Origin of the sequence: Aeromicrobium sp. (assembly GCF_036676885.1) — a bacterium.
In the GTDB taxonomy this organism is placed as follows: Bacteria; Actinomycetota; Actinomycetes; order Propionibacteriales; family Nocardioidaceae; genus Aeromicrobium.
This window is the reverse complement of the sequence record NZ_JAKFCB010000010.1, coordinates 1-45,951: the sequence shown is the minus strand read 5'-3', so window position 1 is coordinate 45,951 and position 45,951 is coordinate 1. Positions and strand designations below refer to the sequence as shown.

Genomic DNA, 45,951 nt, shown 5'->3' with positions numbered 1-45,951 from the left:
CATCCCGTGGCGGGCGGAGATCGCCTCGCTCAACTACCTGCTGACGTCCCACGTCTGGCGCCAGGACAACAACGGATTCTCCCACCAGGACCCCGGATTCCTCGACCATGTCGTCAACAAGAAGTCCGAGATTGTCCGCGTCTACCTGCCACCCGACACCAACACCCTGCTGTCGGTCGCCGATCACTGCCTGCGCAGCCGCGACTACGTCAATGTCATCGTCGCGGGGAAGCAGCCGGCGCTCACGTACCTGACGATCGACGAAGCGGTCGCGCACTGCACGCGCGGCATCGGCATCTGGCCCTGGGCCAGCAGTGACGATGGCGAGCCCGACGTCGTGCTCGCGTGCTGCGGCGACATCCCGACCCTCGAGACGCTCGCGGCCGTGGACCTGCTGAGGCAGCACGTGCCGGACCTCAGGGTGCGGGTCATCAATGTCGTCGACCTCATGCGTCTCGAACCCGACACCGAGCATCCCCACGGTCTGTCCGATCGTGACTTCGACTCGCTCTTCACGGTCGACAAGCCGGTCATCTTCGCCTTCCACGGCTACCCATGGCTGATCCACCGGCTGACGTACCGGCGCACCAATCACCGCAACATCCACGTGCGCGGCTACAAGGAGGAAGGCACCACCACGACGCCGTTCGACATGGTCATGCTGAACGACCTCGACCGGTTCCACCTCGTCATGGACGTCGTCGACCGGGTGCCGTCCTTGGGCTCGCGCGCCGCCGTGCTGAGGCAGGAGATGTCGGATGCCAGGCTCGCGGCGCGGGCCTACACCCGCGAGCACGGTGAGGACGATCCGGCCATCTCCGGTTGGACCTGGCCGACGGGGGACTGAGCATGCGCGTGCTCGTGGTCAACGCCGGGTCGTCAAGCCTGAAGCTCAGGTTGCTGGGCGATGCCGACGAGGTCGAGTGTGCGGAGGAGCTCGCTGTCGCCTCTCACGGCATCGACGCCGACGAGCTGCTCGGCGTGATCTCCGACTGGCCGCCGGCCGATGTGGTGGGCCACCGCATCGTCCACGGCGGTACCCGCTTCACCACTTCCGTACGCGTCGACGCTCAGGTGCGCACCGCGCTCGACGAGCTGACCTCACTGGCGCCGTTGCACCAGCCCAAGTCACTGGCTGCGCTCGATGCCGTCACGAGTGCGCTCCCGGACGTCCCGGCGGTGGCGTGCTTCGACACCGCCTTCCACACCACGATCCCGCCGGCGGCGGCAACGTATGCCGTGCCGCTGGCATGGCGTGATCGCTATGCGATCCGCCGCTACGGCTTCCACGGACTGTCGCACGCGTACGCCGCTCGGCGGGCAGCCCAGCTGGTGGCTGAACCCGTTGAGCAGCTCAGGATCGTGACCTGCCACCTCGGCGCCGGCGCGTCGTTGTGCGCGGTGCGGGACGGCCGGAGCGTCGACACCACGATGGGCTTCACGCCGCTCGAGGGGCTGGTCATGGCCACCCGGTCCGGCAACATCGATCCGGGCCTCGTCCTGTGGCTCGAGGACCACGAGAAGCTCACCCCGAACGAGATCGCCGATGCGCTCGAGCATCGGTCGGGACTCCTGGGGCTGGCGGGCACGGGCGACATGCGAGCCGTCGAGAGAGCGGTGGCCCGCGGCGACGAGCGCGCGATGCTGGCGCTCGACGTGTACGTGCACCGCCTGACCGCCGGCATCGCCGCCATGACGGCGGCCACCGGCGGACTCGACGTGCTGGTGTTCACCGGAGGGGTCGGCGAAAACTCCGTGCCGGTCCGTCAGCGTACGGCTGACCGCCTCGCGCATCTCGGCGTGGCCGTCGACCCCGGGCTCAACGAGGACGGCGTCACCGACAGCGACATCTCCAAGCCTGCTGCGGCTGTGCGAACCGTTGTTGTCGCGGCCCGCGAGGACCTCGAGATCGCCGCCGGCGCACGCTGCGCGATGACGTGAGTGGCTGTCATGTCCAGGCACCAGATCGCCGGCGACGTCCTGCAGGACACCCCGGCGGGCCGCGACCGGGTCATCGACCTGATGCGTGTCGGCGCGATCCTGTGCGTGGTCGTCGGTCATTGGCTCATGCAGGGCGTCTACATCGACGACGACGGACCGCATCGGCAGGGGTTGCTCGGCCTTGCGCCGTGGACACATCCCTTGACCTGGCTCCTGCAGGTCATGCCGATCTTCTTCCTGGTCGGCGGGTTCTCCAATGCGCTGTCCTGGCGCCGGGCCGCGAGCGACGGGACGACCTACGGCACCTGGCTGTATCGGCGTACGCGGCGGTTGACGAGCCCGTTGCTGCCGTTGCTGGTGTTCTGGTCGGTCGTCGCGTCGGTGGCCGGCCCGATCGGGCTCGATCGCGACTGGCTGCGTATCGCGGGCAAGGCCTCTCTGGTGCCGACCTGGTTCCTGGCCGTCTACCTGCTCGTCGTGGCGCTGGTGCCGTTCACGGTGTGGTTCTGGGACCGCTTCGGGCTCGCGTCGATCGTTGCCGGGCTCATGATGGCCGGGGTGGTCGACGTCGTGAGCCTGGGTGCTGACCACCGGCTCGTCGGCGTGGTCAACGTGGTCATCGTCTGGGCGACGATGCACCAGGTCGGGTACGCCTGGCTCGACGGAGCGCTGCACCGAGGAAACCGCCGCTGGTGGCTGGTCCTCGGCAGCTTCACGGTCCTGGTCGCTCTGGTGTGGCTCGGGCCGTACGGGGTCTCCATGGTGGGCGTCGACGGCTTCGGGGTCGACAACACGAACCCGCCCAAGGTCACGCTCCTGCTCCTGGGACTCTGGCAGGCCGGGATCGCCCTGCTCCTCGAGCGCCGGCTGCGTGCCCTGACGGCTCGACGACGCATCTGGTCGATCACGGTGCTGGTCGAGTCGCGGTTGATGACGGTCTACCTGTGGCACCTCACGGCGCTGGGAATCCTGCTGGGCCTGTCGATGTGGACCGGTATCGGTCTGCACGCCGTTCCCGATACCGCCGACTGGTGGTTGGCGCTGCCGTGGTGGCTTCTCGTCCTGGTCGCCGCGACAGGCCTCATCACCTGGCTGATGGGCCGCTATGAGCTGCTGCCGGCATCCCAACCGACCGTCCCAGCCGTGGTCTCGCTGACGGAGGTGCTGCTGATCAGCACGGCGATCGCGGCGCTGGCGCGCTACGGCCTGGTCCTCCCGGGGGGACATGTGCTCTGGTACGTCCCCCTCGCCGCCGCGCTGCTGCTCATCGGAGTCGCACGCACGAGCACGCGCCGCTGGCTCTGATCGATCTTCGGCGATCCTCTGGACGAGCGATTGCGACATGGACCAAAGGCCCATGGACGACGGGACGATGGCTCTCGCCCGACTTCACCCTCGCGGGTGAGGGTTGAGCCATGTCAACACGATGGGCGGCGGTGGCGCCAGGTCCGCGCCGGCTAGACGCGCTTGACCCGTCGACCGTCGATCTCGTGGATGGCGATCTTCACGACCTCGGGCCGGTCTCCGCCGGCCCATGGCTGGCGCAGCCCCGTGGCGTCGATGGCTCGAAGCTCCTCCGCGTCGGTCACGCGCATCGACTCGCCTCGCGCCGTGACGTTCCATCCTCGGCCCGACGAGCCGTCGACGCCGTCGACCCCGAAGGCGATGTTGCCCAGTCCGTCGGCCAGGACCGACAGCGGGCCGTAGCGGCTGGTCCGGAAGTAGATCGAGTCATCCATCACGGTGAAGTTGACCGGCATCAGCTCTTGGCGTCCGTCGGCGTCGATGAAGGCGACCCGGCCGACGACGCCACCCATCAGCAGCGTCATGCAGACATCAGGCGGGATCGCACTGATCGTTCCGCTCGGTTCGTCGATGTCGTGTCGTCGCGCGTCACTCATGTTCTCGCCTCCTCGTCCCACCCTGCGCCCCGATGACCTCCATGGCGATGCCACCAGAGTGTGGCCCAGGTCACACAATCATGCAAAGGTGAACACGAATGCCCACAACATCGAGTCGAAGCAGGATCCGCGCACGGAGGGACGGCGGTGACGTGACGGATCGACGAGGGACAACGCCGGCTCCTGTCGGGCCCTCGCGGTCCCCGCTCGTCATGCTGGCCCTCGCGACTGCGGGGTTTGCGGTCAACTTCTGGGCCTGGGCACTGCTCAGCCCGCTGGGGCCGCTGTTCCGGACGAACGGCAGCCTGGGCACGATCTCCGAGTCCGATGTCGCGCTCCTGGTGGCGGTGCCGGTCATCGTCGGCTCCCTCGGCCGTATCCCGGTCGGCGCGTTGACGGATCGATTCGGTGGCCGGGTCATGTTCCCGCTCGTCTCCGCAGCGACGATCGTGCCGGTGCTCTTCATCGGCTTCTTCGCGTTGGACTCCTACGCAGCGCTGCTCATGGGCGGGTTCTTCCTCGGCCTGGGCGGCACGACCTTCGCGGTGGGTGTCCCGTTCGTGAACGCCTGGTTCCCGCCGGAGCGCCGGGGACTGGCCGTCGGGATCTTCGGTGCCGGCATGGGCGGCACCGCGATCAGCGCACTCACCACGGTCAAGCTCTACGACAACGTCGGCAACCGCGCTCCCTTCGCCATCACGGCCATCGCCCTGGCGGTCTACGCCGTCGTGGCATGGGTGCTGCTGCGTGACGCGCCGGGCCGGCAGAAGGCCGGCGGATCGTTCGTGGGCCGCCTCGTGGCCAATGCCAGGCTGCCCATCAGCTGGCAGGCCTGCGTGCTGTACGCCGTGGCGTTCGGCGGTTACGTCGCGTTCTCGGTCTACCTGCCGTCGTACCTCAAGACCGCGTACGACCTCGAGGCCGGCGACGCCGCCAACCGGATGGCGGGCTTCGTGGTGGTCGCGGTCATCATGCGTCCGGTGGGCGGTTGGCTGTCCGACCGCTTCGGATCCGTCCCGGTCCTGGCCACCGGCTACGCGGTCGTGGTCGTCGGGGCCGCAGTCGCGGCCGGAACACCGCTCCTGGAGCACGTCGGCACGGTCGCCTTCCTGGCCATGGCTGCGGCTCTCGGCGCAGGAAGCGGCGCGACGTTCGCGCTGGTCGCAAGCGTCACGGACCCGTCGCGGGTCGGCGGGGTCACCGGCCTGGTCGGCGCCGCGGGTGGCCTGGGTGGGTTCGTGCCGCCGCTGATCATGGGCTACGTCTACGGCCGCACCGACTCGTACGCCATCGGTCTGGTCCTGCTGTCGATCACCGCCGCGTGCGCGTTGGTGCTGACCCTGACGATCGTCAGGTCGACGGCACGCCAGTCACGATCGTCGCATCCGCCACACCTGAGGGAGACCGCGTGAGCACGAAGCCGGACAAGTCACAGCAACCCGGGCTGGACGGAGCGCTGAGCGACGCACTCGTCGGCACCCGCAAGTTCTTCACCCGTGCCGCGGTCTCGGACGACCTGCGCAGCCTGCACGCCACCGGCGGCCGCGAGTCGGACGACTTCTACCGCGACCGCTGGAGCCACGACAAGGTCGTACGTTCGACGCACGGCGTCAACTGCACGGGATCGTGCTCGTGGAAGGTGTACGTCAAGGACGGCATCATCACCTGGGAGACCCAGCAGACCGACTACCCGTCGGTCGGCCCGGACAGCCCGGAGTACGAGCCCCGCGGCTGCCCCCGCGGCGCGGCATTCTCCTGGTACACGTACTCGCCGACCCGCATCCGCTACCCGTACGTCCGTGGCGTCCTGCTGCAGATGTACCGCGAGGCCAAGAAGCAGCACGACGGCGATCCCGTACGGGCGTGGGCGCACATCGTCGACAACCCGCAACGCGCCAAGGCCTACAAGTCGGCCCGTGGCAAGGGCGGACTCGTGCGGGCGACGTGGGAGGAGGCCACCGAGATGGTGGCCGCGGCTCACGTCCACACGATCAAGAAGTGGGGACCCGACCGGGTTGCCGGCTTCTCGCCGATCCCGGCGATGTCGATGGTGTCGCACGCCTCGGGGGCGCGGTTCGTCAACCTGATCGGCGGCTCGATGTTGAGCTTCTACGACTGGTACGCCGACCTGCCGGTGGCGTCACCGCAGGTGTTCGGCGACCAGACCGACGTGCCCGAGTCGGGTGACTGGTGGAATGCCGGCTACCTCATCATGTGGGGCTCCAACCTCCCGGTGACCCGTACGCCCGACGCGCACTGGATGACCGAGGCGCGCTATCGCGGGCAGAAGGTCATAGCCGTCGCCCCGGACTACGCCGACAACGTCAAGTTCGCCGACGAGTGGCTCGCGGCCCGGCCCGGCACCGACGGCGCGCTGGCGATGTCGATGGGGCACGTCGTGCTCAAGGAGTTCTTCGTCGACAAGCAGACGCCCTACTTCACCGAGTACGTCAAGAAGTACACCGACCTCCCGCACCTGGTGACCCTCGACGATCCCGGCGACGGTGGCGCGCTGCGGCCGGGCAAGTTCCTGACCGCCGCCGACCTTGCCGAGCACGCCGACGAGGAGAACGCCGAGTTCAAGACCGTGCTGGTCGACAGCGCGACCGATGAGCTGGTGATCCCCGACGGAACGCTCGGTCACCGCTACGGCGAGGCCGGACTGGGTCACTGGAACCTCGACCTGCACGACGTCGACCCCCGGCTGTCGCTGCTCGAATCCGGCGCCGAGACCGTGCTCGTCGAGCTGCCACGCTTCGACACTCCCGACGGGGCTGCCGACTCGTTGCCGCGGGGCGTCCCCGTGCGACGCATCGGCGAACGACTGGTCACCACGGTGTTCGACCTCCTGCTGGCGCAGTACGGCGTCGGGCGCGACGGCCTGCCGGGGGAGTGGCCGAGCTCGTACGACGACGAGGCATCGCCCTACACGCCGGCGTGGCAGGAGAAGATCACCGGAGTCCCGGCGTCGGCCGCGGCCCGCGTCGGCCGCGAGTTCGCCCAGAACGCCGAGGACTCCAAGGGCCGCTCGATGATCGTGATGGGTGCGGGCACCAATCACTGGTTCCACTCCGACACGATCTACCGGGCCTTCCTGACCCTCACCAACCTGACGGGTTGCCAGGGTGTCAACGGCGGCGGCTGGGCGCACTACGTGGGGCAGGAGAAGGTCCGCCCGATCACCGGCTACACGCAGGTGGCGAACGCGCTGGACTGGGTGCGCCCGCCGCGCAACATGATCCAGACCGCGTACTGGTATCTCCACACCGACCAGTTCCGTTACGACCACTTCGGCGCCGACACGCTCGCGGCCAAGACCGGCAAGGGCCAGCTGGCCGGCAAGTCGACAGCGGACGTCATCGCGCAGAGCGCACGGATGGGCTGGATGCCGTCCTACCCGACGTTCAACCGCAACCCCTTGGACCTCAGCGACGAGGCCGCAGCAGAGGGCAAGCCGGTGGCCGAGCACATCGTCGAGCAGCTCAAGAGCGGTGAGCTCGACTTTGCGGGCGCCGATCCCGACGCGCCGGAGAACTTCCCGCGCATCCTGTCGATCTGGCGGGCCAACCTGCTGGGCTCCTCCGGCAAGGGCAACGAGTACTTCCTCAAGCACCTGCTCGGCGCGGACTCGTCGCTGCGGGCGACCGAGGCGCCCGAGGGCAGCCGTCCTAAGGACGTGACATGGCATGACGAGGCGCCAGAGGGCAAGCTCGACCTGTTGCTGACCCTGGACTTCCGCCAGACCAGCACGACTTTGTTCTCGGACGTCGTGCTGCCGGCCGCGACCTGGTACGAGAAGCACGATCTCAACACCACGGACATGCATCCGTTCGTGCACTCGTTCAACCCGGCGATCGCGCCGCCCTGGCAGACACGCACGGACTGGGTGGCGTGGCAGACGATCGCCGAGAAGTTCAGCGAGCTGGCCGCGCAGCACCTCGGCGTCCGCAAGGACGTCGTGGCTGTCCCGCTGACGCACGACACGCCGGACGCGATGGCGAATCCGCACGGGATCGTCCGCGACTGGAAGGCAGGGGAGTGCGAGCCTGTTCCGGGCGTCACGATGCCCAAGCTGGTCGAGGTCGAGCGTGACTACGGCGCGGTGGCGGCGCGGATGAATGCCCTGGGCCCGCTGGTCGACACGCTCGGCGCCACGACCAAGGGCGTGACGTTCGAGCTCGGCGCCCAGGTCGACTACCTGCGTCGCAAGAACGGGGCGGTGCGTGGGGGACCCGCCGACGGCCGGCCGTCCCTGAAGCGCGACATCGACATGTGCGAGGCGATCCTGGCGATGTCCGGGACCACCAACGGGCATCTGGCCGTGCAGGGGTTCAAGACGCTCGAGAAACGCACCGGGACGCGCATGGCCGACCTCGCCGAGGAGCACGAGGGCAAGCAGATCACGTTCGCCGACACCCAGGGGCCGCCGGTTCCGGTCATCACCTCACCGGAGTGGTCCGGCTCCGAGACCGGAGGCCGCCGCTACTCGCCGTTCACGATCAACGTCGAACGGCTCAAGCCGTGGCACACCCTGACCGGCCGGATGCACTTCTACCTCGACCACGACTGGATCACCGAGCTGGGTGAGGGGTTGCCGGTCTATCGGCCGCCGCTCAACATGGCCGCGCTGTTCGCCGAGCCCGACCTCGGCGACGTCTCGGACGGATCGTCCGGTGCGGTCGCGGGGCTCACGGTCCGCTACCTCACGCCCCACAACAAGTGGTCGATCCACTCGGAGTACCAGGACAACCTGTTCATGCTCTCGCTGTCGCGTGGTGGCCAGACGATCTGGATGAGCAACCTCGACGCCGACAAGGTCGGGATCAAGGACAACGACTGGATCGAGGCCGTCAACCGCAACGGTGTCGTGGTGGCGCGGGCGATCGTCACCCACCGCATGCCCGAGGGCACGGTGTACATGTACCACGCACAGGACCGGCTGATCGACGTGCCGATCGCCGAGACGTCCGGCAAGCGCGGCGGCATCCACAACTCGCTGACCCGCATCCTGGTCAAGCCGAGCCACCTCATCGGCGGCTACGCGCAGCTCGCCTTCGCCTTCAACTACCTCGGCCCGACGGGCAACCAACGCGACGAGGTCACCGTGATCCGCAAACGAAGCCAGGACGTGACGTACTGATGAAGATCATGGCGCAGATGTCGATGGTCATGAACCTCGACAAGTGCATCGGCTGCCACACCTGCTCGGTCACCTGCAAGCAGGCGTGGACCAACCGTTCGGGCACCGAGTACATCTGGTTCAACAACGTCGAGACCAAGCCCGGACTCGGCTACCCCCGGACGTACGAGGACCAGGAGAAGTGGAAGGGCGGTTGGGAGCTCAACAAGCGCGGCCGGCTGACCCTCAAGGGTGGCAGCCGGTTCAAGCGGCTGCTCACCATCTTCTCCAACCCCAAGCTGCCCTCGATCAACGAGTACTACGAGCCGTGGACGTACGACTACGCGACGCTCACGGATGCTCCGGCGCAGGAGCACACCCCCGTCGCCCGGCCCAAGTCGCTGATCTCGGGCAAGAACATGAAGATCGAGTGGTCGGCCAACTGGGACGACGATCTCGGCGGGTCGACCGCGACCGCCCATGAGGACCCGATCCTCAAGAAGGTCGGCGACAAGGTCAAGTTCGAGTTCGAGCAGACCTTCATGTTCTACCTGCCGCGCATCTGCGAGCACTGCCTCAACCCCTCGTGCGCCGCGTCCTGCCCCAGCGGGGCGATCTACAAGCGCGAGGAGGACGGGATCGTCCTGGTCGACCAGGACAAGTGCCGCGGTTGGCGGATGTGCGTGTCCGGCTGCCCCTACAAGAAGATCTACTTCAACCACAAGACCGGCAAGGCCGAGAAGTGCACCTTCTGCTTCCCACGCATCGAGGTCGGCCTGCCGACGGTGTGCTCGGAGACGTGCGTCGGCCGGCTGCGCTACATCGGGCTGGTGCTGTACGACGCCGACAAGGTCCTCGAGGCCGCGTCCGTGGAGGACGACGCCGACCTGTATGAGTCCCAGCGCTCGGTCTTCCTCGACCCGTTCGACCCCGAGGTGATCCGCGAGGCGGAGAAGGCGGGCATTCCGCAGGACTGGGTCGACGCGGCGCAGCGGTCACCCATCTGGGCCCTGATCAGCAGGTTCAAGGTCGCGTTGCCGCTGCATCCGGAGTACCGGACGATGCCGATGGTCTGGTACATCCCGCCACTGTCGCCGGTCATCGACGTCGTCAAGGAGACGGGAGAGGACGCCGAGGACCAGGGCAACCTGTTCGCCGCGATCGATGCGTTGCGCATCCCGGTGGAATACCTCGCGGAGATGTTCACCGCCGGCGACCCGGTCCCCGTCGACGGGGTGCTCAAGAAGCTCGCGGCGATGCGGTCGTACATGCGGGACATCAACATGGGCCGCGAGCCCGACCCGTCCATTCCGGCTGCCGTCGGCATGACGGAGGAGGAGATCTACGACATGTACCGCCTGCTGGCCATCGCCAAGTACGACGAGCGCTACGTCATACCGGCTGCGCACGCCGAGCAGGCGCACTCGTTGGAGGAGCTCGCGACCGAGTGCTCGTTGGACTACGAAGGCGGTCCGGGCATGGGCGGTTCGGGCCCCTTCGGTGAGGGCTCGGGCGCACCGACGCCGATCGCCGTCGAGAACTTCCAGATGCTCCAGAGCCGCCAGACGACCGACAGCGTCGCCTCGCCCACGGCCAAGTCGTCCCGGGTCAACCTGCTCAACTGGGACGGTCGTGGCGACCCCGGAGGGCTGTTCCCGCCGCGCAGCGACGGAGAAGACGGGGAGGAGAAGACATGAGTCGCAAGTATCCAGCGCCGACAATGTCGTCGCGAGAGCTCATGCTCACCTGGCAGTCGGCAGCCCTGCTGCTGGACTATCCCGACGAGGCGCTGATCGCCAGGATCCCGCTGCTGCGTGAGGCAACCGGCGAGCTGCCGGCCGCCATCGCCGCCTCACTGGACCAGATGATCGCCGACCTCGAACGGACTCCGTTGACGCAGCTGCAGCAGGACTACGTCGAGACCTTCGACACCCGGCGCCGCTGCAACCTGTTCCTGACGTACTTCGCACACGGTGACACCCGCAAGCGCGGCATGGCACTGCTGCGGTTCAAGCAGACCTACCTGCGGTCGGGGTTCATCCTCGACGACTCCGAGCTCCCCGATCACCTGTGCGTCGTCCTGGAGTATGCCGCCACGATCGACCAACTCCTGGGCCGTGGGCTCATGCTCGACCACCGCGCCGGGCTCGAGCTGCTGCGACTGTCGCTCCGCGACATGGAATCGCCGTGGTTCGCGGTCGTCGACGCGGTGTGCGCGACCCTTCCGCCGCTCCGCGGCGAGGAGCGAGATGCCGTCCGGCGGCTCGCCGCCGAGGGGCCGCCCGAAGAGGAGGTCGGCCTCGCGCCGTTCGCGACACCGGAGTTCAGCCCCGGCGCCGCGCGAGAGCCCGACCGCACCCTGTTGCCCATACCGACATTCCCGGGAGCACGCTGATGGACGAGTTCCTGTGGGTCGTCTTTCCCTACATCTGCCTGACGATCTTCGTGGTCGGCCACGCCTGGCGCTACCGCTACGACAAGTTCGGCTGGACGACCCGCTCGTCCCAGCTCTACGAGAACCGGTTGCTGCGGCTGGGCAGCCCGCTGTTCCACTTCGGCATCATCGGGGTCTTCTTCGGGCACGTGATCGGCCTGGGTATCCCGGAGAGCTGGACGCACGCCATCGGGATCTCCGAGGGCATGTACCACTTCCTGGCGCTGTCGATCGGCGCGCTCGCGGGCGCCGCGACGGTCGTCGGCATGGCGATCCTGATCTATCGCCGCCGCACGACCGGACCGGTGTTCTCGGCCACCACGCGCATGGACAAGGTGATGTACGTCTTCCTGGCGAGCGTCATCGTGCTGGGCCTGCTCAACACCGTCATGAACGTCGCCGGCGACTACAACTACCGCGAGGGAGTCTCGGTCTGGTTCCGCGGCATCTTCAGGTTCCAGCTCCACCCCGACCTGATGAGCGAGGCGCCGCTGGGCTTCCAGCTGCACGGCCTGGTCGCGATGGCGCTGTTCGGGTTGTGGCCGTTCACCCGCCTGGTGCACGTGTTCAGCGCCCCGCTCGGCTACCTCACGAGGCCGTACATCGTCTATCGCAGCAGGGACGACCGAGAGCTCGGATCGCACACTCCGCGGCGCGGGTGGGAGCGCTCAGGCCGCTGAGACGGTCATCGGGCGGTTGATGCCTGATTCAGGTCGAGCTCGATGTCACGTTCGTCAAGCGTCGCCAGCGTCCACGGCACGACGACCACAGGCGCTGGGGAATACCGCAGGCAGTGCTCGACGGTGTGACGGGTGCTGTGACGCGTGCCCGGACCGCGTTCGGTTGACCCGACGACGAGAAGCTCGGCGCTCCGGGCGGCCGCGACAAGCGTCGGCCCGGCGAAGCTCTGGCTCACCTCACGAACGATCGGCACATGGTGCGCGTCGTGATGAGTGGCCTCGGCAACGACGTGCTCGATGATCTCGGTTGCCCGCTCGTGGCTGTCGCAGCGGAGCGGACTGGAGTCATCGTGACGGCCGTCCGCCGGCCAACAGATGATCGCGAGGACCTCGGTCTCACGCAGCTCGGCCTCTCTCATGGCGACGCGAAGCGCAGCGATGGACGCAGGTCCGCCATCGATCCCAACAACGATCGGCAGTGCAAGCATGATCTCTCCTGATGAGGTACGTCTCTGCCTTCCAGCGTCACCTCAGGGCCTGTGCCGATCGAGGGTCGAGCTTCCCTGGCTGAAGGGACGTTGGGCCCTACGGCCGATCGTCCGCACCGATGACGCTCGACAGCAGGCTTCTCGTGCCCTCGAATGGGCACGGCATTGACAAGCTGGTGCGATCCTGACCGCGCAGGGCGCCACGGTCCTCGACAGCCTTTCGTACGCCCTCGATACTGGAACCCAACCCCTCAGAAGGAGCCTCATGACGATCCGCGTCTTCCTGCTCGACGACCATGAAGTCGTACGCACAGGTCTCAAGCACATGCTCGAGAGCGGCGGCGACATCGAGGTGGTGGGTGAAGCCGGGACTGCCGCAGCGGCGCTCGCCCGGATCCCGGCCCTGAAGCCGGATGTCGCGGTCCTCGACGGGCGCCTGCCAGATGGCAGCGGTATCGACGTGTGCCGTGAGATCCGCTCGAGCCGACCGGAGACCAAGGCGATCATCCTGACGTCCTACGACGATGATGAGGCGCTGTTCGCCGCGATCATGGCCGGGGCCGCCGGCTACGTCCTCAAGCTGATCAAGGGTCACGATCTGGTCAATGCGGTGCGGCACGTTGCTGCCGGCGGGTCGCTGATCGACCCGAGCCTGATGGCCAAGGTCATGGAACGCCTGCGCGAGGGCGCCCCCGGTGAGCCCGAGGAGCTCCAGAGCCTGACGCCGCAGGAGCGCAGGATCCTCGAGCTGGTCGCCGAGGGACTCACCAACCGGCAGATCGGGGACCGCCTGTACCTCGCCGAGAAGACGGTCAAGAACTACATGTCCAACATCCTGGCCAAGCTGGGCCTCGACAGCCGGACGCAGGCGGCGGTCTTCGCGACGCGACTGCTCGACGACCACTGAGCTCAGGTCGGGACCGACCAGGCGAGCCGGGTGCCACCTCCGGACGCCTGGTGAATCGCGAACGTGCCACCTTGGTTCTCGGCGCGCGCTCGGAGGTTGTCGAGACCACTGAGCCTGGGGGAGTCGCCCGGACCGACCCCGTTGTCCGTCACCTCGATGCTGACCTGGCCCGAAGCTGCGATCACCGCGATCTCAGCCTTCGTGGCGTGGGCGTGGCGCACCACGTTCGCGAGTGCCTCGGTCACGACGGCCGCGATGTCGTCCGTCAGGGTTCCGGATGCCATCAGGTCAACCGGCCCCGAGAACGTGACCCGGGGCTTGTTCGCCATCTGGCCGCTGACCCGATCGACGATCTCCAGGATGCGGGCCCGCAGGCTCACACTGGTGGACTCGGGATCACGCCGCATCGCGAAGATGCTCTGCCTGATCTGGGCGATGGCGGCGTCCAGCTCATCGATCTGGGCGGCGATCTGTCCAGCTGCCTCGTCACTCACGATGGCCGCCGTGCCCTGCATGCTCAGTCCCGTGGCGAACAGTCGCTGGATCACATGGTCGTGAAGATCTCGAGCGATACGGCCACGATCCTCGAGCAGTGCGACCCGTCGCCGCGCTCGCTGTGACTCCGCCCGGTCCAGGGCGAGGCGGATGTGGCTGGCGAACGACACCCCCAGGTCGAGATCACGCCCACTGAAGGGCAGGCGCCCACTCGTACGGGTGACGGCGAGAATCCCCACCCGGTTGTCCGAGGGGCCGAAGGGGATCACCATCGAGTTGCCGAGCAGGGCCTCGTCGGTGAACCCGTGTGACTCGAACCGCTTCTGCTCATCGACCAGACGCGGCTCACCGTCGGAGAGTGCGTCTCCGGCGAACGAGTCGGCCAACGAGAAGCTCCGGCCGACCAGCTCCTCCGCCCCGACACCTGACGCGTGGTCCACCACGATCTCGCCACCACCCTCCGAGACGAGTGCAACGCTGACGAGGTCGGCATCTGCGAGCCCCCGGACCTCGTCGACGATGACCTGCAGGTGGTCGCCCTCGTCGTCCGTCAGGAGCCGGCTGGTGATCTGGGCCAGCGCGGAGGACCAACGCGCGCGATACGACGAGTCGTCGAAGAGACGGGCATTCTCGATCGCGATTCCCGCAGTCGCGGCCAACGCCTCGGCCAGCTCCTCATCGTCCGAGGAGAAGGCACCGTTGAGGCTGTCGGTCAGATAGAGGTTCCCGTAGACCTCCTCCCGGACCCGGATCGGAACTCCGAGGAAGCTCTCCATGGGCGGGTGGAAAGCCGGAAACCCACTCGAACGTGCGTCCGACGCAATGGTCTCGAGACGGACCGGCTGGGGATCGTCGATCAGCGCACCCAGCAGTCCCTTGCCCTCCGGCAGGTGGTCGATCTGCTCGTAGACCTCGGGCTCCATGCCCACGTGGATGAACTGCTCGAGGCGGCGCTCGTCGCCGATGACACCCATGGCCGCGTAGCGGGCGTTGAGCAGCTCCTTCCCGATCTCCACGATCCGTCGCAGGACGTTGGTCAGGTCCAGGTTGCTGGTGAGCTCGTTGTTGATGCGGATGAGGTCCCGCATGCGGGCCTGCGAGTTCACCATCTCCTCGGCCCGCTCGACGAAATGGGTCAGGGCGGACTCGAACTCGAGCTTCGGCCCAGCGGAATCACGTTGATCCATGGTCGTGGCCCTCCCTCAAGTGATGGTCCGATGACGTCAGATTACGCCGCACGAGGCCCCAGGGGGGCCGAGATCGCTCCCGACGCCGTTCTCCCACCCCTTTCGGCCTGTCGACGCGGGGACCTTGGTCCCCCGAGGAGAGGACGCGGGCCCGTACTCCCACCGAACCGGCTGACCGATTGTGGGAGGACAGAACAGCCCAGGAGGAACTATGAACACGACCAACAGGCCCGTCGTCGTCGGCATCGGGGACAAGCAGCCGACGGCCCTTCGTTTTGCGCTTCAGGAGGCGCAGCGTAGGGGTGCCGAGCTGCGGGTCGTCCACTCTGCGGGCGTTCCGGCCCAGGCCGCCGCGTTCTACGTCGGCGCCGAGATGCTCGAAGGCCTGCTCGAGGGCGGCCAGAAGGTTCTGGACGACGCTCAGCACTTCGTCGAGGGCGAGGGTTCGTCCGTCCACGTCACGTACGTGCTCACCCCGGCGGCGCCGATCGAGGCGCTCGAGGCTGCGGCACATGAGGCGAACCCGCTCATCATCGGTGCCGACGACATCTCCTGGCCCGACCGACTGCTCGGAGGCGCGATCGCTTCGCACATCGCCCTGCACGCACCCTGTCCAGTCATCGTGGTCCCCGAGCGCACCTATCCGACACCGCTCGCGGGTGGGGTGCTCATCGCCTTGGACGGCGACACCTCGGCGCGAGGACCGATCCAGTTCGCCTTCGAGGCGGCGAGTGAACGGGACAACGTGCTCCATGTGTTGCACGCGATTCCACCGGCGACGACGACGGAGGACGCGGAAGGCATGCGCGCCAACGTGGGGGAGATCCTCGCCGGATGGGCGGACACCTACCCCGACGTGCACGTCTATGTGACCTACTCGGTCGACGACCCCGAGGAAGCCTGCATCCGGGCAACCGGGCAGTCCGAACTGGTCGTCATCGGGCGTCCGCACCGTCACGCCCTGCCGTTCGCACTGGCGAGGCCGCTCGCTGCCGAGGTCCTGAAGCACGCCCACTGCCCCGTGGCGGTCGTTCCCTCGGACTACCGAGGAGCCTGACATGACCGCGCTCGCTCCGAGTCGGACCCTCGTGGTCGCCGCGGCCAGCAGGCACGGCGGCACCTGCGAGATCGCCGACCGGCTCGCGTGGACCCTGGAGAACGACCTGCCGCTCGGGTGGCGGGTCATCCGGCCAGATCTGACCGATCTGCAGGTGCTCGACGACGCAGACGCCGTCGTCCTCGGGAGCGCGATCTACTACGGCCGCTGGATGCGGGCCGCGGCCCGTGCTCTGGCCTATCTCAAGGACGCGCCGCTGTTCGACCTGTGGCTGTTCAGCACCGGCCCGGTGTCTGACGTGGAGAGTGAGAACGCGCAGATCATCTCGGCCGACTCGATGGTCGAGGCCGGGCAGGCCATCGAGCACAAGGTGTTCGGCGGTCGCCTCGACACCTCCCGGCTGAGCTGGGTGGAACGGACCGTCGTCAAGGCGGTCCACGCCATCCCCGGAGACCACCGCGACTGGGACGAGGTCGACGAGTGGGCCCACCACATCGCCCAGAAGCTGTCCGTCGTGCCTGGCACGGACGGAACCACCGACATCTCGGGCCAGGACGCAGTCCGCTGACATCGACGGCTCGACGGTGAGAACCGTGAGCCCCACTTCAGGCACAGGAGAACAAGCATCATGGTCACCTTGATCCACCAGGCGCAGCGCAAGCACATGACCCAGACCGCCGACGTCCCGGCGTACGACGAGAAGGTGGCCTGACATGCTCCACGTCGATTCAGAGGTCGGTGAGCTGCACGAGGTGATCGTGCACCGCCCCGGGAGCGAGCTGTCGAGGCTGACCCCCGACAACGTGGACGAGCTGCTCTTCGACGACGTCATGTGGGCCGAGCGGGCGAGGGAGGAGCACGACGCCTTCGTGGCCCAGATGACGAACCGCGGGATCGTGGTGCATCACTTTGCGACCCTGCTTGCCGAGGCACTCGACCAGCCGGGAGCACGCGAGTTCCTCCAGGACCGGCTGACCACCGCGACACAGTTCGGGCCGGCGCTGGACGCTCCGCTCGACACCCTCGTCGCCGGGACCCCTGCGGTGGAGCTGGCCGACATGCTCATCGGCGGGTTGCTCAAGCGCGAGATCGCGCCGCTGCTGCACGCATCGAGCCTGCTGATGGAGTACCTCGACGATGAGGACTTCGTCCTGCGGCCCCTGCCCAATCACCTGTTCCAGCGTGACAACTCGGCCTGGATCTACGGTGGCCTGTCGATCAACCCCATGGCCAAGCCGGCTCGTGAACGGGAGACCATCAACTCCCGGGTGGTCTACAACTTCCACCCGCGCTTCCGCGACGCCGGTATGACGATGCTGTACGGGAACGACTCGACTCCCCACCGCCCGGCGACGATCGAAGGCGGCGACATCGCGGTCATCGGCAACAAGACCGTGATGATCGGCATGGGGGAGCGCACCACGCCCCAGGGTGTCGAGGTGCTCTCCAGGCGGCTCTTCGAGACCGGCACGGCCGATCGGGTCATCGTCGTCGAGATCCCCAAGCAGCGCGCCTTCATGCACCTCGACACCGCCATGACCATGGTCGATCGCGATGCGTTCTGCGTCTACCCGTACCTCCCGCAGGAGCTTCGGTCGTTCACGCTGACGCCAGTCGGCCGGGTCGGCCACTACGAGGTCCGGGAGAACCCCGAGCTCTTCACCGCGATCGGCCATGCGCTCGGCATCGACAAGGTGCGGGTCCTCCAGGTCCCCACGAACCGCATGGCGGCCGCCCGCGAGCAGTGGGACGACGGCAACAACTTCCTCGCCGTCGCGCCCGGGGTCGTCATGGGCTACGAGCGCAACACCTTCACGAACCGCTACCTGACCGACAACGGCATCGAGGTGATCCCCGTCGTCGGCTCCGAGCTCGGCCGCGGCCGCGGCGGGCCGCGATGCATGACCTGTCCCATCTCACGAGAGGCGGTGTCGTCATGACGCTCCTGGACCCCAACCTCGGACATGACGTTCCCAAGACCAACCTGGGCCTGAACGGCAAGAGCATCACGAAGGAGCAGGACCTGACCGTCGACCAGTGGGCCGGGCTCCTGCGCCTGACCGAGGAGCTCAAGGACGAGAAGCGGCGTCGCCGCGAGATCCAGCGGCTGCGCGGCCGCAACATCGCGTTGGTCTTCGCCAAGAACTCGACCCGCACTCGGTGTGCGTTCGAGGTCGCGGCACATGACCAAGGGGCCCACGTCACCTACCTCGACCCGACGGGCTCCCAGCTCGGCCACAAGGAGTCCGTCAGGGACACCGGACGGGTCCTGGGCCGGATGTTCGACGGCATCGAGTATCGCGGATTCGCCCACGCCAACATCGAGGAGCTCGCCCGCTCGTCGGGAGTTCCGGTGTGGAACGGACTCAGCGACACGTGGCACCCCACCCAGTCGTTGTGCGACGTCTTCACGATGCTCGAGCACAGCGGCAAGGCGTCGAACGAGATCTCGTTCGCGTACGTCGGGGATGCCCGCAACAACGTGGGCAACTCGCTTCTCGTCGCGGGCGCGATGTCGGGCATGGATGTCCGCATGGTGGGCCCGCAGACCCTGTGGAACTCCGAGAAGGTGCTGACGGATGCGACCGCGATCGCGGACACGACCGGGGCCTCGTTGCTCCAGACCAGCGACCCTGCCCGTGGCCTCGAGGGCGTGGACTTCGTCTACACCGACGTGTGGGTGTCGATGGGCGAGCCCGAGTCCGTGTGGGCCCGCCGCCTGGAGCTGCTCAACGATTACCAGGTCAATGCGTCGCTCATGGCGCTGACCGGACGGGCCGACACGGCCTTCATGCACTGCCTGCCGGCGTTCCACGACCGGCACACCGAGATCGGCCACAAGATCTTCACGCAGACCGGCCGCGAGGCGCTCGAGGTCACGGACGACGTGTTCGAGTCGCCGCAGTCGATCGTCTTCGACCAGGCCGAGAACCGCCTGCACACGATCAAGGCGATCCTGGTCGCCACGTTGGAGAGCTGATGCGCGTTGTCGTCGCGCTCGGCGGAAACGCGATCCTGCGCCGAGACCAGCAGATGACGGTCGACAACCAGCGCGTTTCGATCGCGGAGGCCTGTGTGCCACTCGCACGTATCGCCGCGCAGCACGGTCTCGTCGTGTCGCACGGCAACGGTCCGCAGATCGGCCTGCTGGCCCTTCAGGCGGCCGCCTACGACCACATCAGCGAATACCCGTTCGACGTCCTCGGCGCATCGACCGAGGGCATGATCGGCTATCTCATCGAGCAGGAGCTCGGCAATCGCCTCCGCAACGACCGAGTCGTGACGACCCTGGTGACCAGGACGGAGGTGGATGCGTCAGACCCGGCCTTCTCCGACCCGACGAAGTTCGTCGGTCCGGGCTATGACGACGCTGATGCCGCCACGGCCGCCGAGAAGCACGGCTGGACCATGAAGCGCGACGGCGAGTGGATGCGACGCGTCGTGCCCTCGCCCCGGCCGCTGCAGATCCTCGAGCTACGCCCGATCCAGTGGCTGCTCGAGAAGGGTGCCGTCGTCATCTGCGCCGGTGGTGGCGGCGTTCCCACGGTTCGAAGCGCCGATGACCGTCCCGAGGCGACGGGTGACCTCCTCGTCGGGATCGAGGCGGTGATCGACAAGGATCTCGCGAGCGCGGTCCTCGCCCGCGATCTCGGCGCCGACCTGCTCATCATCGCGACGGACGTCAACGGTGTGTTCGTCGACTGGCACGGGGCGGACGAGCGGCGGATCCTGCGCGCCCATCCGGACGAGCTCGATCCCGACCAGTTTCCATCGGGATCGATGGGGCCGAAGGTACGTGCCGCCGCTCAGTTCGCGCGGGAGACGCCTGGAACCGCGATCATCGGGTCCCTCCAGGAGATCGACGACATGCTCGCCGGACGAGCCGGCACCAGGGTCAGCAGATCGCTTGCGGGAATCGAGTACGAGCGAACCTCTGTCGCCCCGTCAGCCTCGGCCTAGGAGCGCTCGGCGGTCATCCGCCGGAGACCCGGCGACCGGCGATCGAGGTGGGGCTGATCCTGATGACCATCGGGCGCACCCCGCCCGCCCAGGGCTGGAGCTTGTGGTGGGACAACACCTTGTTGATGGTCGCCCGGTCCTCGACCTCGTGGGCAGTTCCTCTCACCGTGACGTTCCAGCCGTTTCGGAACACGTCGTAGTGGTCGACGCCGAATGCGACATCGTCGTGACCCCTTGCGAGACCGGACAGGAAGCCGTCCGGGAGGGTCCTGAAGTAGATCACTCCGTCAAGCAACGCGAAGTTGACCGGGACGAGCTGCTGGCCCTCGTCGTTGACGAAGGCGATACGACCGACCGTCGTCGTCTCCAGCAGAGAGAGGCACTCGGCCTCGGGCAGCTCGATGATGGATCCGTGTCTGCGGTCGTCCGGTGTGTTCATGCGGCTTCCCATCCTCGTGTCGTGCACGACGTGCCAAGAGCTGTCTGCGGTCCATACTTCCAGTAGTCCGGCAATCCAGGGGCAGGAGTGACCTAGGCGGCGGCATGGTCGGGCTCCAGCTCGACGAGATTGCCTGCCAGGTGCACGACCTGGTCGCAGATCCGCAGGGCGGCAGGGGAGTGCGAGATGACCAGCACGCCATGGTCGCGGCTCAGGTCGACGATGTCCCGCATGACGGCCGCCGCGGTGGCGGGGTCGAGGTGCTCGGTCGGCTCGTCGAACACCAGGAGCTCGTGATGCGCGAGAAGCAGCCGGGCAATGCCGAGACGCTGGCGCTCTCCGCCGCTCAGCTCGTCGCCGTTCTCGCCCACCGGCGTGTCCAGACCTCGTGGCAGGCCCATGACGAACTCGGCCAGGCCGGCGCGGCCCAGCGCCCCGTACATGTCAGAGTCGGAGGCGCCTCGGTCGGCGATCCTGAGGTTCTCGCGAATCGTGGTGTCGAACACGACGTCGTCCTGCCCCGTCATGCCGATGCGTGTCCGGATGTCTGAGCCGCGGAGAGCCGCAAAGTCGACACCGCCGAGCGTGATCGAGCCCGAGCGGCTCTCGATCAGCTTGACCAGGGTCATCGCGAGCGTGCTCTTGCCCGCTCCGCTGCATCCCGTGACGCCGACGATGTCTCCGCGCTGGATCGTGAACGACACCGGCGAGGCGACCGGCTGGTCCCATCCCACGACCAGGTCCGACACCACCAGGTCGCTCGACGCCGGGAGCGGCCTGGCCCCGACCGGTTCGTTGACAGGTGCAGCGGTTCGCGCCAGCTCGTCGAGTCGGTCACGCGAGGCAACGATCTCGGGCCGGAGACGCTCGGCCTCGGCGAGCGACTGCAAGGGCTCGATCAGCGCGATCGGTGCCAGCAGGACCACACCGACCAGGACCGGCGCCATCCCGGACGCCAATGTGCTGAGGAGGACGATCGTCACTCCCGACGCGGCGAGGACGAACGCCGTGCCGGCGCCGGCGACCCATGCGCCCGAGCGCTGGACGACTGCGAGGGCGTCGACACTGTCGGTCGTACGCGCTCGCATGCCGGCCCCGGTCCCATGAGCGACGAGATCACGGGACGCCAGCACGAGCGACGAGGCCTCCGCGGACATCGACCCACGAAGCAGCGAACCTCGTGACCGCACGGACTGGAACAGCCGGGCGACGACGAACCGGGCGAAGCCGGCGCACACGACCACGTGGGCCGCCAGGACCACGGCGGCCGCCGGCTGGATGAAGCTGAAGAGAGTGATCACGACGGCCGACGAGACGAGGGCATGGACCCACGGGAGGCGGAGTCGCAGGAGCCGGTCCTGGGCGGACTCGACGTCTCCGACGATCCGGCTGATCACGTCACCACGCCGATGGCGTTCGAACCCGAGCGGCGCGATCCGGTCGAGCAACCGATACGCCCGCACCCGCTCCTCGACCATCGCGGCCAGCGCGACGTCATGCGTCAGCAATCTCTCGCCGTAGTGGAACACCGCTCGCCCCACGCCGAAGAACCGCACGGCCACGATGGCCACCATCAGGTAGAGCACCGGGGGGTGCTCGGCGGCGCGCACGATGAGCCACGCAGAGGTCAGCAGCAGCCCGATCGACGACAGCTGGGCGGCGATGCCCAGGACGACGCCGGCGAGGAGGCGGCGGTTCATGACGGCACCAGCTCCCGCGCCACGAGGCGGATCGCCCGGTCGGCTGCCGCGATCGTCTCGGCCCGGTGCGCGACGACCACGACCGTGACGGGGAGCGCGCGGAGGCTGTTGAGCACCGTGCCCTCCCGTGCGGCATCCAGTCCGGCGGTCGGCTCGTCGAGCAGCACGAGGTTCGCGCCCGCCGTGCGTACGCGAAGCAGGGCCCGGGCGATCGAGATGCGGCGCCGCTCGCCCGCGGAGATGGTGTGGGCGGACTCGCTGATCCAGCGCCCCGGAGACAGGTCGGAGGCGCCGGCATCACGCAGAGCGCGAACCACCTCTGCGGAGGTTGCCGCGGTGTTGGCCATGCGCACGTTGTCCTCCACGGTGCCGTCGACGATGCCGGGAACCTGAGGCACCCACGCGATCAGGTGGCGCCACTGCTCGGGGTCGATGTCGGCGAGATCGAGGCCGCCCACGGTGACGCGCCCCGCCGTCGGAGGCACGAACGCCATCAGGACGTCGAGGAGGGTCGACTTGCCGGCGCCGCTGGCACCGGTGATGGCAACGAACTCGCCGGGCCGGATCGTCTCGGCGTCGACCTGCAGTGCAGGTTGTGACCGGCCCGGGAACTCGACCGTGACCTGCTCGAACGTGAGGTCAGCGCGATCAAGACCGGGGGCCGGCAGATGCCCCGTGTGCCGGTCGTGATCGAGGAGCTCCAGCGCCTCGGACACCGCCTCCGCGCCGGCCGTGCTGTCGTGGAACATCGCGCCGAGCCGCCTGATCGGCAGATAGGCCTCCGGGGCCAGGAGCAGGACGGTCAACGCGTGCTGGAGGGACATCCGGTCGTCCACGACCCGCAGCCCGACGCTGACGGCCACGAGCGCGACCGAGAGCGTGGCGACGAGCTCGAGGACCAGTGAGGACAGGAAGACGACCCGCAGCGAACGGATCGTCTCCTTGCGATGACGTTCGCCGACGGCGCGCAGGCCCGCTGTCTGGTCGCGGCCGAACACCTTGAGCACGACGAGGCCGTCGAGGACGTTGGCGAAGTGCTGGCCAAGACGTTGCAGTGCGGACCAACGCCGGTCGAGCTTGTCGCGCGTGACCAGGCCGACGAGCACCATGAAGACGATGCTCAGCGGCAGGCTGAGCCCGATGATGAGCGCCGACAACGGGTCGACCACGAGCACGGCGAGCACGACGATCCCCGGCACGATCGACGCGAGGATCGTCTGCGGCAGGAATCGTCCGACATACCCGTCGAAGGCGTCGAAGCCGGGGCCGAGCAGCGTGATGATCCGTGAGCTGCGCGGCACGGGGCCGAGTCGCCGCGGGTCGACGAGGTCATCGAGCACCTCCTTGCGAAGCTCGGACTTGAGCGTGACCGCTGCACGAGCTGAGACGGTCGAGTGCCACCACTCGAGTCCGGCCCTGGCACCGAGGCAGAGCCCCACCGCCACCGCCGCGGCGAGGGCGGGGCGACCGTCGAACAGCCGAGCCACCGCGTCCGCGATCAGGAACGCCTGGGTCACGACGACAAGAGCCGTGAGGAGTCCGAGCACCACGCCCAGGGCGAGGTAGCTCCTGACGGTTCGGGAGCGCCTCACGAGGCGCGGATCGAGGGGCTTCACCGCACGTGGGTCTCAACCGGGATGTGCTGGACGCCGATCCGCTGCCGGAACACCCAGTACGACCACCCTTGGTACATCAGGACGATCGGCGTGAAGACGACGGCGACCCAGGACATGATCACCAAGGTGTAGTGGGTCGAAGCGGCGTTGGTGGTCGTGAGGTTCCATGCCGGGTCGAGCGACGACGGCATGACATCGGGGAACAGCCCGACGAACAGCATGATCGTGACCAGGCCGATCGTCACCGAGGTCGCGGCGAACGCCCAGCCGTCCCGATCACCCACCGTGGCGACGAACGCGAGGACGAACGCCGCCGCCCCGAGCAGGCCGAGCACCCACACCATGACCTCACCCTGGTCGATCCCGGTCCAGACGATGAAGGCAACCGCCAGGACCGCGGCCACCAGACCCGACCTCAGCGCCAGGGACTTGGCGCGCAGACGGATGTCTCCGACAGTCTTGAGCGCGACGAAGATCGCGCCGTGGACGAAGAACACGCTCAGGGTCACCAGCCCGCCCAGCAGCGCGTACGGGTTGAGCAGGTCGAAGAACGAGCCGACGTACTCCTTGTCGGCGTCGATGGGGACGCCGTGGACGATGTTGGCGAGCGCGACGCCCCACAGAAGCGCGGGGAGCGCCGATGCCGTCACGATCGTGATGTCCCAGTTGCGGCGCCACGTCGCGTCGTTGCGCTTGCCGCGGTACTCGAAGGCGACACCGCGCACGATCAGCGCCACGAGGATCAGGAGCAACGGCAGGTAGAAGCCGCTGAACAGCGTCGCGTACCACTCCGGGAACGCGGCGAACGTGGCTCCGCCGGCCACCAGCAGCCACACCTCGTTGCCGTCCCACAAGGGCCCGATCGTGTTGATCAGGACGCGCCGTTCCTTGTCGTCCTGCGCGAGCGCGCCGACGAGCATCCCGACGCCGAAGTCGAATCCTTCGAGGACGAGGTAGCCGACCCACAGGACGGCGATGAGGATGAACCAGAAGGTCGTGAGTTCCATGTGTCAGGGTCCGATCAGTAGGCGAACGCGAGCGGCGCGTCCCGGTCGTCGTCGGCGTCGCCGGCGGGTTCGATGACCGGCAGACCGGCCCGGATGTACGTGATGAGCAGCTTGAACTCGATGACCGCCAGCACGCCGTAGATCAGGGTGAACGCGATCAGCGACGTGAGAACCTCGGCGGTCGTGGTGCCCGGTGACACCCCGGCGGCAGTCGGCATGACGCCGAAGACGGCCCACGGCTGCCGGCCCATCTCGGTGAAGATCCAGCCGAACGAGTTGCCGATCAGGGGCAGGAACGGGAGCACGATCGCGGTTCGCAACATCCAGCGCGACGAGGGGACGCGTCCACGCCGTATCGACCACAGCATGGCCAGGGCCGCGAGCATCGCCAGTCCTCCGACGGTGATCATGGCGCGGAACGTCCAGTAGGTGATGGGGATGTTGGGGGAGTAGTCGCCGGGACCGTACGCCTGCTCGTACTCCGACTGCAGGTCGTTGATGCCCTTGACCTCGGCGTTGATGTCGCCGGTCCCGAGGTACGAAAGGAGCTTCGGCACCTCGAGCTTGTAGACCTCCTCGGAGCCGTCGAGCGTGCCGATCGTCAGGATCGAGAACGGGGCGGGCTTCTCGGTCTCGTAGAGGCCTTCGGCCGCCGCCATCTTCATGGGCTGGACGTCGGTCATGATCTTGCCCTGGATGTCTCCGGTGACGACGACGCCGAGACCGGCGACGAACAGCGTCACGGCGCCGAGGCGTATCGCCGTCAGGAATGCCTCGAGGTCATGCTCGGGACGGCGGATGACGTGCCACATCGCGATCCCGGCCATGAACGCGCCGCCGACCATGAAGCAGGCGAAGATCGTGTGCGGCACCGTGATGAGGGCGACCTTGTTGGTCAGCACCGCTCCGAAGTCCTCGAGCTCGGCCCGGCCCTTCTCCGCGTTGAACGAGAACCCGACCGGGTTCTGCATGAACGAGTTGGCCGCGAGGATGAAGTACGACGAGAGCAGCGTGCCGATCGCGGCGATCCAGATCGTCGCGAGGTGGACGCCGGGCTTGAGCTTGCCCCAGCCGAAGATCCACAGCCCGAGGAACGTCGACTCGAGGAAGAAGGCGAGCAGTCCCTCGATCGCCAGAGGAGCGCCGAAGATGTCACCGACGAACCGGGAGTAGTCGCTCCAGTTCATGCCGAACTGGAACTCCTGCACGATTCCGGTGGCAACACCGAGGGCGAAGTTGATGAGGAAGAGCTTGCCGAAGAACTTGGTCAGGCGCAGGTACTTCTCGTGGCCCGTGCGCCACCACGCCGTCTGGAGTCCGGCCACCAGGAACGAGAGGCCGATCGTGATCGGGACGAAGAAGAAGTGGTAGACGGTCGTGATGCCGAACTGCCACCGGGCGAGGTCCAGGGCTTCCATGACGTGTGGTGATCCGATCTCGTGTCGACCGCGCGGCGGTTTCGGGTTCGTGCCCCGAGCCTTTCGCAGCGGCGATCCGCCCGCCCACGGCCGACAGACACGTCGTCCCGGGACCTTGGTCCCGGCACGACGCCGGACGTTCGGTCCTGTCGGCGATGAACGGAGACTGCTTGGCTCATCGGTATGCCCAACGAAGCGACTGCCACACGCGTACGCCTGTCCTGGCTGCCGCTCGGCGCAGGCGACAACACGCACTGCGTGCGGGTCAACGGGCGGGCCTTCGAGGCGCTGCAGGCCGCGTACGAACGCCGCCCGCGGCGCGATCTGTACCACTCGGCCCTCGAGGTCCGCGTGGCCGACGCGGACCACTCCATCGAGATGGGCCCGGCCTGGGGAAACCCTCCCGGCGATCGGGGCGTCGTGGGAACCGGACCTGTCGGCATGAAGTTCCTGGGCAGGTCGCGCTTCTTCCGGTATGAGGTCAGGTGCTGGCGCGGCGGGACCATCCCTGACATTGCCGAGGCGGTCGGGGCGCCGTACGACCTCGACACCGACGCAGAGCGTGCTCAGCGGCTGCTGGACCTGGTGCCGCAGTTCCCGAGGGCCACGTGGGGGCGAGACGAGCTCCGCACAGGCGACATGTGGAACTCCAACACGTTGATCTCCTGGCTGCTGCTCATGAGCGGCCACGACCTCTCGCGGGTCTCGTTGCCGGATCGTGGGCGGGCTCCGGGCTGGTCCGCGGGGATCGAGGTTGCCTCGCGATCGAGGCCGGCGGTCAGTCCTCGTGGTGCCGGTGGTCCCTGAAGTAGGCGTCCATCGGGTCGGGCCCCGCATGGGGCTCCCGCAAGAACCTCGCTCCGACCACGGCCAGCAGGTCGGCCACCGCGAGGAGCAGGACTCGGCCCGCCAGCTGCACGTCGGGGTGAGGGCACTGGGTCGCCACGGTCCCGAGCTCGTGGGCGACGCCGAGGGTCCCAGGCAGCGAGGAGTCCCGACGCTTCTCGCGGAAGTAGTACGTCTCGGCGTAGTCGCCGAGGTCGACGCGCGCACCGACGATGTCCGCTGCGAGCCCGTGCAGGATCGACGAGGCGACCGCGGGCTCGAGGTCCGGCAGCGCGTCGCGGGTCCCGGCACGCTCCAGCAGGCTCAGGCGGAGCGCCAGCGCCCGCCTCCGCGACAGGGCGGGATAGACCTGCAGGACCCAGGAGATGGCCACGGTCAGCAGGGCGAACCCGAAGATCGCCTCGAGCGGGTTGACGACACGCAGCCAGCCTTTTGCCGGGAACACGTCGCCGAACCCGAGCGTCGAGATCGTCACCAGCGAGACGTAGAGCGCATCCAGGAAGGCGGGGTCCTGTGCGGCGGGCGATCCGGACGGGAACGAGAAGCCCTCAGGCATGTGCGGCAAGTAGATCAGCGCCCATCCGAGAACGGCGAACAGACCCCAGATCCCGATGACCGCCAGCATCGCGACGGGTCCCGACCACGCGCTGCGTCGGGTCAGTCGCCAGGCTGCCGTGTGCACCAGCTTGCTCAGGAAGCCCTGCCTGCCGGGGTTGGCCAGGGTGTGGAAGATGTCGACCAGGATCGCCAGCACGACGACCGCGCCGACAGCCGTGATGAACCAGTCGACCATCACATGCGCCCGGTCTCGAGATACCTCTGGTGCCAGCTGAGTGCCTCGCCGAGCAGGTGGGGGGTGTGGCGCCCGTGAGGGTGCGCCTGCCACGCGCGCTCGGTGTAGCTCACGAGGGCGTCCCTGAACAGCGGGTGGGCACAGTTGGCGATGACCTGCTTGGCCCGCGCCCGAGGCGACTTCCCGCGCAGGTCGGCGAGCCCGTGCTCCGTGACGACGACGTGCACATCGTGCTCGGTGTGGTCGACGTGGCTCACCATCGGGACGATCGTCGAGATGGCACCACCCTTGGCGGTCGACGGTGTGAGGAAGAAGCTGAGGAAGGCGTTGCGGGCGAAGTCGCCGCTGCCGCCGATGCCGTTCATGATCGAGCTGCCCATGACATGCGTCGAGTTCACGTTGCCGTAGATGTCCGCCTCGATCATCCCGTTCATCGCGATGACGCCGAGCCGGCGCACCAGCTCGGGATGGTTCGAGATCTCCTCGCTGCGCAGCAGTATCCGGCCCTTGTACGCCTCGATGTTCGCCATGAACCGCTTGGCACCGAGCTCCGACAGGCCGAGCGACGTCGCCGAGGCGGCGCGGAGGGTCCCGCTGTCCAGGAGGTCCAGCATGCCGTCCTGGACCACCTCGGTGAAGGCCACGAGATCCGTGAACTCGCTGCCGTCGAGGCCGGCGAGCACCGCGTTGGCGACGTTGCCGACTCCGGACTGCAGCGGCAGCAACGACGGCGGCATGCGGCCGGCCGCGACCTCATGGCGCAGGAAGTCCAGCACGTGGCCGGCGATCGCCTCCGAGGTCTCGTCGGGGGCCGTGAACGGTGAGTTGCGATCGGGGTGGTTGGTCTCCACGACGGCCACGACCTTGTGCGGGTCGACGTGCAGGTACGGCTCACCGATCCGCTGCATCGGCTCCGTGAGCTGGATCGGCTTGCGGTTCGGCGGCAGGGTCGCGCCGTAGTAGATGTCGTGGAAGCCCTCGAGCTCGCGGGGCTGCCAGTGGTTGACCTCGAGGATCACCCGGTCAGCCCGGTCGAGCCAGGTCTTGTTGTTGCCCACCGAGGTGCTGGGGACGAGCACCCCGCCAGGCAGGATCGCGGTCACCTCGACCACAGCGACATCGAGATTGCCGTAGAAGCCGAACCACATGTGCTGCGCGGAATGGCTGAGGTGTTCGTCGATGTAGTCGACGGCTCCCGCGTTGATGAGCCTTCTCAACGTCGGGTCGGAGTTGTAGGGGAGGCGTGAGGAGACACCGTCCACCGCCGCCAGCGCACCGTCGGCATCAGGAGCCGTCGACGCACCGGTCCAGAGCCCGATGCGGAACTCCTCGCCACGGTCGTGGGCCTCCGCCATCTGCCGCGCCAGGGCACCCGGGACGGCCTTCGGATAGCCGGCGCCCGTGAACCCGCTGAGGCCCACATGATCCCCCGGACGTACGACGGCAGCGGCCGAGTCCGCATCCGTGATCCTGGTGGTCATCACGGGGCAGGAGATTCGGGTCATGGGCGTGCACCGTACCGCGTCATGTCCCATAGTCGGCCGGAACGACCGTGATGGGGAAGGTCGTGACCCGGAGGAGCGAGGCGGCCACGGCGCGGCCAGGCAGGTGCCAGCGGCCGGCATGAGGCTTGCCGACGACAAGGAAGCCCGCGTCGGCCGCGGCCCGAACGGTCTCTTCGACGGGGTCGCCCGCCCAGATCTCAGGCGTCACAGCCACATCTGGATACTCCTGCCGCCATCCGGTGAGCACCTCGGCGACCAGGAGCTCACGGGCCTCCGTGTCGCTGACCGATGTCGCAGGATCTCCGATGTGAATCACGCGCAGACCGACATGGGCCCTGTCCGCGAGCTCGAACGCGAACTTCAGCGGTCCACGGGCCGCGGTCTTGGCGTCGATCGCGACGGCGACCTCCGTCATCGCAGCCGCGGAAGCGGACGGTGGGACGACCACCACCGGGCAATCGGCATGCAGCGCGACATGGCTGGAGACTGCCGACCCGGTGATCCGCTCGAACCAGCTGACGTCGTCGGTGCCGATCACCACTGCCTTCGCGTGGCGACTCTCGGCCACCAGGGCGGCCGGCGGATAGCTGTCCACCAGCTCGAGCTCGACGTCGGACCCGAGGCCGGTCTCATCGAAGTACGACTGCGCATCGGCCACCACCCCGTGTGCCGCGGCGATGTAGGAATCGGCCTCCGCCTCGGTGACGTACAGGTCCGCGTGCGAGTACGGCGGGGCGTACGCGTGCACCACTCGTAGCCGAGCGCCGAGCAGCTGCGCGAACGTCCGGGCGTACGCCAACAGCTCGGGCTGCTTGCTGCGTACGCCTACGACGACCGCACCGTCAGACAATGCCTGGTTCATGGCCCGCACCTCCGTGTCCGGTGTTCGAGCTCCACCATCTGCCGTCGGAGCGCGCGACGGCACGGTCGTTGGTCAGCGGGTCATGGGTCATTCGTCCTGGTGTCGCGCCCTCCGGCAGATCACCTCAGGTCGATCACGGCGGACCCGGCCAGGTGTCCGTCCGCGAGGTCTGTGAGCGCGCGACTCGTGGCATCGAAGCCGTAGGACGTCGTGTGCGACACCAGAGACAGCCTTTCGGCGAGCCGCAGGAGCTCCTCCCCGTCCTGTCGGGTGTTCGCGGTGACACTGCAGAGATCCCGTTCACCGAACAGGCACTCGGTGTAGTCCATGGGCGGGATCTGGCTCATGTGGATCCCGGCCAGGGCCAGCGTCCCGCCGGGCGACAGCGCACGCAGGGCGACCGGCACGAGGTCGCCCGCGGGCGCGAAGATGATCGCTGAGTCGAGCCGGCCGGGCGGCGCGTCGGCAGCATCACCCACGTACGACGCGCCGAGCTCGCGGGCGAGGGCCCGGTTGCCCTCACCACGCGTCATGACCGCCAGCTCGCAGCCCTGGGCCAGGGCGATCTGCGCCGTCAGGTGCGCGCTCGAGCCGAAGCCGTAGATGCCCAGCCGTCCACCGGGAGGGACGTTCGCCCGCTTGAGCGACCGGTAGCCGATGATCCCCGCGCAGAGCAGGGGCGCCGCCTGGATGTCGTCCAGCCCCGGCGGAAGCTCGTACGCGAAGGCCTCGGGGACCACGCAGTACTCCGCGAATCCGCCGTCGTCGTCCCAGCCGGTGTAGCGGGAGTGGGGACACAGGTTCTCCTTGCCTGCCCGGCACGCCGAGCAGGTCCCGCAGGTGTGGCGCAACCAGGCGATGCCGACCCGGTCGCCGAGCCGGAAGCGGCCGGCCTGCTCTCCGGCAGCGGTCACGACGCCCACGACCTGGTGACCGGGAACGACACCCCTCCGCTTGGGTCGCAGGTCGCCCTCGCACAGGTGCAGGTCGGTCCTGCAGACGCCGCACGTCCGCACGCGCACGAGCACCTCGTCCGGTCCGGGCATGGGCACGGGGCGGTCCTCGAGCACCAGCGGATGGCGCGCCATCGGTCCGGGTGACATCACGGACCATGCGCGCATGCGGTCGGTCACAGCCGCACCGCGGTCGTGCTGGGAGTCGTTGACATGCGCCTGCCTCCGATTCGAGCATACGGCGGACGGAGGCGGCGCAGACCGGCGTGGGCCGGCGAGAAAGTTCTCGACACGTGTCGTATCGGCTCGACCCCGTTCGTGGTCATGGTGAAAGTGTTCCTCACACACACGTCAAGGAGTCTGAATCATGCGTACCCTCATCGTCACCGCGTTCACGTCCGTCGACGGCGTCATGGAAGCGCCCGGGGGAGAACCGGGCTACCGCAACTCCGGCTGGACCTTCCAGGACATCGAGTTCGACCCCGCCGCGTACGAGATCAAGGGCCGCGAACAGGAGGAGACCTCGGCGCTGCTGCTGGGTCGCACGTCGTACGAGGCGTTCGCTCCGGTCTGGCCCACGATGGACGAGTTCGCGGGGTACAACGCGATGCCGCGCTACGTCGTGTCCACGACGCTCGCACAGGACGATCCCCGCTGGCCCGCGACGGTGCTCCGCTCGACCGACGACGTGGCCGCGCTCAAGGAGACCGACGGCGGACCGATCGCGGTCCATGGCAGCGCGACACTCGGCAAGAGCCTCGCCGATGCGGGCCTGGTCGACCGCTACCACCTCCTGGTCTTCCCGGTGCTCCTCGGCGCCGGCAAGCGGCTGTTCAGCGAGGCCGACAAGGACAAGACCCGGCTCAACCTGGTCGAGTACGAGGCGTACTCCAACGGAATCCAGAAGCAGGTCTTCGACGTCGTCCGCTGAGTCCGGAGTCAGCGACGCCCGATGAGCTCGGCGAGGATCTCGTCCTCGTCGCTGATGATGCCGGTGACGCCGATGTCGAGCAGGCGGTCCAGCGTGGCTACGTCGTTCACCGGCCAGGTCATGACCACCTCGACGTGGCGGTGCAGCGCCTCGACGGTCGCCGGGTCCAGGAGGGACCGGTGGACCGAGACGCCGTATGTCGGCTGCGTCGGCAGTCGCTGCACGAGCCGCGAGAGCTCGACCCGGTTGCGCGCGGACAGCACCCGGCGTACGTACGGCAGGTGGGCGAGGGCGTCGACGGAGCTCCACCGGCGGCCGCAGACCAGCACGTCTCGGTGATGGCCCACCTCGTGCAGGAGGCTCGCCACGGAGCGTCCCACGGAGGTGCCGCGGCCGCCCTTGAGATCCAGCATGAACGTGGTCCCGTGCTCGTCGGCGGCCAGGAGCTCGGCAAGCCCCAGGCGCGGTGCCGACGCCGAGGCCAGCTCCCACCTGTCCCACAGGAAGGGCAGGGGACCGGCCGACTTCAGGTGCCGGACCTCGAGCCGGCCGCGGAACTGGTGCACATCGCACTCGATGACGTCCACGCCCAGCTTGTTGGCCGTGCGCAGGCCGGCGAGTGAATTGCCGGCCCGGTGGGCGATCGCGAGGACGGGCACTCAACCACCGCCCGGCGACACCGCGACCTCGGGCTGCCGCGATTGCAGCCGGTGACGCCTCCGCTCCAGCCCGAGGGCGCCGGCGTGCGCGAGCAGCACGAGCGCGACTCCCGCGACGACGTCGAGAACATAGTGATTGGCGGTCAGCACGACGGCCACAGCCATCAAGGTCGGCATGGCGTAGCCGATGACCCGTAGCGCGAACGTCGAGGAGGCCGTCACGATCGAGATGCCGACGAGCAGGTCCCAGCCGGCATGGAGACTCGGCATCGCGGCGTACTGATTGACGAACGCGGGCGGCTGGAGCACCCGGTACGACTGGGATTGCTCGCTCACGGTGTCGATCAGGCCGAGGCCGGCCAGCCGGGGCGGGGCCACCGGATATGTCGCGTAGATGACCATGCCGACGCCTCCGGACAGCATCATCGCGTCGCGGAGGCGACGGAAGACATCGCTGTGCCACCTCAGCAGCCAGATCATCGTGACGATGATGATCGGCCAGTGACCCCAGATGTAGACCCAGTTGGCGATCGTCACGACAGTCTCGGAGTCACTTGCCGGTGTCTGCAGCGCGTCCTCGATGTCGAGGTGGAGTCGCTCCTCCAGCGCCACGATGTCGTGAGCGTGGTCCACGGCATCCTCGGTCGAGCCGACCGTCAGTCCGCGGATGCCGAAGTAGAAGCAGATCAGCAGCAGCACCAGTCCGGCCTGACCCAGGACCCAGAGCCTGCTCGCCCGGGGCCATGCCAGGTCACGCGGCTTGAGCATGATCGTGCACCTCCTGAAAGCAGGCCCCGATTGCTCAGACGCTTGACGACGCGCCCGTCACCTCGTCTTCACCATTCACCAGTGTCGCAAGGAATTGCCGACAATTCTGCTGAAGCCCAGATCCGCGCTCAGGCAGGCACCAGAACCGAGCGTCGAACAGCCCACCGAGTCACGATCAGGCTGACCCCGCCCAGAAGCAGGGCAGGAAGCCACGCCACGACTGCCTTGAGCGTGACGGCAGCCGCAGCAGCCGCCCAGGGAACCCCGAGCGCGGCGAGCGCAACGACGAGGGCGGCATCCCGCGGGCTGGCCCCATTCGGGCCCGGCACGGCACCGGCGAGCTGGCTGGCGCCGAACGCACCGAGCAGCGCGAGCGGAGACACCTCGTGGCCCGTGGCGGCCACACTGCCCAGCAGGAGCGCGGCAATCGACATCTGATAGCCCGCAGACAGGAGCAGGGCATGGGCCAGCACCCGTGGGCGCGGCAGCGGCTGACGCGGCATGAGGTCAGGCCGCACCCGGCGAAGGACGAGGGCAGCGACGACCGCCAACAGCGCGACGCCGAAGGCCACGAGCAACATGCGGAGCGGCAGGGTCGTCCCGGCAAATCCCACGAACGCAGCGAGTCCGATCGCACCCACCAGGCGGTCGAGGCCGACGCTGGTCAGGGCATCGGCGCCGTTGAGTCCGGCGCGGTTCAGCCGGCGCAGTCGCCACAGGTCGGCGCCGACGTGACCGGGTGTAAACAGTCCGAGCAGCTCCGCCTCGGCGTACGCACGGATGTGCCACCACCGGGTCAGGTCCGATGCCGTGAGCGCATGCCAGCGCAGCGGGCACAGCACGTACTTGCCGACGATCCACGGGAGCAGGCCGAGCACGACGGGCCACAAGGTCACGTGGGGCATGCGTGGCAGCGTCACGGCAGGGACGGCCACAGCGACCGCGACCCCGAGGACAGTGACAAGACGAGAGTGCATGATCTGCTTCAGGCGCATGGATCCTTTCTGACGGACCGGCGCCGATGTCACCCAATCCCTCCATTTCCCATGATACGGCGTAAAAATCGCTATGGCGAAAACGTCCAGCATGCGGTACGCGGTGCGTCGCCTGCACACCGAAGGGCGATACGGGTAAAGTGGGACACGTAACAAACCCCGCACCGCTGCTCGTCGAACGAGTACGTCGCTCGACGATCGGTCCGTGGCACCGGCTCAAGGCCGGATCACTCCACGAGGCGGGCGTTGCACCATCCCGATCGCTCCTGTCGATCGGTTGTAGCGAGCCACGTCGGAGACCCGGCAGGGCTCCTCGGCGCTGTTCCGGTCATGCCGGATCCGGCGTTTGCAGCATCGCCACGGCCAGCGTGCCGGGCCTTCGGAGGAGGAACCTTGGCCAGAAGAGGCCAGCGGCAGTCGGGGACGACCCGCTCTGCACCACAGCGGCGATCCCGCGGCGGCAACGACGGCATCATGTCGGTGCTCGCCCGCGCCGTGCGTGAGGTCGAGGCCGGTGCCCAGCGCGGCCGGGTGTCACCCTCGACTCGCACGAAGTTCCAGGTCGTGGCTCTTCTGGCCCGCGAGGAACGTACGCGCGCCAGGGCGGACGTCACGCTGACCGACGCCCAACGCGCCGAGAAGCTCAAGCGGCTCGACGGGATCGGCACGATCCTCGCCCAGACCGCGGCCCGTGACACCTCACTCCTCTCGCTCCTCGCGGAGGATGCCGAGGTCTCGGACGCCGCGATCGTGCTCAAGCACGACATGCTCCGGGCAGCGGGCGTCGAGGAGACCGTCGCGCCCGCCGACGAGTCCGAGGAGGCACCTGTCGACGCACCGGTCGAGCGTCGAGTCGTGCCCCAGTCGGTTGTCGCACGCCAGCTGGCCAACCCCTTCCTGCCGCCGGACTTCGAGTCGGCCCAGGCGGCGAAGCCCCAGACGCAGCGACTCGCGACCTGGGAGCTCCTCGGACCGCTGTTCTCGTCGTTCGAACGGGCCGCCGGCGGCTCCAAGGCGTGCATGGACCTGCCCGAGCCCACGAACACCAAGGTCCCGATCGGCCTCGAGCTGATGCGTCACCAGGCCGAGGTCATCGCCGCGGCCGAGGAGGGGCACCGGACGTTCCTGCTCGCGGACGAGCCCGGCCTCGGCAAGACGGCTCAGGCACTGCTCGCCGCGCAGGCCGCCAACGCCTACCCGTTGCTCGTGGTGGTCCCCAACGTCGTCAAGACCAACTGGGCCCGCGAGGCCAATCTCTGGACCCCCAACCGCCCGGCCACCGTGATCCACGGCGACGGTCACACGATCGACGGCTTCGCCGACATCGTGATCGTCAACTACGAGGTGCTCGACCGGCACGTCGGCTGGCTCGGCGACCTCGGCTTCCGCGGCATGGTGCTCGACGAGGCGCACTTCATCAAGAACAAGTCCTCCCAGCGGTCCCAGCACGTCCTCCAGCTGTCGGAGCGGATCCGCGCCCGCACCGTGCGCCCGCTGATGATGGCGCTCACCGGCACGCCGCTGATCAACGACATCGATGACTTCCGCGCGATCTGGCAGTTCCTCGGCTGGATCGACGACAAGAAGCCGCGCGCCGAGCTCATGCGGGCGCTCGAGGAGACCGGGCTGACGCCGATCGACCCGGGGTTCTACGCAGCAGCCCGCTCGCGGGTCATCGACATGGGCATCGTGCGCCGCCGCAAGGTCGACGTCGCCTCCGACATCCCGGCACGCCGCATCGCCGACCTGCCGGTCGAGCTCGACGACGAAGCCGGCCGGTCCATCCGTGAGGCCGAGCGCGGGCTCGCCCGCAGGCTGGTCGCCCGCTACGAGAGCGCGCTCGCCAACCGCACGTCCGGCATCACGGTGGAGGGCATCGACCACGAGCTCGTACGCCGGGTCGCCGGCTGGGAACGCGACGAGAGCTCGTCCAAGACCGATGAGAACGTGTTCACGATGATGCGCCGGATCGGCCAGGCGAAGGCCGGGCTGGCCGCGGACTACACCGCGCAGCTGGCGCGCAACGTCGGCAAGGTGGTCTTCTTCGCCAAGCACGTCGATGTCATGGACCTCGCCGAGGAGACGTTCGAGCGGCGCGGCATCCGCTACTCGTCGATCCGCGGCAACCAGACACCCAAGGTGCGGCAGCGCAACATCGACGCATTCGTCGACGACCCCGACGTCGCCGTCGTGGTCTGCTCGCTCTCCGCCGCCGGGGTCGGCATCAACCTCCAGGTCGCCTCCAACATGGTGCTGGCCGAGCTGTCCTGGACGGACGCCGAGCAGACCCAGGCGATCGACCGGGTCCACCGCATCGGCCAGGACGAGCCCGTCACGGCGTGGCGCATCATCGCCTCGCAGACGATCGACACCCGGATCGTGGAGCTCCTCGACAGCAAGGCAGGACTCGCCGCGAGGGCGCTCGACGGCTCGGACGAAGAGGTCTCGGCCTCGGCAGACATGCAGCTCGAGGCCCTGGTCGGCCTGCTCACCGATGCCCTGGAGCAGCAGCAGAGCTCGTGACGCTTGTCACTCGGCGTCGTTGAACCTCCTGCATCCCCATGTCGGACCTCGGGTGCCGACGCGACCCTCGCACGTACGCGGGGCCCCACGTGCAAGGAGCATCCATGAAACGAGTCATGTCGGTCGGCGCAGCCGCCCTCGCGGTCACCGCAACGCTGCTGGCCGTGCAGCCGGCGGCGGCAGCCACACAGCGCGCTGTCGCCACGGCGGCGCCGGAGGGCCTGCGCGACGTGATGTTCGTCGGCAACAACTGGCAGGGCACCGCGTCGATCATCGACGCCGACACCCGCGAGATGCTCAAGTCGGGCATCAACCTGATCCCCGACAAGGCACAGGAGCTCCAGGACATTCACCTCAACCCGGTCAAGCTCGCGTTCTACCTCGTCGTGCAGGCCGGACCCGGCGAAGGACATGACCAGTACGTCGACGACATGTTCACGACCAACGACGGCAAGTACCTCGCGGTCTCGCGGCCCAGCTTCGCCGACGTCGTGTGGATCGACATCGCCAAGGCGATCGCGGGCGATCCCGACAGCATCGTCCACGAGGAGCAGATGGACGGCTACCGCACCGACCACATGGGGCTGTCGCCCGATGGCCGCCGCCTGGTCGTGTCGGACTCCACGAGCCGCCAGGTCATCGAGTACTCGATGGTCGACGAGGTCGTGGGCGGCAAGGCCGTCACGATGGGACAGCGGATGCGGACCTTCGTGTCGGGGGAGACTCCGCACGAGAACACGTACAGCAAGGACGGCTCGCGGATCTTCCACGCGTCGATCGGCCGGGTCTATCTCCCGGTCGACTACCCGAGCCTCGGGCCGCTCGACCTGAGCCTGGTGCACGACACCGTCAAGAGCGATCGGTGGTTCCAGGTCGTCGACAACGCCAGCTTCGCGGTCACGCAGCGCTGGGACATCGGCAAGGAGCTCGCCGAGGCGGGTCATCCCGGCATGAGCTCCGCGGTCAGGCCCATGGCGGTCGCGCCCGGTGAGCGGTTCATCTACTTCCAGGTGTCCTACTTCCACGGCCTGGTGGAGTTCGACACCAAGGCAGCCGATCTCGACGGCAAGGTCGGCTACACCGCTGGCGGCATCGCCGAGCCGCGGGTCGGCGCGGTCAAGCGGGTCATCCCGCTGCCCAACCGCGTCCCGACGATGCCCAGGGAGCAGTACGTCAACGACTCGGCCCACCACGGGCTCTCGATCAACGCGGCCGGCACCACGTTGTGCGCCGCGGGCACGATGGACGACTACGCGGCGCTCGTGGACCGCAAGACCGGCAACCACGTCATCTTCGACACCGCGACGACCGGCCACTCGTACGGCAAGCCCTACTGGACGACCGAGGGTCTGAACGACACGTGCTGGATCTCCCTGAGCGAGGCCGACTCGGTTGCCGTGATCGACACCAACACCAAGAAGGAGATCGCCTACCTCCCGGTCGGCGACCACCCGCAGCGCGTACGCCACGGGTTCGTCCCGGAGGCACTGGCCGCAGGTCTGGGTTCCTAGGAGTCAGACGTCGGGCCGGGCTCTTCCCGGAGTCTCGGCTCGGTCGCGTTCTCGGGCTTGATCCCGTGCTTGTCGGCGAAGAACGCGCGGATCATGTCCATGTCGGCTCTGACGTCGTCGGACGGGTGGAACGTCGGCCCGAACCCCATGGTCTTGGTCGGCGGGTCGAAGAACGCGAGGGTGATCGGCAGTCCCGTTTCGCGGGAGATCCGCAGGAAGCCTGACTTCCAGTAGTCGCCCTTCGTACGCGTGCCCTCCGCCGCGATGATCAGGCGGAACGGCTCGCCGTTGCGCGCCTCCTCCACGAGGGCGTTCACGACACCCGCGGCGTTGTCGCGGTCGAGCGGGACGCCGCCGAACCGACGCAGCAACCAGCCGAGCGGGCCGCGGAACAGCTGCTTCTTGACCAGGACGCGCGGGTGCGCGCCGTCGTGCCACATGACCAGCAGCATCGTCACGAAGTCCCAGTTGGACGTGTGCGGTGCGCCCACGAGGATTCCGGTGTCGGGCACCTCGCCGACCATCCGGTAGCCGGCACGGCGAACGATGAATCGGGCGAGTCGCTGGCGGATCATCACGCGATCGATCCTAGGTGCGACCTGCGCGCCGGTCCGCGACGGGCGGGGTGACCGCCCTCGCGGCGTGTGCTGGCACCCGCACCGGCCGCATCAACCCAGCGGCCAGCGCCTCCCAGGTCTGCGCCCAGCCCCATGGGGCCGGGGAGGCGGATCGGGTGTGCTGGAGGTACGCCGGTCCACCGACCGGGAACCAACACCAGGAGAACTCGATGTCGACCCTCACCCCGCCCGCCCCGCCCCGCGCGAGATCCGCCGGACGGATCACCCTTCTCGTCCTGGCTGTCGCTTCGCTGTTGGGCGGCGCCACCGCGATCGCCGGCGGCGGGGCGCTGATCGCCGTGGACAACTCGTGGCGCGACGACGGCTACCTCACCAGCGACACGGTGCCCCTCAAGGCCGGCGGCCATGCCCTGGCGACCGAAGGCGTCGAGCTCGGTCGCCTCGACGAGGACTGGGTTCTCGGCCGCGCACGCATCCGCGTCACCGGCGCAGGATCGACTCCCGTGTTCGTCGGTCTCGCCCGTACGACCGACGCTGCGGCGTACCTCGCCGATGTCGAGCACTCGACAGTCACCGAGATCGACGACCCCGCCACGACGTACGAGCATCACGCAGGCGGCGCCCCCACCGTCAGTCCTGCCGACAGCGACATCTGGGTCGATCAGGCCAGCGGCGCCGGGACCCAGAGCATCGAATGGTCGCTCGACGAACGCCCGGGCCGCTGGACGGTCGTCGTCATGAACGCCGACGGCACGGCCGGTGTCGACGTCGACACAGATGTGGGCGCAACCGTGCCCTTGCTCGGCGAGGTCACCAGCGGCCTCATCGTCGTCGGCGCCCTGTTCGTCCTGGTCGGCTCAGGCATCCTCGTCGGCCTCCGGGTCGTCGGCCGTCGCCACGCCGAGGGAGCCGGTCGATGAGCGCCGTCATCGAGGTCTCCGACCTCAGCAAGGACTACGGGGACCTTCGCGCGGTGGACCGCCTGAGCTTCTCCGTCGCTTCCGGCTCCATCACGGGCTTCCTCGGACCGAACGGGTCGGGCAAGACCACGACGCTCCGGGCGCTGCTCGGGCTCGTCGAGCCAAGCTCCGGCACGGCACGGATCGCCGGGAGTCGCTACCGCGACCTCGAGGACCCGCTGCGCCACGTCGGCGCCATGCTCGAGTCGTCGACCCATCCGTCGCGGACCGCACGCAACCACCTGCGGGTCGTCGCGACGGAGGCCCGGGTGCCCCGCTCACGGGTCGACGAGGTCCTGGAGCTGGTCGAGCTCACGAGCGCCGCCAACCGGCGAGTGGGCACGTTCTCGCTGGGTATGCACCAGCGGCTCGGACTGGCCACGGCCCTCATCAGCGAGCCCGAGATCCTCGTGCTCGACGAACCGGCCAACGGCCTGGATCCCCAAGGCATCCGCTGGCTGCGTGACTTCCTGCGCGGACTGTCCGACGACGGCCACACGATCCTGCTGTCCAGCCACGTCCTGGCCGAGGTCGCGCAGACCGTCGACCACGTCGTCGTCATCGACCACGGCCGGATCGTCGCCGACGAGCCGCTCGATGTCCTGATGGCACGCGGCGCAGGAGAGCGGGTCCACGTGAGGTCCTCGGACCAGGAGGCGTTGAGGTCGTACCTGGTCGCCGAGGGTGCGCACGTGACCGACGAAGCCGGCGCGCTCGTCGTGACCGGTGTCGGCACCGACACCATCGGCCGGCTCGCGTTCGACCGCCACATCGTCATCTACGAGATCGGCGCCGTGCGCGCCAGTCTCGAGGACACCTTCCTCGACCTGACCGCCGACGCGGCCGGCCAGGCCACCCGCCATGACACCGACCCCCAGGAGGCAACCTCATGATCACCCTGCTCCGCGCGGACCTCGTCCGCCTTCGTACGCTCCGCTCGCACCACGTCGTGGTCGCCGTGCTCCTCGGCCTCGTTGCGCTCATAACCGCCGGCTCGATGTCGGACGCGGGATCGGCCGGGTTCAACAGCCCGGCAGAGCTCCGTGAGCCGATCACGGCCTCGGTCGGCATCATGGTGGCCGTCGCGCTGGCCCTGTTCGCCGCCACCCGGGTCGCAGGGGAGTACCGGTTCGGCACCTTGAGCCAGCGGCTCCTCGCGGCACCCCGGCGCACCCAGCTCCTGTTGGTCACCCTGACGACCCACGGCGTGCTGGGACTGGTCCTCGGCGCGGGCGCGCTCGGACTCGGTGCGGGAATCGCAGCGCCGATGCTGGCCGACAAGGACCTGAGCATCGAGCTCTCGGCGTCGATCGCGGCCTCCGTCCTGCTGGCGACGGTCGCGTTCAGCCTCATCGGGGTGGCCTGCGGTGTCATCTTCCGCAGCCAGCCCGCGGCGGTCATGGTCATCGTCGGCATGTTCGTCGCCGAGAAGATCCTCGGGATGTTCATCGGTGGCGCTGCGGCCTACCTGCCGTACGGGCTGCTGACGCCGCTCCTGCGGATGGAAGGCGCCACGATCGGCGCCGGAGCCGCGGCGATCTCCCTCGTGACGATCACGGCCGCCCTCACGGGCCTTGCCCTCGTCCTGTTCAACCGCCGCGACGTCACGCCGTGAGTGCAGTACGTGTGACGAGCCGACGGGAGGGTACGAACGAGGTGTCACTCCCACCAATCGAACGGAGCATCACCCGTGTTCACGAAGATCCTGCACAAACCCGTGTCCATCGCGCACCAGGTCGTCGGTGGTGTCGCGCGGACCGGACTGCACGGGGCCGCCGCCGTGGTGAGGAGGTTCCTGCCGGACGACGAGACCCCTACGCATGACACATCGCCCAAGGTCAGCACCGAGCCGGTCCATCAGCCGCCCTCGCCGACCACGACGACCAAGCAGGCCACGACCAACACGATGCCGGCCAAGAAGGCGCGGGCCAAGCGGGCCGCAACCAAGAAGGCGGCGAGCAAGCAGACCGCTCCCAGGAAGGCGGCAGCCAAGAAGGCGGCGAGCAAGAAGGCCGCTCCCAAGAAGCCCGCCTCGACCCTCGACGAGGGTCCGGCGCCCGTCGAGGCAGACCCGGTGGTCTACAGCAGCGGCCCCGACGTGACGACGCACGTGGCCAAGGACGACCTGGACGACCTGCGCCCATGACGCCTCCGATTGCCCGGCTAGGCAGCGGGTAGAGCCGGTCCATGCACCAGCTGGAGTGGATCGGCATCATCAGGCACGGCGAGAGCGTCGGCAACGTCGCGGCGGCGACAGCCGAGGAGAAGGGCTCGGACCTGATCGACATCGCCGAGCGGGACGCCGACGTAGCGCTGTCGGACGCCGGTGAGAAGCAGGCAGAGGCCGTCGGGGACTGGCTCGCCGCGTTGCCCGAGGACGAGCGGCCCCACGTCGTCATCGTGTCGCCGTACGTTCGCGCGTGGCAGACCGCGGAGATCGCCCTCAAGAGCCTCGACATCCCCGTCCTGCGTGACGAGCGCCTGCGTGATCGCGAGCTCGGCGTGCTCGACCTGCACACCGGGCACGGCATCCGCTCGAAGTTCCCGGAGGAGTCCGAGCGACGGCAACGAGTCGGCAAGTTCTACTACCGCCCACCCGGCGGCGAGTCGTGGGCCGACGTGCTCCTGCGCATACGAAGCCTCCTGCGGGACGTCGCCGAGGACCACGCCGAGCAACGCGTGCTGTTCTTCGCCCATGACGCCGTCGTCTCGCTGTTCCGCTACATCCTGGAGGACCTCGACGAGGAGGAGCTCATGACCAGCGCCAAGAAGTCGCCGATCGCCAACTGCTCGATCAGCAGCTGGCGGTGGAGTGACGAAGGCTGGGCGTCCGAGCTGTTCAACGATGTGAAGCACCTCGAGCAGGACGCCTCGGCGCACCCGACGGCCGAGGAGGGCGTCGATGCCCCGGCCGTCTGACGCGCGGGTCATCACACCGCGGCTGCTGCGCGACTGGCCGCTGCCGGAGCCGGAGGGCGACAAGGACGACCGCGGAACCGTGCTGGTCGTCGGCGGATCGCGATTCACGCCGGGTGCGGTCCTGCTGGCCGGCACGGCGGCGCTCCGTGCTGGAGCCGGACGGCTGCAGCTCGCGACGACGGACGACAACGCCCAGGCCCTGAGCATCGCGGTGCCGGAGGCCAAGGTCGTCGGCCTGCCGTACACCGACAGGGGCTCGGTCGACGGCGACGTTCCTGACCACCTGCTCGACCTGGCCGCCCGGGCAGACGTCGTCGCGATCGGCCCCGGCCTGGACGACGAGGACCAGACGGCGGTCCTGATGCGGCAGGTCGTCGGCGCCGTCGCGGGAGACGCCTCGCTCGTGGTCGACGCCTACGCCCTCGGCGCCCTCGGGAAGCATCCGGACCTGCTCGGCGGGCACGCCGGCCGCACCGTGCTGACCCCCAACCTGAGCGAGGCGGGGTGGTTGCTCGGCCGGGAGCCCGGCGACGACCTCGACGTCGAGGCGTACGCCGTGGCCGAGCGGTTCGGCGCGGTCGTCTCCCTCTACGGCCACGTGGCCGAGCCCGGCGGGGGAGCGTGGCGCGATGAGAACGCCGACGTGGGACTGGGTACGTCCGGCAGCGGCGACGTCCTCGCCGGCATCATGGCCGGCCTGCTCTCGTGCGGGGCCGACCCGGCCCAGGCCGCGTGCTGGGGCACGTACGTCCACGCGATGGCGGGCCAGCGCCTCGTCACCCGCATGGGGCGTACGGGCTACCTCGCACGCGAGATCGCCGACGAGGTCGCCGCAACGATCGCGATGGTCTGACTCACGTCAAGTGGTCGAAATCCCCGTTGACCCAGGCGGCGTGCCGCGCGGCCGAGCGCTGGACGATCGCCTTCGCATCCGCGTCGATCGCGTTGTCGAAGTTGCCGTAGAGCCGGTCGTACGCGAATCGGTCGACGTGATCGGCGACCCGCTTCACGACGGCGCCGGAGAGCGGGAGCCGGTTGGGGTAGCTCCGCATGAAGCTGACCGACGTACGGTCGGGGTTGGCGAAGATCGTGTCGCCGCTGAGCAGGACTCCTCGTCCCTCCGCGCCGGCCTGCCAGTGTGCGACGGCGCTCCCGGGGAAGTGGCCGCCCGGCTGACTCAGGGTCACCCCCGGCAGGACCTCGAGGTCGCCGGACCACGTCGCGATGACCGGATCCGGCCGGGCCACCCACTCGAGATCGGCCTCGGCGACCAGGACCGGTGCATCGCCGAGCAGGCGGCTCCACTCGACCTGCACGCCGTACATGTGCGGGTGACTCGCCACGATCGCGCGCACGTCGCCGAGCTCGAGGACGCGCGCCGCGATGGCGGCATCCACGAAGCCGACGGGATCCCACAGCAGGTTGCCCGCAGGCGTGCGCAGGAGCTTCGACTGCTGGCCGATGCCGGTGGACGGCGTCGTCGTGATCGCGTAGAGGTCGGGCTCGAGGTCGGCGATCTCGGCATGGTGGCCGTCGGCGGAGAGCTCGTCGAGCGTGGTCCACAGCTGCCCCTCGGCCGGCACCCACTGGCGCTCGTCGGCACAGATCGCACACACGTCGACCTTGTCGGCGTGCTCGACCGCGCAGGTCTGGCAGATCCAGAAGTCACTCATGGCCACCACGGTAGGACACCGCGGCGTGCGCATGCCCAGGATTCGTGGGGGCGAATTGACCCGATCGAACCATCGAATTCTGTCCGTGCGTCGGATTAGTGTCGTTCGTGTTCCGAATTCTGCCCGGACCGCAGGGAGATTCCCATGACTGACAGCAGTTCCACGACTGGACCGGACACACCGTCCGAGGCTCCTGATCCCCGGCGCTGGCTCGCCCTCGGCGTGATCGGCATCGCGCAGCTGATGATCGTGCTCGATGCCTCGATCGTCAACATCGCGCTGCCATCCGCTCAGGCCGATCTCAACATCAGCGACGCCGACCGGCAATGGGTCGTGACGGCCTACACCCTGGCGTTCGGCGGCCTCCTGCTGCTCGGCGGCCGCATCGCCGACTACACCGGCCGCAAACGGACGTTCATCATCGGCCTGATCGGATTCGCGGGTGCCTCGGCCCTGGGCGGGGTCGCTTCGACGGCCGGGCTGCTCTACGCGGCCAGGGGCCTTCAGGGTGCGTTCGCCGCGCTCATGGCGCCAGCCGCCCTCTCGCTGATCTCGGTGACGTTCACGGTGCCCAAGGAGCGGGCGGCCGCGTTCAGCGTGTTCGGTGCCGTCTCTGGTGGCGGCGCAGCGATCGGCCTGATCCTCGGTGGCACGCTGACCGAATACGCCTCGTGGCGCTGGTGCCTCGGCGTCAACGTCCCGATCGCCCTGGCGACGGCGGCGGCGGCGCTGCGTGTCGTGCATGAGAGCAAGGCGCACGGCAACACCAAGTACGACGTTCCGGGCGCCGTCATGGCGTCGCTGGGCCTTGTGTCGCTGGTCTATGGGTTCACCGAGGCCGCCAAGCTCAAGGATCCCGGCAGCGGGAGCACAGAGGTGCAGGGCTGGACCGACGCCTCGACGATCACTTTCCTCGCCATCGCGGTCGTCCTGTTGGTCGCGTTCGTCGTGTGGGAGAAACGGACCAGCACGCCGCTGCTGCCGTTGTGGGTCGCGCTCGACCGCAACCGCGGCGGCTCCTACCTGGTGTTCCTGTTCGCCGGCGCGGGCCTGTTCGCGATGTTCCTGTTCCTGACGTTCTACTTCCAGATCACGATGGAATACAGCGCGCTGAAGGCCGGGTTCGC

General features: G+C 68.4%; 41 protein-coding genes and 1 pseudogene. 25 read left to right on the top strand and 17 right to left on the bottom strand.

What is annotated here, in order from left to right; translation table 11 throughout:
• The 3 genes and pseudogenes from V6M46_RS00640 to V6M46_RS00630 all read left to right on the top strand — a co-directional run.
• A pseudogene (locus V6M46_RS00640) lies at positions 1 to 847 on the top strand (phosphoketolase); the annotation flags it as partial.
• 2 nt (positions 848 to 849) lie between these two features.
• On the top strand, positions 850 to 1,941 hold the full coding sequence (locus V6M46_RS00635) for an acetate/propionate family kinase (protein ID WP_332661746.1): 1,092 nt from the start codon (positions 850 to 852) through the stop codon (positions 1,939 to 1,941).
• A 9-nt stretch (positions 1,942 to 1,950) separates the two neighbouring features.
• The gene (locus V6M46_RS00630) at positions 1,951 to 3,246 is read left to right on the top strand and encodes an acyltransferase family protein (protein ID WP_332661745.1); all 1,296 of its coding nucleotides are present in this window, start codon (positions 1,951 to 1,953) and stop codon (positions 3,244 to 3,246) included.
• 152 nt (positions 3,247 to 3,398) lie between these two features.
• Here the strand turns inward: V6M46_RS00630 and V6M46_RS00625 are convergent, their stop codons facing one another.
• On the bottom strand, positions 3,399 to 3,842 hold the full coding sequence (locus V6M46_RS00625; protein WP_332661744.1) for a pyridoxamine 5'-phosphate oxidase family protein: 444 nt from the start codon (positions 3,840 to 3,842) through the stop codon (positions 3,399 to 3,401).
• A 212-nt stretch (positions 3,843 to 4,054) separates the two neighbouring features.
• On the opposite strand from V6M46_RS00625, the gene V6M46_RS00620 reads away from it, so the two are divergent.
• Genes V6M46_RS00620 through narI form a run of 5 tightly spaced genes read left to right on the top strand, consistent with a single transcriptional unit; the run spans position 4,055 to position 12,075 of the window.
• The gene (locus V6M46_RS00620) at positions 4,055 to 5,254 is read left to right on the top strand and encodes an MFS transporter (protein ID WP_332661743.1); all 1,200 of its coding nucleotides are present in this window, start codon (positions 4,055 to 4,057) and stop codon (positions 5,252 to 5,254) included.
• A complete protein-coding gene (locus tag V6M46_RS00615; protein WP_332661742.1) occupies positions 5,251 to 8,982 on the top strand; it encodes a nitrate reductase subunit alpha in 3,732 nt (1,243 codons plus the stop codon). Before V6M46_RS00620 ends, V6M46_RS00615 begins: the two co-directional genes overlap by 4 nt.
• Positions 8,982 to 10,658 carry a nitrate reductase subunit beta gene (narH, locus tag V6M46_RS00610; RefSeq protein ID WP_332661741.1) on the top strand — a complete coding sequence of 559 codons (1,677 nt, stop codon included), beginning with the start codon at positions 8,982 to 8,984 and terminating at the stop codon, positions 10,656 to 10,658. The genes V6M46_RS00615 and narH overlap by 1 nt, the downstream gene beginning before the upstream one ends.
• Complete coding sequence (gene narJ, locus V6M46_RS00605; protein ID WP_332661740.1) at positions 10,655 to 11,356, top strand: nitrate reductase molybdenum cofactor assembly chaperone; 702 nt, start codon at positions 10,655 to 10,657, stop codon at positions 11,354 to 11,356. The genes narH and narJ overlap by 4 nt, the downstream gene beginning before the upstream one ends.
• Complete coding sequence (gene narI / locus V6M46_RS00600; RefSeq protein WP_332661739.1) at positions 11,356 to 12,075, top strand: respiratory nitrate reductase subunit gamma; 720 nt, start codon at positions 11,356 to 11,358, stop codon at positions 12,073 to 12,075. Before narJ ends, narI begins: the two co-directional genes overlap by 1 nt.
• A 5-nt stretch (positions 12,076 to 12,080) precedes the next feature.
• Here narI and V6M46_RS00595 read toward each other — a convergent pair whose 3' ends face one another.
• Positions 12,081 to 12,563, bottom strand: coding sequence for a universal stress protein (locus V6M46_RS00595; protein ID WP_332661738.1), 483 nt, complete (start codon positions 12,561 to 12,563; stop codon positions 12,081 to 12,083).
• Positions 12,564 to 12,828: 265 nt separating this feature from the next.
• Between V6M46_RS00595 and V6M46_RS00590 the strand changes: the two genes are divergently transcribed.
• On the top strand, positions 12,829 to 13,470 hold the full coding sequence (locus tag V6M46_RS00590; RefSeq protein WP_332661737.1) for a response regulator transcription factor: 642 nt from the start codon (positions 12,829 to 12,831) through the stop codon (positions 13,468 to 13,470).
• Between the two features lie 2 nt (positions 13,471 to 13,472).
• Here V6M46_RS00590 and V6M46_RS00585 read toward each other — a convergent pair whose 3' ends face one another.
• Positions 13,473 to 15,152, bottom strand: a complete 1,680-nt coding sequence (locus V6M46_RS00585; RefSeq protein ID WP_332661736.1) for a GAF domain-containing sensor histidine kinase — start codon at positions 15,150 to 15,152, stop codon at positions 13,473 to 13,475.
• 211 nt (positions 15,153 to 15,363) lie between these two features.
• Here V6M46_RS00585 and V6M46_RS00580 point away from each other — a divergent pair, with 211 nt between their 5' ends.
• The 5 genes from V6M46_RS00580 (at position 15,364) to arcC (ending at position 20,169) form a co-directional block, all read left to right on the top strand.
• Positions 15,364 to 16,209 carry a universal stress protein gene (locus tag V6M46_RS00580; protein WP_332661735.1) on the top strand — a complete coding sequence of 282 codons (846 nt, stop codon included), beginning with the start codon at positions 15,364 to 15,366 and terminating at the stop codon, positions 16,207 to 16,209.
• A 1-nt stretch (position 16,210) separates the two neighbouring features.
• Positions 16,211 to 16,777, top strand: coding sequence for a flavodoxin domain-containing protein (locus V6M46_RS00575; protein ID WP_332661734.1), 567 nt, complete (start codon positions 16,211 to 16,213; stop codon positions 16,775 to 16,777).
• Positions 16,778 to 16,922: 145 nt separating this feature from the next.
• Complete coding sequence (locus tag V6M46_RS00570) at positions 16,923 to 18,149, top strand: arginine deiminase (RefSeq protein ID WP_332661733.1); 1,227 nt, start codon at positions 16,923 to 16,925, stop codon at positions 18,147 to 18,149.
• Positions 18,146 to 19,189 carry an ornithine carbamoyltransferase gene (argF, locus tag V6M46_RS00565; RefSeq protein WP_332661732.1) on the top strand — a complete coding sequence of 348 codons (1,044 nt, stop codon included), beginning with the start codon at positions 18,146 to 18,148 and terminating at the stop codon, positions 19,187 to 19,189. Before V6M46_RS00570 ends, argF begins: the two co-directional genes overlap by 4 nt.
• Positions 19,189 to 20,169 carry a carbamate kinase gene (arcC, locus tag V6M46_RS00560; protein ID WP_332661731.1) on the top strand — a complete coding sequence of 327 codons (981 nt, stop codon included), beginning with the start codon at positions 19,189 to 19,191 and terminating at the stop codon, positions 20,167 to 20,169. The genes argF and arcC overlap by 1 nt, the downstream gene beginning before the upstream one ends.
• 13 nt (positions 20,170 to 20,182) lie before the next feature.
• Here the strand turns inward: arcC and V6M46_RS00555 are convergent, their stop codons facing one another.
• From V6M46_RS00555 to V6M46_RS00535, 5 genes are all read right to left on the bottom strand, one after another.
• Positions 20,183 to 20,608, bottom strand: coding sequence for a pyridoxamine 5'-phosphate oxidase family protein (locus tag V6M46_RS00555; protein ID WP_332661730.1), 426 nt, complete (start codon positions 20,606 to 20,608; stop codon positions 20,183 to 20,185).
• Positions 20,609 to 20,700: 92 nt separating this feature from the next.
• Entirely contained in the window at positions 20,701 to 22,308 is a 1,608-nt protein-coding gene (gene cydC / locus V6M46_RS00550; RefSeq protein WP_332661729.1) for a thiol reductant ABC exporter subunit CydC, read from the bottom strand.
• The gene (gene cydD, locus V6M46_RS00545) at positions 22,305 to 23,900 is read right to left on the bottom strand and encodes a thiol reductant ABC exporter subunit CydD (RefSeq protein WP_332661728.1); all 1,596 of its coding nucleotides are present in this window, start codon (positions 23,898 to 23,900) and stop codon (positions 22,305 to 22,307) included. Before cydD ends, cydC begins: the two co-directional genes overlap by 4 nt.
• Before the next feature lie 20 nt (positions 23,901 to 23,920).
• Positions 23,921 to 24,931 carry a cytochrome d ubiquinol oxidase subunit II gene (cydB, locus tag V6M46_RS00540; RefSeq protein ID WP_332661727.1) on the bottom strand — a complete coding sequence of 337 codons (1,011 nt, stop codon included), beginning with the start codon at positions 24,929 to 24,931 and terminating at the stop codon, positions 23,921 to 23,923.
• A gap of 14 nt (positions 24,932 to 24,945) precedes the next feature.
• Positions 24,946 to 26,349, bottom strand: a complete 1,404-nt coding sequence (locus V6M46_RS00535) for a cytochrome ubiquinol oxidase subunit I (protein ID WP_332661726.1) — start codon at positions 26,347 to 26,349, stop codon at positions 24,946 to 24,948.
• 183 nt (positions 26,350 to 26,532) lie between these two features.
• Between V6M46_RS00535 and V6M46_RS00530 the strand changes: the two genes are divergently transcribed.
• The gene (locus V6M46_RS00530; protein WP_332661725.1) at positions 26,533 to 27,156 is read left to right on the top strand and encodes a hypothetical protein; all 624 of its coding nucleotides are present in this window, start codon (positions 26,533 to 26,535) and stop codon (positions 27,154 to 27,156) included.
• On the opposite strand, the gene V6M46_RS00525 is transcribed toward V6M46_RS00530, so the two are convergent.
• The 4 genes from V6M46_RS00525 to V6M46_RS00510 all read right to left on the bottom strand — a co-directional run bounded on the left by V6M46_RS00525 (position 27,128) and on the right by V6M46_RS00510 (position 31,488).
• Entirely contained in the window at positions 27,128 to 27,988 is an 861-nt protein-coding gene (locus tag V6M46_RS00525; RefSeq protein WP_332661724.1) for a potassium channel family protein, read from the bottom strand. The two genes, V6M46_RS00530 and V6M46_RS00525, sit on opposite strands and share 29 nt — an antisense overlap.
• Complete coding sequence (locus V6M46_RS00520) at positions 27,988 to 29,493, bottom strand: acetyl-CoA hydrolase/transferase family protein (RefSeq protein WP_332661723.1); 1,506 nt, start codon at positions 29,491 to 29,493, stop codon at positions 27,988 to 27,990. Before V6M46_RS00520 ends, V6M46_RS00525 begins: the two co-directional genes overlap by 1 nt.
• A 19-nt stretch (positions 29,494 to 29,512) precedes the next feature.
• Positions 29,513 to 30,355 (bottom strand): universal stress protein, encoded by an 843-nt coding sequence (locus tag V6M46_RS00515; protein WP_332661722.1) that lies wholly within the window; start codon positions 30,353 to 30,355, stop codon positions 29,513 to 29,515.
• A gap of 119 nt (positions 30,356 to 30,474) precedes the next feature.
• A complete protein-coding gene (locus tag V6M46_RS00510) occupies positions 30,475 to 31,488 on the bottom strand; it encodes a zinc-dependent alcohol dehydrogenase family protein (RefSeq protein WP_332661721.1) in 1,014 nt (337 codons plus the stop codon).
• Positions 31,489 to 31,675: 187 nt separating this feature from the next.
• Between V6M46_RS00510 and V6M46_RS00505 the strand changes: the two genes are divergently transcribed.
• Complete coding sequence (locus tag V6M46_RS00505; RefSeq protein ID WP_332661720.1) at positions 31,676 to 32,239, top strand: dihydrofolate reductase family protein; 564 nt, start codon at positions 31,676 to 31,678, stop codon at positions 32,237 to 32,239.
• Between the two features lie 8 nt (positions 32,240 to 32,247).
• Here the strand turns inward: V6M46_RS00505 and V6M46_RS00500 are convergent, their stop codons facing one another.
• The 3 genes from V6M46_RS00500 to V6M46_RS00490 all read right to left on the bottom strand — a co-directional run bounded on the left by V6M46_RS00500 (position 32,248) and on the right by V6M46_RS00490 (position 34,661).
• Positions 32,248 to 32,898: a glycerophosphodiester phosphodiesterase gene (locus V6M46_RS00500; RefSeq protein WP_332661719.1), complete on the bottom strand. Its 651-nt coding sequence runs from the start codon at positions 32,896 to 32,898 to the stop codon at positions 32,248 to 32,250.
• The gene (locus tag V6M46_RS00495) at positions 32,899 to 33,666 is read right to left on the bottom strand and encodes a phosphatase PAP2 family protein (RefSeq protein WP_332661718.1); all 768 of its coding nucleotides are present in this window, start codon (positions 33,664 to 33,666) and stop codon (positions 32,899 to 32,901) included.
• Positions 33,667 to 33,794: 128 nt separating this feature from the next.
• Positions 33,795 to 34,661, bottom strand: coding sequence for a lysylphosphatidylglycerol synthase domain-containing protein (locus V6M46_RS00490; protein ID WP_332661717.1), 867 nt, complete (start codon positions 34,659 to 34,661; stop codon positions 33,795 to 33,797).
• A gap of 474 nt (positions 34,662 to 35,135) precedes the next feature.
• On the opposite strand from V6M46_RS00490, the gene V6M46_RS00485 reads away from it, so the two are divergent.
• Positions 35,136 to 37,184, top strand: coding sequence for a DEAD/DEAH box helicase (locus V6M46_RS00485; RefSeq protein WP_332661716.1), 2,049 nt, complete (start codon positions 35,136 to 35,138; stop codon positions 37,182 to 37,184).
• Between the two features lie 104 nt (positions 37,185 to 37,288).
• Positions 37,289 to 38,695, top strand: coding sequence for a serine/threonine protein kinase (locus V6M46_RS00480; protein WP_332661715.1), 1,407 nt, complete (start codon positions 37,289 to 37,291; stop codon positions 38,693 to 38,695).
• Here V6M46_RS00480 and V6M46_RS00475 read toward each other — a convergent pair.
• Positions 38,692 to 39,270 (bottom strand): 1-acyl-sn-glycerol-3-phosphate acyltransferase, encoded by a 579-nt coding sequence (locus V6M46_RS00475; RefSeq protein ID WP_332661747.1) that lies wholly within the window; start codon positions 39,268 to 39,270, stop codon positions 38,692 to 38,694. The two genes, V6M46_RS00480 and V6M46_RS00475, sit on opposite strands and share 4 nt — an antisense overlap.
• 212 nt (positions 39,271 to 39,482) lie before the next feature.
• Here V6M46_RS00475 and V6M46_RS00470 point away from each other — a divergent pair, with 212 nt between their 5' ends.
• The 6 genes from V6M46_RS00470 to V6M46_RS00445 all read left to right on the top strand — a co-directional run bounded on the left by V6M46_RS00470 (position 39,483) and on the right by V6M46_RS00445 (position 44,004).
• Positions 39,483 to 40,193, top strand: coding sequence for a hypothetical protein (locus V6M46_RS00470; protein ID WP_332661714.1), 711 nt, complete (start codon positions 39,483 to 39,485; stop codon positions 40,191 to 40,193).
• Positions 40,190 to 41,125 (top strand): ABC transporter ATP-binding protein, encoded by a 936-nt coding sequence (locus tag V6M46_RS00465; RefSeq protein WP_332661713.1) that lies wholly within the window; start codon positions 40,190 to 40,192, stop codon positions 41,123 to 41,125. The genes V6M46_RS00470 and V6M46_RS00465 overlap by 4 nt, the downstream gene beginning before the upstream one ends.
• The gene (locus V6M46_RS00460) at positions 41,122 to 41,847 is read left to right on the top strand and encodes an ABC transporter permease subunit (RefSeq protein ID WP_332661712.1); all 726 of its coding nucleotides are present in this window, start codon (positions 41,122 to 41,124) and stop codon (positions 41,845 to 41,847) included. Before V6M46_RS00465 ends, V6M46_RS00460 begins: the two co-directional genes overlap by 4 nt.
• Before the next feature lie 75 nt (positions 41,848 to 41,922).
• On the top strand, positions 41,923 to 42,378 hold the full coding sequence (locus V6M46_RS00455) for a hypothetical protein (protein ID WP_332661711.1): 456 nt from the start codon (positions 41,923 to 41,925) through the stop codon (positions 42,376 to 42,378).
• Between the two features lie 41 nt (positions 42,379 to 42,419).
• On the top strand, positions 42,420 to 43,151 hold the full coding sequence (locus tag V6M46_RS00450) for a histidine phosphatase family protein (protein WP_332661710.1): 732 nt from the start codon (positions 42,420 to 42,422) through the stop codon (positions 43,149 to 43,151).
• Positions 43,135 to 44,004 (top strand): NAD(P)H-hydrate dehydratase, encoded by an 870-nt coding sequence (locus V6M46_RS00445; RefSeq protein ID WP_332661709.1) that lies wholly within the window; start codon positions 43,135 to 43,137, stop codon positions 44,002 to 44,004. Before V6M46_RS00450 ends, V6M46_RS00445 begins: the two co-directional genes overlap by 17 nt.
• Position 44,005: 1 nt before the next feature.
• Here V6M46_RS00445 and V6M46_RS00440 read toward each other — a convergent pair whose 3' ends face one another.
• A complete protein-coding gene (locus tag V6M46_RS00440; RefSeq protein ID WP_332661708.1) occupies positions 44,006 to 44,824 on the bottom strand; it encodes a hydrolase in 819 nt (272 codons plus the stop codon).
• A gap of 144 nt (positions 44,825 to 44,968) precedes the next feature.
• Here V6M46_RS00440 and V6M46_RS00435 point away from each other — a divergent pair.
• On the top strand, positions 44,969 to 45,951 hold a 983-nt coding region (locus V6M46_RS00435), incomplete at its 3' end, for an MFS transporter (RefSeq protein WP_332661707.1).

Bases quoted from the DNA above. Each gene is read 5' to 3' on its own strand.
- argF (WP_332661732.1), top strand. From the start codon at position 18,146: ATGACGCTCCTGGACCCCAACCTCGGACATGACGTTCCCAAGACCAAC.
- narI (WP_332661739.1), top strand. From the start codon at position 11,356: ATGGACGAGTTCCTGTGGGTCGTCTTTCCCTACATCTGCCTGACGATC.
- V6M46_RS00475 (WP_332661747.1), bottom strand. From the start codon at position 39,270: ATGATCCGCCAGCGACTCGCCCGATTCATCGTTCGCCGTGCCGGCTAC.
- V6M46_RS00620 (WP_332661743.1), top strand. From the start codon at position 4,055: ATGCTGGCCCTCGCGACTGCGGGGTTTGCGGTCAACTTCTGGGCCTGG.
- V6M46_RS00515 (WP_332661722.1), bottom strand. From the start codon at position 30,355: ATGAACCAGGCATTGTCTGACGGTGCGGTCGTCGTAGGCGTACGCAGC.
- V6M46_RS00625 (WP_332661744.1), bottom strand. From the start codon at position 3,842: ATGAGTGACGCGCGACGACACGACATCGACGAACCGAGCGGAACGATC.
- V6M46_RS00535 (WP_332661726.1), bottom strand. From the start codon at position 26,349: ATGGAAGCCCTGGACCTCGCCCGGTGGCAGTTCGGCATCACGACCGTC.
- V6M46_RS00585 (WP_332661736.1), bottom strand. From the start codon at position 15,152: ATGGATCAACGTGATTCCGCTGGGCCGAAGCTCGAGTTCGAGTCCGCC.
- cydB (WP_332661727.1), bottom strand. From the start codon at position 24,931: ATGGAACTCACGACCTTCTGGTTCATCCTCATCGCCGTCCTGTGGGTC.
- narJ (WP_332661740.1), top strand. From the start codon at position 10,655: ATGAGTCGCAAGTATCCAGCGCCGACAATGTCGTCGCGAGAGCTCATG.
- arcC (WP_332661731.1), top strand. From the start codon at position 19,189: ATGCGCGTTGTCGTCGCGCTCGGCGGAAACGCGATCCTGCGCCGAGAC.
- V6M46_RS00465 (WP_332661713.1), top strand. From the start codon at position 40,190: ATGAGCGCCGTCATCGAGGTCTCCGACCTCAGCAAGGACTACGGGGAC.
- V6M46_RS00575 (WP_332661734.1), top strand. From the start codon at position 16,211: ATGACCGCGCTCGCTCCGAGTCGGACCCTCGTGGTCGCCGCGGCCAGC.
- V6M46_RS00450 (WP_332661710.1), top strand. From the start codon at position 42,420: ATGCACCAGCTGGAGTGGATCGGCATCATCAGGCACGGCGAGAGCGTC.
- cydC (WP_332661729.1), bottom strand. From the start codon at position 22,308: ATGAACCGCCGCCTCCTCGCCGGCGTCGTCCTGGGCATCGCCGCCCAG.
- V6M46_RS00505 (WP_332661720.1), top strand. From the start codon at position 31,676: ATGCGTACCCTCATCGTCACCGCGTTCACGTCCGTCGACGGCGTCATG.
- V6M46_RS00520 (WP_332661723.1), bottom strand. From the start codon at position 29,493: ATGACCCGAATCTCCTGCCCCGTGATGACCACCAGGATCACGGATGCG.
- V6M46_RS00480 (WP_332661715.1), top strand. From the start codon at position 37,289: ATGAAACGAGTCATGTCGGTCGGCGCAGCCGCCCTCGCGGTCACCGCA.
- V6M46_RS00460 (WP_332661712.1), top strand. From the start codon at position 41,122: ATGATCACCCTGCTCCGCGCGGACCTCGTCCGCCTTCGTACGCTCCGC.
- V6M46_RS00440 (WP_332661708.1), bottom strand. From the start codon at position 44,824: ATGAGTGACTTCTGGATCTGCCAGACCTGCGCGGTCGAGCACGCCGAC.
- V6M46_RS00485 (WP_332661716.1), top strand. From the start codon at position 35,136: ATGTCGGTGCTCGCCCGCGCCGTGCGTGAGGTCGAGGCCGGTGCCCAG.
- V6M46_RS00490 (WP_332661717.1), bottom strand. From the start codon at position 34,661: ATGCGCCTGAAGCAGATCATGCACTCTCGTCTTGTCACTGTCCTCGGG.
- V6M46_RS00495 (WP_332661718.1), bottom strand. From the start codon at position 33,666: ATGCTCAAGCCGCGTGACCTGGCATGGCCCCGGGCGAGCAGGCTCTGG.
- V6M46_RS00580 (WP_332661735.1), top strand. From the start codon at position 15,364: ATGAACACGACCAACAGGCCCGTCGTCGTCGGCATCGGGGACAAGCAG.
- V6M46_RS00590 (WP_332661737.1), top strand. From the start codon at position 12,829: ATGACGATCCGCGTCTTCCTGCTCGACGACCATGAAGTCGTACGCACA.
- V6M46_RS00595 (WP_332661738.1), bottom strand. From the start codon at position 12,563: ATGCTTGCACTGCCGATCGTTGTTGGGATCGATGGCGGACCTGCGTCC.
- V6M46_RS00445 (WP_332661709.1), top strand. From the start codon at position 43,135: ATGCCCCGGCCGTCTGACGCGCGGGTCATCACACCGCGGCTGCTGCGC.
- V6M46_RS00470 (WP_332661714.1), top strand. From the start codon at position 39,483: ATGTCGACCCTCACCCCGCCCGCCCCGCCCCGCGCGAGATCCGCCGGA.
- V6M46_RS00635 (WP_332661746.1), top strand. From the start codon at position 850: ATGCGCGTGCTCGTGGTCAACGCCGGGTCGTCAAGCCTGAAGCTCAGG.
- V6M46_RS00630 (WP_332661745.1), top strand. From the start codon at position 1,951: ATGTCCAGGCACCAGATCGCCGGCGACGTCCTGCAGGACACCCCGGCG.
- V6M46_RS00570 (WP_332661733.1), top strand. From the start codon at position 16,923: ATGCTCCACGTCGATTCAGAGGTCGGTGAGCTGCACGAGGTGATCGTG.
- narH (WP_332661741.1), top strand. From the start codon at position 8,982: ATGAAGATCATGGCGCAGATGTCGATGGTCATGAACCTCGACAAGTGC.
- V6M46_RS00525 (WP_332661724.1), bottom strand. From the start codon at position 27,988: ATGGTCGACTGGTTCATCACGGCTGTCGGCGCGGTCGTCGTGCTGGCG.
- V6M46_RS00530 (WP_332661725.1), top strand. From the start codon at position 26,533: ATGCCCAACGAAGCGACTGCCACACGCGTACGCCTGTCCTGGCTGCCG.
- V6M46_RS00555 (WP_332661730.1), bottom strand. From the start codon at position 20,608: ATGAACACACCGGACGACCGCAGACACGGATCCATCATCGAGCTGCCC.